Below are 57,671 nucleotides of genomic sequence, written 5' to 3'. Positions count from 1 at the left end.
CTTCGCCCGCAGGGCTCGCAGCGCCTCGTGCTGCACGACCAGAACACGGCCCACCGGGAGACCGAGGACGCCCGCGGTGTCGTGCGCGGACAGTCCGTCGATGACCCGCAGCAGCACGATCTCCCGTGCGGTGGGATCGAGTCCGTGCAGCAATCGAGCCACCTCCGCCGGGAGGTCAGGGCTTCCGGATCCGCCCTGCGCGTCCGCAACGGTCCGGCTCACGACGCGGTACACCTCACGGACCGGATGGTCACTGCGGGCGAGGGACGGAAGCTGCCGCGCCACCGCGAGCAACGCCTGCTGCGCCACCTCGTCTGCGGGCCGCGTGACCGTCGTGGAATTCCCCACGCGGGTACGGCAATACCGCACCACCTGCGGCCACAGCGTGGCCGTCACCCGCTGCACGGCCCCGCGATCCCCCGCCGCGGCGGCCGTCGCCGCCGAATGTAATTCCTCGTCAAGCACACTCATGCCGCCCTCGATCCCCCGACCTCGCCGTCTCCGGTCATCCGTGACGGCGCTTCCGTACTCATCTTCCGACACACGAGGGGGCAACACATCCGGGAAGTTCCCCATTTCCCGGTGCGTGAAACCACCTACATGTCCGGCTTCCTCCGCAAGTTCTTGGTCTGGCCGCGTTGCTTCTTGGCGTCGAGTCTTCGCCGGTGTGAGCCCTTGGTCGCCTTGGTCGGGCGCCGGGTCCGCGTTTCGGCCAGCACGGCCGCACGCAGCAGCGCCGCCATCCGGGCCCGTGCCGCACGCCGATTGCGCAGTTGCGAACGGGTTTCGGACGCCGTCACGCTGACCACACCGTCAACTATCCTGTGTCCCAGCCGAACCTGCATGCGGTCGAGCTGGGCGGGAGACAGGGTCGACAACGTCCAGAGGTTCACCCGGAGTTCCACCCGCGAGTCGGTGGTGTTCACTCCCTGGCCGCCGGGACCACCGGCACGGGAGAACCGCCACTGCAACTCGGCGGCCGGGACGACGAGCGACCGGGTGATCTCCAGGTCGTCGGTGACCTCGCCGCCGGGAAACACCGGAGGAACTTCGCTCACACTCCCAGCGCCCGAGCCAGCACCGGCCAGGAATCGTGAAGGTCGTCCTGCCAGTACCCCCACGAGTGTGTCCCCGAGTTACGGAAACTCGCAGTTGCAGGTATTCCCAGTTCTCCCAAGCGATCCGTGAATCGATGCGTGCAGTAGTTGGTCACCGCCTCGATCGGACCACCCGCGTAGATCTGCCGCGCGAGCACCCCGACGTTCCCGTCGATCCCGGGGCCGTCGAGAGTCTCGTAACGCCCCGGCAGACCGTTGCCGTTGGAGAGGAACAGCTCCGTGCCGCGTAGTTCGGCAGCATGCACGTACGGGTCGTTCGCCGACCACGCCGGATCGTCCGGCTCGCCGTACATGTTGGCCGGGTCGCCGTAACCGTAGTTGTCCATGGTGATCTTGATGAGCAACTGACCGAGCGGATCACTGGTCAGAGCGCAACCGCTGTAGGCGGCGACACCACGGAACAGGCCGGGGGCGGCGATCGCCAACTGCAGTGCCGCGGTGCCGACCCGGGACATGCCGGCGAGCGCGTTGACTCCGTTGGTTCCGAGGGCCGCGTCGACGACCGGCGGAAGTTCCTGAGTCATAAAGGTCTTCCACTTGTTCACCCCCATGACCGGGTCGGGGCTCTTCCAGTCCGTCCAATACGCGTTCTCGCCGCCGGACGGGCTGACGACGTTGACGTTCTGGTCGGCCAGAAACTCTTCGACATCGGTCTTCTCCCGGCGGATCTGGCCGTCGAGGAAGTACAGCGTCGGCCGCGGCGCGCTCGTATCGGCGGGCCGCTGCACGTACACCGGCACGACGCGCTGCATCGACGCCGAGAAGACGTGCAGCGTCAAATGTCTCGGATCGATCACGGTGACGTGGTCGAGTTTCGAACCGTTCGGCGCCGCCACCGCAGCGAGCGCACGACCGGTGTCGACGACCGGATCGGCGGCCGCGACGGTGCCGCCGAGACAGAGGGACATCACGGTCGCGGCCGTCACGGCCGCTGTGCGCAATTTCCCCCGTAAGACATGTCGTGTCACGACCGATTACCGCCCTCCACCCGCACGAATTCCGGTCCCGGGGCATGCTAACAGTTCTCACCATGTGCCGAGTAACGGAAGAGACCTTCCGTGCGATGAACATCCGACCCCCCACGTTCATTGAAGGACCGGCATGACGTCTCCCCTGCCCACATCATCTGCCGCTCGCAAGAAGTGGCCCTGGATTACCGGCGGGATCGTCGTAGCCGTCGCCGCGGTCGCGTGCAGCAGCCCCGGACAGGACGGCCAATCGGCCCAGGCCTCATCCGTGTCGGCGACGCCCGCGGCTTCGACGGTAGCGGCTGCCACGTCGAGTTCCTCGACACCGGTGCCGGTTTCGTCTGCGCTGGCGCTCTCACCGGTCGCACCCGCGGTGGTCGGCGGCGCCGACGCGACCGCCGCACTGCAGCAACTCGCCGGTCTCGAGATCAAGGGCCGCGCACCGAAGACCGGGTACGACCGGGATCTGTTCGGTCAGGCGTGGACCGACGACGTCACGGTCGAGGGCGGCCACAACGGGTGCGACACCCGCAACGACATCCTCGGGCGCGACCTCGTCCAGATCGTGTTCAAGCCGGGCACCCGCGACTGCGCGGTGCAGACCGGAACCCTGCACGACCCCTACACCGGCACCGCCATCTCCTTCGTCCGCGGAGAGGGCACGTCGAGCGCCGTGCAGATCGATCACGTCGTCGCGCTGTCCGACGCCTGGCAGAAGGGCGCTCAGCAACTCGACACCGCGACCCGAGTGAACTTCGCGAACGATCCGCGGAACCTCAAGGCCGTGGACGGCCCTGCCAACCAGCAGAAGTCGGACGGCGACGCCGCAACCTGGCTGCCCCCGAACAAGAGCTACCGGTGCACGTACGTGGCGGATCAGGTGGCGGTGAAGGCCGCGTACGGGCTGTGGGTGACGCAGGCCGAGCACGATGCGATCGCCCGGGTCCTCGAGGACTGCGGGGCAGCGACGCCGGCTGCGGCGCCCGCCCCGACCACCGACCCGGTCCCGGCCGTGGTGCCTGCACCGGCCCCCGTTCCCGTTCCCGCCCCGGCGCCCGCGCCCGTCCCGTTCGTGGACACGGCGGGGCCGAGCGACGTCTATTACAAGAACTGTTCGGCGGCCAAAGCGGCTGGTGCCGCACCGGTCCACCTCGGCGAACCAGGCTACGGCACACACCTGGACCGCGACGGCGACGGTGTCGGCTGTGAGAGCTGATCCGGGCCTGCCGAGACACGCACCGCCACCACCAGTTAACCTGAACTGCCTGCAGGGACGTCGGGTACCTGTAGTCATTTCTGTACATGTCAGAAAGATGAGACCGGCATGACCACTGCACCCGACGCACTCGGGCACCCCCCACATACGGACGAACCGCCAGTCGCCCGCGTCTTGGAGAAGCCGGCGTTGTCGGCGCGCGAGATCGAGGTTCTCCGCCACTGGCTGCGCGGCGACTCCAAGCTCGCCGTCGCCGCCGACCTCCACATCGCCCTCGGCACGGTCAACACCCACCTGACCCGCATCCGCGAGAAGTACGCACTCGTGGGGCGTGACGCGTCCACCAAGACGGCACTGCTGGTCCGGGCCCTCCAGGACGGCATCATCACCATCGCCGAGCTCTGAGGCCTATGCCCTGCGCAGGGCGTCCCGGTCGATCTCGGCCACCGACGTCAGACCACTGAGACCCATCGTGAGGTCGAACTCGGCGATCACGTTGGCGGTGGCGTCCCGCGCACCGGCCTGACCCGCCAGGGCCAGGCCGTACAGGTGGGGCCTGCCGAGTGTCACGGCGTCGGCACCGAGCGCCAGCGCCTTGAAGACGTCCGCTCCGGTGCGGATTCCGCTGTCGAGGAGCAGCGTCAGCCTGCCGTCGACGACGGGCGCGATGTCCACGAGAGCGTCCAGCGACGACACGCTGCCGTCGACCTGCCGCCCACCGTGATTCGACACGACGATCCCGTCCACCCCGGCATCGAGTGCACGCCGGGCGTCGTCCGGGTGGAGCACACCCTTGAGCAGGATCGGCAGCGACGTCCTGCTGCGGAGGGTATCGATGTCGGCCCAGCTCAGCGACGGCCGGGAGTAGATGTCGAGGAACGTCTCCACCGCGGCCCGCGGCTCCGGCGACCGCAGATTGTCGAGGAAACGGCCCGGGAAGCGCCGCGTCATCGACACCAGCGACCGGATGGCGCCGAGCGTCACCTCGACGTCCGGCTTTGTCGCCGCCGCCTTGATCCGGTCGTGCACGATCCGGCGGAATACCGGATCGGACGTGTACTGCGCGATCCCCTGCCCCTGCGCGAACGGCAGCGAACCGAGGTTGAGATCTTCCGGCCGCCAGCCGAGCATCGTCGTGTCGAGGGTGACGACGACGGCGTCGGCCCGGATGTTCGCCGCCCGCTGCAACAGGCTGTCGACGAGGTCGTCGTCGGTACTCCAGTACAGCTGGAACCATCGGGGCGCGTCGCCCATCGCCGCCGCGCTCTCCTCCATCGGGGCGCAGCCCTGGTTGGAGAAGATGTACGGCACACCCAGTTCGGCGGCGGCAGCGGCGATGGCCACGTCGGCCTCCGGCCTGGCCAGTTCGGCGGCACCGACCGGTGCGAGCAGCACCGGCGCCGGAATGCGGCGCCCGAACAGCTCGATCCCGATGTCGCGCTTCGAGACGTCGCGCAGCACCCGGGGAACGATCTGCCACTTGTCGAACGCGGCGCGGTTGGCCTGCATCGTGCGGCCCAGACCGGCGCCGCCGTGAACGTACGCCCACCCCTTCGCGCTCATCTTCCGCCGCGCGCGCCGCTCGAGGGTGTCGAAGTCGGTGGGAACGGAGGGCGTGCGGCCGAGGACGCCGTCGCGGTAGATCAGATTCTGGCGGGCCCGGCCCGGGCTGTCCTGGTTCTCGCTCGCAGACATGCGGCCGAGTCTTCCACAGCACGTCACTACCCGGCGCCGTGTCGCCTGGACGCGTAGGTTTGTGACCGGCACCACACCGCGCGCTGCCCCGACCCCCTGACGTCCTAGGAGACCGCGATGCCCGACCGTCCGTCCCTCACCGGCGCTCCCTGCTGGATCGATCTCACCAGTTCCGACCCGCAACAAGTCATTCCGTTCTACACCGGACTGTTCGGGTGGAGGTCCGACACCAACGAGGATCCGCAGTACGGCGGCTACTCGATCTTCAGCATGAACGGCAAACCCATTGCGGGCCTAGGCCCGCAACAGCAGGGCAACCCGTACGGCAACGTGTGGACCACGTACCTCGCGTCCGAGGACGCCGCGGCCACCGCGGCGAAGGCCGCCGACGCGGGCGGTCAGGTGATGATGCCCGCCATGGCCGTCGGCGACCAGGGCATGATCGCCATCCTCGGCGATCCCGCCGGCGCCGTCATCGGCGTGTGGCAGGCCGATCAGCACACCGGCTTCGGCCTCGTCGACGAACCCGGCGCACCCGTCTGGCACGAAACACTGTCGCGCAACTACGCGGCCGCGCTCCCCTTCTACGCGGACGTCTTCGGCTGGACGTATCAGACCCTCGGCGACACAGACGAATTCCGGTACTCCCAGGCCAACGTCGGCGACCGCACCGTGGCCGGCATCATGGACGCCGACTCGTTCCTGCCCGACGGCGTCCCCTCGTTCTGGCAGTTCTACATCGGCGTCGGCGACACCGACGCGGCGGTCGCGAAGGTGACCGAACTCGGCGGCGCGATCCGGCGCGAACCGGAGGACACCCCGTTCGGGCGGCTCGCCTCCGTCGCCGACCCCCTCGGCGCCACGTTCCAGATCACCACCCTGCAGTCCTGACCTCGCGACGGTGGCGCGCAGGCCGCGCCACCGTCACACCGGGCCGAACGGCGCCTGCGCCTCCTTGGCGTCCCAGATGTCGAGGAGCGAGCGGAGAATTTCCTCCGACATGCCCAGGCCGCCGAGATGGCTTTCCCCGTGCATCGTGTGGAACTCGGCGTCGGGCAGCAGCGACACCATGTGCTGCCCGTGCCGGAGCGGGATGATGTGGTCGCAGTCGCCGTGCCACCACCGGACCGGGGTCTTCACCGCGTTCACCCGGAATCCCCAGTCCCGCGCGAACAGGACGAGGTCGGCGAACGGGGCACTGAGTTGCTTGCGGCCGCCGTTGAGCAGATCGTCGAGGAACATCGCCTTGAACTCCGGCCTCGCGAGGAGACGGCGATCGCCCTCCGGCGACATCCGCCCGTACAGGTCGATGATCGGCGACGCGAACGGCCTCGCCAGCCTGATGACCGAACTCGCCGCCAGCCCGACCGGGACGCCGCCCGCCGACAGCACCGGGGCGGCCAGCACCGCGAGATCCATCAACCCGCTGCGGATCGCGTCGGGGCCCTTCGTCGGCGCGACACCCCCGAGGATGCCGGTCGCGACCACGCGGTCGGGCATCGCGTACGCCGCGGCGAGCGTGTAGGGGCCGCCGCCGGACAGGCCGATCACGGCCATCTGGTCGATGCCGAGCGTGTCGGCGACCGTGCGCAGGTCCTCGGCGAAGTCGATCACCGCGCCGTAGCGGTGCGGGGTCGACGACCCGACCCCCGGCCGGTCGATCCCGATCAGCCGCACGTGCTCGCGTTCGGCGAACGCCCGGGCCTCCATCGGCACCTGACGCCGCGCCCCGGGTGTGCCGTGCAGCCAGAACACCGCCCTGCCCTGCGCCGAACCGAACTCCGCGAAGCCGAGCCGACGCCCTTCTCCTACCGCGACCGTGCCCTCCAACTGTGGGCGTGCGATATCCACCATGCCCACAGCTTCGCACGTGACGGTCGTCACGTTTCCGGCCGGGACCCGCTCAGCGGTGTGCGGTGGACGTGAACTGGTAGGTGGCGGCGTCGATGATCTGCTCGGGAGACACCTCGATCTCACCGTTCAGCCACGCCGTCATGAGTTCGGCGAGCCCACCCACGAACAGCAGTGCGGTGATCTCGTCCTGCGGCGACGACCACGCCCGGTCGCCGTACAGTTCTCTCGCTTCCTCCGCCACCAGCAGCGCGAACGCCCGCAGCAGTTCACGTCTTCGGGTCCGCAGCGGTTCGGCGCCCGCCGATTCGATGATCGACACCCGCCCCTTCCTCGGGTCGGCCGTCAGGATCCCGACGAACGCCGCGATCGCCGCCCGCACCCTCACCTCCGGGTCGCCCGTCACGGTCCGGAGCGTGACCCGCGCAGCCTCGCCGATCTCCGCGGCGATCCCCTCGATCACCTGCACCAGCAGGTCGTCCCGGCCGCGGAAACTCTCGTAGAAATAGCGTTCCGTCAGTTTCGCCTCGGCGCAGATCGCGGTCATGGTCGCCCTGTCGCCGCCGACGGTCCCGAAGACCTGTAGCCCCGCTTCGAGAAGTCGCGCACGGCGTTCGGCGGCGCGCTCCTCCGAACTTCTCCCGCGGTACTGCCGCGCCGGCTGACTCATGACTCGATGTTGACAGACCACCCGGTGTGACGCACACTACAGACATCTGACATGGCGTCCTGTCACATACCCGACGAGGGAGTGCCCGTGCCCAAGGTTCTCGCTGCTCCGCCGCAGGAAAGCACGCTCAGCCCCATCTCGGGGGATGCCGGATTCCCCGTCATCGGACACTCGCTGGAGTACTTCCGCGACCCGATGGGACTGCTCCAGAGCCGCTGGGACCGCTACGGCCCCGTGTCCTGGCTGAGCATGGCAGGCAAGAGGTGGGTCACCGTGCTCGGACCCGACGGCTGCCAGGCCGTGCTGCAGAACAAGGACCGCGCCTTCGTCAACAGCGACGGGTGGAGCGTGCTGATCGGGCCGTTCTTCCACCGGGGGCTCATGCTCCTCGACGGCGACGAACACCTCGTCCACCGGCGAATCATGCAGCAGGCCTTCACCCGAGACCGGCTGTCGCGCTACACCGAAGCACTGCACCCGGCCGTCGAGAAGGGGCTCGACGCCTGGCGCCCCACCCCGGGCTTCGCCGTGTACCCGGCACTGAAGGAACTGACGCTCGATCTCGCCACGAGCATCTTCATGGGCGGCGCCGAGGGGTCGACGCCACGGGAGATGGCCGAGGTGAACAGGGCCTTCATCGACTGCGTGCAGGCAGCCACGTCGGTGGTGCGGTACCCGCTGCCCGGGACCCGGTGGAAGCGTGGCATCGACGGACGCCGCCGACTCGAGGACTTCTTCCGCCGGTACCTGCCGGCCCGGCGCGGAGGTGCGGGCGAAGACCTGTTCTCCGCCCTGTGCCACATCGAATCCGAAGACGGACAACGGTTCAGCGACGACGACGTCGTCAACCACATGATCTTCCTGCTGATGGCGGCGCACGACACGTCCACCATCACGCTGTCGACTATGATGCAGTACCTCGGCCAGCACCCGCAGTGGCAGGAGCGCTGCCGGCTCCAGTCCGCGGCGCTCGGCACGTCCACCCCGGGCTACGCCGAACTCGACGAGCTCACCGACCTCGACCTCGTCATGAAGGAATGCCAGCGTCTCGTTCCGCCGGTCCCGGTGGTCGCGCGGCGAGCGGTCCGGGACACCGAGGTGCTCGGCCACTACATCCCGAAGGGCACATATATGTCGGTGGTCGTGCACTTCACCCACCACATGCCCGAGTACTGGCCCGACCCGGAGCGGTTCGACCCCGAGCGGTTCGCACCCGAACGCCGCGAGGACAAGGTCCACCGGTTCGCATGGGAGCCGTTCGGCGGCGGCGTGCACAAATGCCTGGGCATGCACTTCGCGGGCGCCGAGATCAAGACGGTCATGCACCACCTGCTGCAGCGATTCGACTGGCGGGTGAGCCCCGGCTACGTCGCCCCGCTCGACTACACCTCGCTGCCGTTCCCCTCCGACGGCCAGCCGGTGGACCTGTACTGAGCCGACTCCGTAGTGCAGCCCCGGCCGATCCACCATAGTGGGAGTCATGACCGTTACGGCACCCCCGCTCGACGTGTACTCGCAGCCCACGCTGTCCAACCTCATGCCGTCCGTGCTCGCTTCGCTCGGTGTCGCCGGCGAGCCCAACCGGCTGCACCTGCCCGACAGCAGACACGCCGTGGTGATCCTGCTCGACGGCCTCGGCTGGAGCCTGCTGCGTCGCCACCGCGAGCGCGCACCGTTTCTCGACAGCCTGACCGGACGGCCGATCCGGGCGGGATTCCCCACCACGACCGCCACCAGCATCGCGTCGTTCGGCACGGGACTGCCGTCCGGCGGTCACGGCATCACGGGCTACCAGTCATACGTTCGTGAGGTGCGCGGCACGATCAACTGGCTGTCGTGGCGCGCAGGCCACAAGGGCGACGAACTCACCCGGCTGGTTCCCGAGGTCCTGCAGCCCGCACCGACCGTCTTCGAGCGTGCCGCGGCAGCCGGTATCGCGTGCACCACCGTGGTTCCCGCGAAGTTCGACGGGTCCGGGCTCACCCGAGCCGTCCTCCGCGGCGGGAAATTCGCGGGAATACACGCGTACGGTGACCTGATCGCGCACGTCGTCACCGCGTCCCGATCCGGCGAACGGACGCTCACCTACTGCTATCTCAGCGAAATCGACACCCTCGGGCACATCTACGGTCCGGGATCCGAACCGTGGCTGCACCAACTCGACCTCGTCGACCGGCTCGTCGAGAGACTCGCCGCGGAACTCGCGATCGCGCAACCGGGCGCCGCCCTCCACGTCACCGCCGACCACGGCATGGTCACCGTCGACGACGCCGACAAGATCGACTTCGACGACACACCCGCGCTCTCCGAGGGCGTGGTGGCGCTCGCGGGCGAACCACGGTGCAGGCACGTCCACACACGAGCCGGAGCCGCGCACGACGTCGCCGCCCGATGGAGGAGCGAACTGGGACATCGGATGTGGATCGGCACCAGAGACGAGGCCGTCACCGCGGGACTGTTCGGTCCCGCCGTGCGATCCGAGGTGCAGGGGCGCATCGGTGACGTCGTCGCCGTCGCGCAGGGCGGCGTCGCGGTGGTCCGGCGCAAGGCGGAGTCGCGGCTGTCCGCCCTCCCCGGGCAGCACGGCGCGCTCACCGACGACGAGTTGCTGATTCCGCTGCTGCTGGGCGCCGCGACGTAAACCCGGGTCGTTCGCCGGTTCACCGGGCCACTCCTGATAGAAATGACGAACAGCGTTGATTTCAGGAGAGATTCATGCCCCGCTCTGCGGTACCGAACACCGGCTCCATCATCACGACCATCAGAACCAAGTGGCCCTGGATCCTCGCCGGCCTGCTCGTCGTCGTGCTCGTCACGATGCTCTCACCGGACCCCGACGGCACCCTCGCCTCCGGAACCGGACCGGCCGCACCGTCGGAAGCCACTGACGCACAACAGATCCAGACGGCGTTCACCCAGCTGTCCACCCTCGAGGTGAAGGGCAGGGCACCGAAGACGGGCTACGACCGGGAGCTGTTCGGCCCCAGCTGGACCGACAACGTGTCCGTCGCGCTCGGACGCAACGGCTGCGACACCCGCAACGACATCCTGCGCCGCGACCTCGTCGACATCACCTCGCGCGACCGCACCCGCGACTGCGTGGTGCAGACGGGCACGTTGCGGGATCTCTACACGGGCAACATCATTGCGTTCACCCGCGGCACGAAGACGTCGGATGCCGTGCAGATCGACCACGTGGTGGCGCTGTCGGACGCGTGGCAGAAGGGCGCTCAGCTCCTCGACGCGCAGACGCGGGCCGACCTCGCGAACGATCCCCGCAACCTGCAGGCGGTGGACGGGCCCACCAATCAGCGCAAGAGCGATGCCGACGCGTCGACGTGGCTGCCCCCGATGGCGGCGTACCGCTGCACCTACGTGGCACGGCAGGTGGAAGTGAAAGTGGCGTACCGACTCTGGGTGACGGCACCCGAACGCGATGCGATGGCCGCGGTGCTCACCGGCTGCGGCGCGCGGTGATCACGCTCCGGGCGGGGTGAGCCGGTTCTCGGAGCCGGTGTCGACCGCCGGGGCCGTCGCACCGGAATCCCAGTCGACGGAGTTGTTGGACCCGGTCAGCTCGAGGGAGTCGAGGGATACCGCGCGCACGAAGTTGTCGTTGCCGCTCACCGTCATCGCACCGGAGTCGTCCACGTTCAGGGAGTTCCCGCTTCCGCTGACCGAGATCCGCTCCGCCTGCTTGCCGACCACGGTCACGGCGTTGCCTTGCAGGTCGATCGATTCGACGACGTCGATGGTGGAACTGTTGCTGCGCCCAGAGATGGTCAGTGTTCCGGTCTGCCCGCCGACGACGTTGGTGTCCTGACCGCGTACGACGACCGCGTTCGACGTGGCGACGGTGGCCGAGACGCCGTTGGCCTCGATGGTGACGGTGCCGCACTCGCCCTCGAGGACGACCCCGGCACCGTCGCGGTTGACGATCACGTCGCGGCCCGCGCAGTCACCGCCCGAGTTCAGTTCCACCGCAGAGCCGGACACCGTGGAGGTGCCGGCCCCACCGGTGCTCCCTCCGCCGCAGCCCGCGAGGGCCACGGCGGAGGACATCAGTACCGCGACGGCGACCGACTGCCGGGTGACACCCATCGATCCCTGCTTTCCTGCCCCCGACGGGACCGGGTCAGTTCTTCGCGAGTACCGGCATCGTCACGACCTGGGCCGCGTAGGACAGCCCGGCGCCGAAGGCGAGCAGCAGGGCGGTGTCGCCGGGCTTGGTGGCTCCGGACTGCAGCAGTTCCTCCATGGCGAGCGGCACCGATGCCGCCGACGTGTTGCCGCTCTCGGCGATGTCGTCGGACACGGGCACGCCCTCGGGAAGCTTCATGCTGCGCGCGATCACCTCGGTGATCCGCGAGTTGGCCTGGTGCGGGACGAACGCGTCGAGGTCGTCGACCGACATGCCCGCCTTCTCGACCGCCCGCAGCGCGACCTTGCCCATCTCGAAGGCGGCCCAGCGGAACACGGCGGTACCGGCCATCTTGATGTACGGACGCGTGGCACCCGGCGTCGTGATGTATTCGTACCAGTCCAGGTCCTGCACGATGGCGTCGGCCTGGGAGCCGTCCGAACCCCACTCCACCGGTCCGATGCCCGCGACGTCGCTCTTGCCGACGACCACGGCCCCGGCGCCGTCACCGAAGATGAAGCGCGTCGAGCGGTCGGTCGGGTCGGTGGTGATGCTCATCTTCTCGACACCCACCACGAGGGCGTAGTCGACGGATCCGCCGCGAACCAGGTCGGACGCCACCGTCAGCGCCGTGCAGAAGCCCGCACATCCACCGCCCAGGTCGAACGCTCCCGGCCCGTTGGTTCCCAGGGCGTCGGCCACCAGCGCGGCAGCAGGCGGTGTCAGCAGCAGGTACGTCGACGTGGCGACGATGACGCACCCGATCTGCTCGGGGTCGATCCCGCTCGCCTCGATCGCCTTGCGCCCCGCCTCGATGGACATCGTGACGACGTTCTCGTCCTCCGCCGCGAACCTCCGGTTGCGGATGCCCGAGCGCGACTGGATCCACTCGTCGTTCGAGTCGATCAGTTCACAGATCTCGTCGTTGGTGACGACCCGTTCGGGCCGGTACACGCCGAGCCCGAGAAGGGCGGACTGCCGACCTCCAGTCACGGTGGCAATCTGCTTTCCCATCGATCGATCTCCTCATCAGGTCCCGCGTGGTTACGCGCAGTGTGGACTTGTCGCCAGCACACGTTACGTCGGCGGCCGCCCCGCGGGTAGCACCGGTTCCTGTTACTCGCGGGTAATATCGGATCTGCAGGGGCACGGATGAAACGAACAGGGCGGTCGAATCGACACTTTCGGAAGAACAGACTTGTTAGACTTCTCGCGATTTCCAGCAGTTGATCACCGGTAGGGGGAGTGGTCTCTTCAGGCCACGCAGTGCCGCCTGCTGCTAGAGATGGAGTGACCTTCGTGAAGCGAACCAGAGCTCTTGCAGCAGCCTCGCTCGTCGGCGCGGCCGTGACGTTGATCGCATTCGCGGGCCCGGCCGCCGCGAACCCCAACGCCATCAATCCGATCCCCGGACTCAACGGCACCAACGGGATTCCGCACCTCACCGGACGCACCCAGGCGGTCGCTCAACAGACCGGCATGCTCAGTCCCAACCGCACCCAGGACGCCAACGTCCTCGGCACCGACCTCGGCATCATGTGGGACAACGGCCAGGGCCAGGTCCTCACGGCGTTCGGCGACTCCGCCGGGCTCGGACTGCCCAACCTGCTGTCGGGCAGCCTGTGGGCCTGGCGCAGCAGCACACTCTTCCGCAGCTCGGACGGCATCCTGTCCGACGGGATGAACTTCGACAGCTCACCCCGCGACATCTTCGGCCAGTCCAAGGAGCTCGTCCCCAGCCCGAAGATCCCGTTCGTCGAGATCAGCCGCATCCCCACCGCAGGCGTCGCCGTCGGCAACACCCAGGTGCTGAGCATGATGTCCGTGAAGAACTGGGGTCCGGCGGGCACGTGGGACACCAACTACTCCGGCCTCGTCTACTCGCAGGACAACGGCGAGAACTGGACCGTCGCCCCCGAGACGCAGCGCCCGAACGTCGGGGGCAATGCCAACTTCCAGATGAGCGCGTTCGTCAAAGCCGACGGCTTCGTCTACCAGTACGGCACACCCGCCGGGCGCGGCGGACTCGTCCACATCGCCCGCGTCCCGGAACCCCAGATCATGGACCTCGGCGCGTACGAGTACTTCGACGGCGCCAAGTGGATCAAGGGCAACCCCGACGTCGCCAAGCCGATCATGCCGGGCGGCGTCGGCGAATTGTCCGTCGCGTACAACGAGTACCTCGGCCAGTACCTCATGCTGACCACCGACCAGTACAACTCGGTGGTCATGCGGCGCTCCCCGTCGGTCACCGGACCGTGGGGACCACCCGAGGTGCTCGTCGACACCCGGGAACTCCCCACCGCGTACGGCGCCTACATCCACCCGTGGTCGTCGGGCCGCGACCTCTACTTCCTCACGACGGTGCACAACAACTACAACGTTCTCCTGATGCGCACCACGCTCACTCCGTAGCGGTCGTACTAGCGTCGGGGCATGGATGCAGCTGCCTGGGACGAACGGTATTCACAGAGCGAACTGGTGTGGGGCGCGCCACCCAACGCCGTCGTGGTCGAGCAGGTCACCGCACTCCCGCGCGGTCGCGCGCTCGATCTCGCGTGCGGGGAGGGCCGCAACGCGCACTGGCTCGCCACCCGCGGCTGGGAGGTGACGGGGCTCGACTACTCGGCCGTCGCCCTCGACAAGGCCCGCCGGGTGGCCGCCGAAGCGCCCCGCTCGGTCCGGGAACGGCTCGACTACCGCGTCGCCGACGTCACCGAGTCGGACCTCGGAGGCGAGTACGACCTCGTGCTCATGATTTACCTCCATCTCGCCCCGGAGGAGCGTCTGCAGGTTGTGAACCGCGCCATATCCGCGCTGAAACCTGACGGAATCCTCATGATTTTGGGGCATGACGCCGTTAACTTGTCGCAGGGAGTCGGGGGGCCTCAGGACATCGAAATCCTGTACACACCAGATGATTTGGTGACCATGCTCGGCGGTCGCCTGAACGTGGACGTCGCCGAACGGCGATTCCGCGACACGGACGCCGGAACGGCGATCGACGCACTCCTCGTCGCACACCGCCCGAGTCTTGGCAGTCCGGTAAATGGCGCGTAATATCGCTGATGTTACCGACGAGTAATAACTTGGGCGGTACTCACGGATAGACCGCACCATCTCACTGGGAGAGACAGAAGACATGGGCCATTACAAGAGCAACGTCCGCGACCTGGAGTTCAACCTCTTCGAGGTACTCGGTCTCGAGCAGCCGCTGAGTGACGGCGTGTGGGGCGATCTCGACGCCGACACCGTCCGCAACATGCTCAGTGAAGTTGCCCGCCTCGCCGAGGGACCGCTGGGCGAGTCCTTCGCCGACGCCGACCGCAACCCTCCGGTCTTCGACCCCGAGAACCACACCGTCACCCTGCCGGAATCCTTCAAGAAGTCGTTCCGCGCACTGTGGGACGCCGAGTGGTACCGCATGGGACTCTCCGAGGAGATCGGCGGCGTCCCCGTGCCGCGATCCGTCGTGTGGGCCATCGGTGAGCTCATCCTCGGCGCCCAGCCGGCCGCGCACATGTACCAGGCCGGACCCGCGTTCGCGGACGTGCTGTTCCACAACGGCACCGAAGAGCAGAAGAAGTGGGCCGCCACCTGCGTCGAGCGCGGCTGGGGCGCCACCATGGTCCTCACCGAACCCGATGCCGGTTCCGACGTCGGCGCAGGCCGCACCAAGGCCATCAAGCAGGACGACGGCTCCTGGCACATCGAGGGCGTCAAGCGGTTCATCACGTCCGCCGACTCCGACGATCTGTTCGAGAACATCTTCCACCTCGTCCTGGCCCGCCCCGAGGGCGCAGGCCCCGGCACCAAGGGACTGTCGCTGTTCTTCGTCCCGAAGACGCACTTCAACTTCGAGACCAACGAATTGGGCGAGCGCAACGGCGTCTTCGTCACCAACGTCGAGCACAAGATGGGCCTGAAGGTCTCTGCCACGTGTGAGGTGACCTTCGGCGGCCACGGCATTCCCGCCCAGGGCTGGCTCGTCGGCGAGGTCCACAACGGCATCGCGCAGATGTTCGACGTCATCGAGCACGCCCGGATGATGGTCGGCACCAAGGCCATCGCCACCCTCTCCACCGGCTACCTCAACGCCCTCGACTACGCGAAGGAACGCGTCCAGGGCGCAGACCTCACGCAGATGACGGACAAGGCCGCCCCGCGCGTCACCATTACGCACCACCCCGACGTCCGTCGCGCCCTCGCCATGCAGAAGGCGTACGCCGAAGGCCTGCGCGCCGTGTACCTGTACACCGCGGCGCACCAGGACGAGGCCACCGCCAAGCTGGTGTCCGGCGCCGACAAGGACCTCGCGTTCCGCGTCAACGACCTGCTGCTCCCGATCGTCAAGGGCGTCGGCTCCGAGCGGGCCTACCAGTACCTGACGGACAGCCTGCAGACGTTCGGCGGATCCGGCTTCCTGCAGGACTACCCGATCGAGCAGTACATCCGCGACGCCAAGATCGACTCGCTGTACGAGGGCACCACCGCCATCCAGGCGCAGGACTTCTTCTTCCGCAAGATCGCCCGCGATCGCGGCGTGGCACTCGCCCACGTCGCAGGCGAGGTCAGGAAGTTCATCGACACCGAGGCAGGCAACGGCCGCCTCAAGGCCGAGCGCGCCCTGCTCGCCACCGCCCTCGAGGACGTCCAGACCATGGCCGCCACCCTCACCGGGTACCTCATGGGCGCGCAGGAGCAGCCGTCCGAGCTGTACAAGGTCGGCCTCGGCTCCGTCCGGTTCCTGATGTCCGTCGGCGACCTCCTCATCGGCTGGCAGCTTCTGCGCCAGTCCGAGATCGCGATCAAGGCCCTCGACGAAGGCGCCTCCGACAAGGACAAGGCGTTCTACGAAGGCAAGGTCGCCATCGCGTCCTTCTTCGCGAAGAACGTGCTGCCCGAGCTGACCGCCACCCGCGGCATCGTCGCCAACCTCGACAACGACATCATGGAGCTCGACGAAGCAGCGTTCTGATCGGCCTCACACGGCCCGGTGGCTGGGGATTCGTCCCCGGCCACCGGGCCTTTTCGTGCCCTGACCGGTTCGCCGCACCACTTCTCGGTCCACGAACCCCTTCTCGGGCCCGACAGGTAGTGCGCGGGCCGAGAAGGAGTGCGGGAGTTGTCCACAACCTTCGGTTCATCCACAGGCAGGTCCGCCGGGCCGGATTCCCGGCGCCCGTCCGGGCGAGAATCGTTCCCATGGAACACGACCCGGAAGCGATGCTGCGACGCCAGGACGCACTGGGTCGCGGCTACAGCGACGACGAGATCCGACGCCTGTATACGCGCGGCGAGTGGCACCGCATCGGCCGCGGCGAGTACCTCTCCGCAGCGGTGTACTCGGCACTCGGCGACGAGGAACGTCATCGCTCCCTGATCGACTCGACACTTCACGCCCTCTCCGACGACGCGGTGCTCAGCCACCAGTCCGCGGCCGTCGTGTACGGACTGCCCCTGTGGCGAACGACCCTCGACCGTGTTCACGTCACCAGAAACCGGCGGGGAGGCGGCCGGGTCAAGCGACGGATCACGGTGCACTGCGCCCCGATCGGAGAGCACGTGGCGGTGGTGGACGGACACTCGCTGACCCTCCCGGCGCGGACCGTCGTCGACCTCGCGAGGACGGTGCCGTTCGAGCAGGCCGTCGTGGCCGGTGACGCGGCGGTCCGCAAGTTCGGCATCAGCCGCGACGAACTGGACGCAGAACTCGCCCTCGCCGGGCGGCGGCACGGAATCGACGCGGCACGGAGGGTCGTCCACTTCGTGAGCGGGCACAGCGAAAGTGTCGGGGAATCGCGGAGCCGGGTGATGTTGGCGCGGGCCGGGCTCGCCGTTCCCTCCCAGCAAGGTGAGGTGTTCGACACCGGCGGGCGCCGTGTCGGGCGCGTCGACTTCCACTTCGACGGCATCGTGCTCGGGGAGTTCGACGGACGCGTCAAGTACGGACAGCTGCTGAAACCCGGTCAATCGCCCGGCGACGCAGTGTTCGCCGAGAAGCAGCGCGAGGACGCACTGCGCGACCTCGGGTTCCAGGTGGTGCGGTGGACCTGGGACGATCTCGAGTCACCCGCGCAGGTGGTGGACCGGGTCCGCCGCGCAATCGCCCGTGCCGAGTCGCCGCGAGGCTGGGTCGTCCAGGCGCCGCTGCCGTCCGCGCATCCGCTCACGGTGCGAGCGCTGTAGACGCACCACTTCTCTGTTCACGCAGAAATTTTCGGGCCCACGAGGGTGTGCGCGAACAGAGAACGAGTGCGGCTACTCGCCTTCGTTCGGCTTCGGCTTCGGGGTGGTGCTCGGGTTCTCGGCCGGAGCGGACGGGGCCGGCGAGGCGGCGGGGGTGCGCTCGTCGGGCTTCGGCGGTGCGCCGGGTTCCTCGCACTTCACGATCGGGACGGGGTCGTAGCGGACGGTCCTGGTGTCCCGGGAGATCTCCTGGCCGGTGGCGTGATCGGAGATCACCCGGGTGTCGCTGGCGGTGAACCCCGGTGCGCCGCTGGAGGCGATGCAGTGGTCACCGGCGGGCAGGGTGACCGTGTCGGGTTGCGTCGGCTTGGTGCGGTTGCCGGTGATCGACTCGACGTCGACCGACTTGGTGCCCCAGAACCGGATGGTCAGATCCGAGGCGCCGCCGATGGCCTGGATCATCACACCCGTCTTTCCGGTGTTCCGGAACTGCAGGTCGATGGCGCCCTCGAAGACGGTGGCCTCCCGTGCCTCGGGGTACCGCGAGATGTAGTACGAGTGCTCGGTGTGCGCGACGTCCTCCATGCCGGCGAAATACGCGGCGTTGTAGAGCGTCGTCGCCACCTGGCTCACACCGCCGCCGACGGCGGTGTCCGGTCGGCCGTTGTTGATGATGCCCGACTCCACGTAGCCCTGCGCCGTTCCGCGCGGACCGGTGTACCCGTTCAGCGAGAACGTGTCGCCCGGCTTGATGAGCGCCCCGTTGATCTCGCTGGCAGCGAGCCGGATGTTCGTCCCGGACGCCGCCGAGAAACCGCCGGTCGTGAACTCGCCGACCACTTCCTTCACACCCAGCGCCTGCGCGGCCTCCGTCGTCAGGGCAGGCGGGACCGGCCCGTACACCGCGGGGGTGGTGTGAGAACCGTTGCCGCGCAACACCTCGGGCATGGTCTCCAACGTCTTGGGCCACTGCACCAGATCGCCCACGACCGCGGGCACGACGGCGGGCGATCCCCCGTCGAGCGTGATCTTCGCATCCTTCGGAACGATCTCCGTCGACACGAGCTGCGGGGCGAGGATGCCGGTCGCGGCCTCGAAGTTGTACGTCGGTTTCAACCCGCCGCTGCCGTCCGGTTCGAAGCCGACGACGGCACCGATCTGCTGACGCGGCACGGTCGCGACCTTGCCGTCGCGACCGGTGACCACCAGATCGGCGGACGCCGCCGGCACCGCCACGTCGTCGAGCGCCCGCTGGACACCCTCCTGCGTCACCGTCACGGGCACGACGTCGACCGGCAGATCCACCGTCCGGCCGAACGCCCAATTCTCGATCAGCGCCGCCTCGGCACCCTCACCGTTCAAGTTCTGCCCGGTCGACGGATCCACCGGGACGGGGGTCGCGCCCTCGAACACGACGGTCCCCTCGCGCGACGCGCGGTCGGTCTCACTGCGCAGGCCGTCGACGGCGGACGCCAGCGCGGTCTCGTCACGGGTCGACACCACCCCGATCTCGTCGGCGGTGAAGAACGACGCCACCCTGGTGAACGGGTTGAGCGGCTGCGAATGGGCCCGGTCGAGGGTGGCTTCCCAATCGACCCCGAGCCCGGCGGCGGACGGCACGAGTTCCGTCGACACGTCACCGGCCCGCACCGTCAGCGGCTGACCGACGCGGGGGCCGACCTGCGCCTGCAACGTGGCCTCCGCCTCCTCGCGGGTCGAACCACCCACGTCGACGCCCGCCACCGTCACCCCGCGCGGGACCTTTCCGGAGGACACCGCGAGGTCCGCGGCGTACGCGATGCCGATCACGGCGATCACACCACCGGTGATCGCGGCAACCTTCACCCACGAGGCACGGGCCGGAGCCTTCTCGGCCGGCTCCTCCGCGGGCTGCGGTTCCGGTTGCGGCGGGACCGGCGGCGCGGCTGGCGGGGCCACCACCGTCGGGTCCTCGGCCGGCGTCGTGTACGCCTGCGTCGGACCGGGAACGGGACCCGGCGGAATCGCGGGAATCACCTGCGTGACGTCCTCGTTCGCCTGCGGCTCCACCCACAACGGGGCCTGCCCCTCGGACCTTTCTCCCAGGTCACCGAGGTCCAACTGCGTTGTCGGGGCCTCGTCGGCACTCGGCTGCGACGTCGGAGCGTCGTCGGGAGGCGTCACCTCGTCCGCTTCCGGAGCGGGCTCGGTGGCCGCGTTCTCGGGTTCGACGCTGTCGGGCGTCGCGTCAGGGTCCGGCGTCGACCGTTCGGGTGCAGTGCTCCCCTTGTCGCCGTCTTCGTGGTTCACCGTGGCCCTCTCACCGAGTTGTCCTTCGTGCGGGCCTCAGCTTGCCGTCGGTGCTCGTTGCATTTCAAGCGCGATCCGATCCGAGCGAGGCCCGGTCGAGACCCCCACGTCAGCCTACCGGCCGCCGGAAATGCAAGAGCCCCGCGCTGCTGCCAGGTCGGGGGTCAGGCAGCAACACGGGGCTGACAGGGATATCGCCAGCTAATCTCCAGCGTTACACCTGTCGGAAAAGTTTTCGGGGATCCGGCCACCCCTCGTTGCCGGACCCCCGCTCGCACCGCGCACACGCTGGCCTTTCCGGTCTCCCAGCTACCGGAAAGGCCGGTCGGTTCACGCCTCTATGATTGCCGTCACACCCTGGCCGCCGGCGGCGCAGATGGAGATCAGGCCGCGGCCCGAACCCTTGTCCGCGAGCATCTTGGCGAGCGAGGCGACGATGCGGCCGCCGGTGGCGGCGAACGGGTGGCCGGCCGCCAGCGACGAGCCGTTGACGTTGAGCTTGCTGCGGTCGATGGAGCCGAGTGCGCCGTCGAGCCCGAGGCGTTCCTTGCAGTACTCGTCGGATTCGAATGCCTGCAGCGTCGCGAGCACGACGGACGCGAAGGCCTCGTGGATCTCGTAGAAGTCGAAGTCCTGCAGGGTGAGGCCGTTGCGGGCCAGCAGACGCGGGATGGCGTACGTGGGCGCCATGAGCAGCCCGTCCGTGCCGTGGATGTAGTCGACGGCCGCGGTCTCGGAGTCGACGAGGTGCGCGAGGACCGGAAGCTTGCGCTCGGCGGCCCATTCGTCCGTGGAGAGCAGGACCGCGGACGCACCGTCGGTGAGCGGGGTGGAGTTGCCCGCCGTCATGGTGGCGTCGCCCGCCTTCACCCCGAAGACCGGCTTCAGCTTGGCGAGCTTCTCGGCGGTGGAATCGGGTCGCAGGTTGTCGTCGCGGGTGAGGCCGAGGAACGGGGTGACCAGGTCGTCGAAGAATCCGCGGTCGTAGGCGGCGGCCATGTTCTGGTGGCTGGCGGCGGCCAGTGCGTCCTGGTCCTCGCGGCGGACGCCGAACTCCTTGGCGGTGATGGCGGCGTGCTCGCCCATGGACAGGCCGGTGCGGGGTTCGCCGTTGCGCGGGATCTCGATGCCGAGCATGGACGGGCGGACGTTGCCGAGCAGCTTGATGCGATCGCCGGTGCTCTTCGCGCGGTTCAGGGACAGCAGGAATTCGCGGAGTTCGTCGTTGACGCCGATCGGCGCGTCGGACGTGGTGTCGACGCCGCCGCCGACGCCGGCGTCGATGCGGCCTGCCGCGATGGCGTCACCGACCGCGACGATCGACTGCAGCCCGGTGCCGCAGGCCTGCTGCAGGTCGAAGGCCGGGGTGTAGGGGCTGAGGGCGCTGCCGAGGACGCATTCGCGCATCAGGTTGAAGTCGCGGCTGTGCTTGAGGACGGCGCCGCCCGCGACGAGGCCCAGCTTCTCGCCCTGGAGGTGGAAACGGCTCACCAGTCCGTCGAGGGTGGCGGTGAACATGTCCTGGTTGGACGCCCGCGCGTACTTGCGGTCGGAGCGGGCGAACGGGATGCGGTTTCCGCCGACGATCGCGACGGGACGCTGCTGCTTTCCGCCCGGCTTCGGGGCCGCAGCGGAGTTCGAGTTGGTGCGCGCTTTGCTGGTCACTGACGTCTCCAAGGATCTGGTGCGATTACCTGTTGGCTACTATTCTTACTCAGGAGTAAGTTACTTGTCGACACCGCACTCCACTCGGTGCTCGGTGACTGACCGCCGAACGACGACAGAAGGTAGGACCGTGGCAGCCAGCAAGGGAGCTCCCGACCTCTATTCCCAGTTCCTCTCATCCGCACCCGGCGCGTTCATCGCCGCGAAGGCGGGACTGCCGCGGCCCGAGAACCTGCGGCGATACAAGCACGGTGAACCGGCACTCGCCGGCCCGGTCCTGATCGGCGGCAAGGGCCGCCTCGTCGAGCCGCTGCGCGAACTCCTGTCCGACTACCCCGCCGCGGGCGCGGGCGACGACCGGTACGGCGCCCTGGTGTTCGACGCCACAGGCATCGGTTCGATCATCGAACTCGAGCAGCTGTTCGAGTTCTTCCAGCCGGTCATCCGCAACCTCGCACCGTCCGCGCGCGTCGTCGTCATCGGAACCACCCCCGAGGAGACGTCCGACGTCGACGAGCACATCGCCCAGCGCGCGCTCGAGGGCTTCACCCGCAGCGTCGGCAAGGAAGTCAAGCGCGGCGCCACCGCTCAGCTCGTCTACGTCTCGCCGAACGCCGCCCCCGGACTGTCCGGTCTCGAATCGACGCTGCGCTTCCTGCTGTCGGCCAAGTCCGCGTTCGTCAGCGGCCAGGTCATCCGCGTCGGGTCCGAGGATTCCGTCGCACCCGCCGACTGGGACAAGCCGCTCGACGGGAAGGTGGCCATCGTCACCGGCGCGGCCCGCGGCATCGGTGCGACCATCGCCGAGGTCCTCTCCCGTGACGGCGCGCACGTCATCTGCGCAGACATCCCGGCAGCGGGTGAGGCGCTGTCCGAGACCGCCAACAAGGTCGGCGGCACCTCCCTCGCCCTGGACGTGACCGCGGACGACGCCGCCGACAAGCTCGCCGAGTTCGTCCTCGAACGGCACGGCGGCGCAGACATCATCGTCCACAACGCCGGCATCACCCGCGACAAGACGCTCGCCAACATGGACGAGGGCCGCTGGAACATGGTGATCGGTGTGAACCTCCTTGCACCGCAGCGCATCACCGACGTCCTCGTCGCCAAGGGCGCACTGAAGGAAGGCGGCCGCGTGGTCGATGTCTCCTCCATCGCCGGGATCGCGGGCAACCGGGGCCAGACCAACTACGGCACCTCCAAGGCCGGTGTCATCGGACTGGTACAGGCGTCCGCGCCGGTGCTCGCGAAGAAGAAGATCACCATCAACGCCGTCGCGCCGGGCTTCATCGAGACCGCGATGACGGCGGCGATCCCCTTCGCGACGCGCGAGGCCGGACGCCGCATGAGTTCGCTGCTGCAGGGCGGCGAGACCGTCGACGTCGCCGAGACGGTCGCGTACTTCGCGAGCCCCGCGTCGAACGCCGTCACCGGTCAGATCGTCCGCGTCTGCGGCCAGAGCCTGCTGGGCGCCTGATGTCGGGCAAGGTCGTGCAACTCACGGAGAAGCCGGGCACGCTCGACATCTACACTCGCGCCGTGCGCAGCGCGCTGCCGGTCATCGGTGCGAGCGGGCACAGCGCCCCGGACACGACGCTCGTCCTGAACGGCGTGCGCGTGGATCCCGACAACCTGGCGGCGTACGACCGGGTGACGGGGCTGCGCTTCGGCGACACCCTGCCGCTCACGTACCCGTTCACGCTGGTGTTCCCGGTGGTGATGAAGCTGATGGTGTCGGAGGGTTTCCCCTTCCCCGCCATCGGTTCCGTGCACGCGGAGAACGTCATCGAGCAGTTCCGCCCGATCTCGGTTGTCGAACCCCTCGACGTGTCGGTGCACGCGGAGAATCTGCGTGAGCACCGCAAGGGGCTTCTCATCGACGTGATCAGTGAGATCCGGGTCGGACGCGAGCTGGTGTGGAAGCAGACGTCGACGTTCCTGCGTCAGCAGAAGACGTCGCTGTCCGGTCAGCCCGGCCCCGAGCCGAAGGCCGAGGAGGAGCCGCCGCGCCCGCTGCGGACGCTGCGGGTCGATCAGAAGACGATCGGCAAATACGCGGCGGTGTCCGGCGACCGGAATCCGATTCACGTGTCGACGTTGGGCGCCAAGGCTTTCGGGTTCCCGAAGACCATCGCGCACGGCATGTGGAGTGCGGCTGCGGTCCTGGGGTCGGTGGAGGGCCGGATCCCGGACGCCGTCACCTACAGCGTGCGTTTCGGCAAGCCGATCCTGCTGCCGTCCGCGCTGAACGTGTACGCCGATCGGACCGGCGACGGCTGGGATCTGTCGATCAAGCACCCGAAGAAGGGGTACCCGCACCTCACCGCGACGCTGCGCTGACGGGGGACGAACGGGACGCTCGTTCGATCTGATCGAACGAGCGTCCCGTTCACTCCGGCTTCTTCTTGCCCGCGAGGCCGCGCCACGCCAGCGACTCCAGCAGGTCTGCGGCGGCGTCGACCTCGATCTCGCCGCCGGCGACGCGGTCGGCCACGGCCTCACCCGCCCCGACCAGGGCGATGGCGATCAGTTCGAAATCCTGGCCCGGCTCCGGATCCTTCGTGCTGGACTCGAGAAGATGTGCGGTGAGTTCGATCAGCCGGTCGCGACTCGACTGCACCGAGCCGACGAACGCCTGCTGCCCCATCGCCTGGCGGTACAGCACCATCCACGACTTGCGGTGTTTGCCCACGAACCCGAGGAACCCCTCGAGCGCGCGGCGCAGTTGCTCGCGCGGGCTCAGCCCGGGATCGCCGGCCGGTGCGAGCGCCTCGACGAAGCGCAGCCCCTCCCGCTGGATGCAAGCCGCGAACAGTTCGTCCTTGGAGCCGTAGTAGAGGTACAGCATGGGCTTCGAGATTTCCGCCCTGGCCGCGATCGCGTCCATCGACGTCTCGTGAAAACCCCTGTCGGAGAAGACGTCGACGGCAGCGTCGAGCATCTGCTGCTCGCGCACTGCGCGCGGCAGTCGCTTGGTGCCGCCGGCCATACGTCCTCCATCATCGTCCAACCCGCTATCTTACTCTACGGTAAGAAACCGGGCTCGACCGGCGGACGAGAAGAATACCAGCACACTCCCTCAGCAGGTCAGTGCGCCCTTGGCTCGCGCGACCGTCAGCACCGCCTCGTCGACCCGCTGCTGCGGCAGCTTGCCCGAGGCCACAACGCCTTCGAGGTGGTCGAGGACCCGCGGGACGTCGTCGGTGGTGAGCCACAACGCGACGTCGACACCGGACTCCAGTGCCGTCTCGACGGCCTCGGTGATGTCGTAGCGGTCGGTGATCGCCTGCATGCCGCTGAGGTCGTCGGTGAAGATCGGGCCGGTGAACGGCGGCGCGCCGTATCCGGTGCCGCCGCGCAGCAGCGCCACGGCGTCGGGGCTGATGCTGGCGGGGATCCCGGGCGCCGTCAAACCGGGCACCTCGAGGTGGCCGAGCATGACGCCGACCCCCGTGGACACCAGGTTCCGGAACGGGACGAGGTCCTTGGTCTGCAACTGCTCGAGCGGTGGGGTGGTGACGGCCCCGGTGTGGGAGTCGCCGGACGCGGATCCGTGACCGGGGAAATGCTTGATCACCGGCAGGATTCCCGCGTCCCGCATGCCGCGCGCGTAGGCGTCGGCGTAGCGCGTGACGACGGCGGGATCGTCGGAGTAGGAGCGGTCGCCGATGACGCTGTCGTCGGGCTGGCTGCTGACGTCGACGTCGGGCGCGAAATTGACGGTGACCCCGAGGTCCTTCAGTCCGCGCCCGCGCTCGAGCGCCATCTGATACGTCTGCTCCTCCGTCATCGTGGCCGCGGTCTGCCGGGCGGAGGGATCGGCCCCGAGCAGGTTCTCGACGCGCGACACCCGCCCGCCCTCCTCGTCGATCGTCACCATCAGCGGCAGCGACGACGCCGAGGCAACCTGCGGAACCTCGCGGTTCGCGAGCATGGCCTCGTCGGTCCAGCTTCCGATGAAGATGCCACCGACCTGCTCGTTCCGGACCACCTGGGCGGCATCCGCGGTGCCGGTCACGCCCACGTTCAACAGCTGAGCGAGCTTGCGCCGCAACGGCAACGACTGCAGGAACTGCGTCTCGCACGACACCGGCGCGGCGGCGGGCGATGCGGTGCCGGTGTGCGACGCGGGCTCGACGGAGGACGGGGACGGCGTCGCCGAAGACGACTCCGCGACCGTCTCGCCACCGCCCGACGAACACCCGGCGACGAGGCCGGTACAGGCTGCGAGCGCGAGGGCATACTTGATCCGCATGGGTTCGACGGTAGCCCAGTTCACCGCCGACGCTGCCGCGGCAGGCCCCGAATCGACGACCGCTGCCGCCCGTCTTGGTAATCTGGACACAGAGGAAACCCGTACTCAGGAGGTCGTGGTGCCCGGTGGTTTGATGTTGATCGCCTACGACGGATCCGACAACGCAAAGCGTGCCGTGGAGTGCGCAGGACGATTCCTCGCCTCCAATCGTGCTGTGCTGGTGACGGTGTGGGAGCCGATGGTCCGTCAGGCGGCGCGCATGTCGGGACTGTCCGGGGTGATGCAACCCGAGTGGGTGCCGGACGAGGAGACCGAGGACGTCGCGTTCTCGGATGCCAAGGTCACCAACGAGGAGGGTGTCCTGCTCGCCGAGGCCGCCGGCCTCGCCACCGAGGGTCGGTGCATCGAGTGCACGAGCACGATCTGGACGGCGATCGTCGAGACGTCGGACGAACTGGCGGTCGACATCATCGTCACCGGCACGCGGGGCACCACCGGCCTGCGGTCGCTGCTGCAGAGCAGCGTCGCCGACCACGTGCTCCGGCACAGTCACCGCCCGGTGCTGATCGTGCCTCCGGGGAAGTAATCCGGACGCCCGACTACTGTCGGGTGACCATGGACGGCTTCCTTCTCTCCCGCGCCGATCGGACGCTGCGCACGTCCGGGGCGCGGCACGGGTACGACACCGCGTCCGCCGCCGTTGCCGCCCTCGCGAACGGCGACACCGGGCTGATCGTCGGGGCGCTGCCGTTCGACCCCGCACGTCCCGCCGCGCTGACCGCCCCGGAGTCGTGGGAGTTCACGGACGGCCCGTGGCGGCCCGGCACGGTCGCCGCACTCCCCTCCGTGCGCGTCGTTCGGCAGATCCCCGAACCCGCCGACCACGTGGCCCGCGTCCGGTCCCTCGTCGACCGGCTGCGTGAGGGCGCCCTCGGCAAGGTGGTGGCCGCGCGCAGCGTCACCCTCCGCGCGGAGACCCCGATCTCCGCAGAAGCGTTGGCCGCGAAAATGATTCACCAGAACCCGACCGCCAACGGGTTCGCCGTCGACCTGTCCGCCGCCGGCGACGGCTTCCGCGGCCACGGTCTCGTCGGGGCCAGCCCCGAGGTGCTGCTCAGCCGGCGCGGGCGACGCGTCACCTGCCGTCCGCTCGCCGGAACCGCGCCGCGTCGCGCCGACTCGGAGGCCGACGAGGCGGAGGGCCGGGCGCTGCTGGAATCCACGAAGAACCTGGCCGAGCACGCGTTCGTCACGGCCTGGATCAGGGACGTCCTGGCGCCGCTGTGCACCGAGTTGACCGTCCCGGATTCGCCGGTGCTGACGAGCACACACGAGGTGTGGCATCTCGCGACTCCCATCGAAGGCGTGCTGCGCGAGCAGTCGACGAGCGCCCTCGGCCTGGCGGTCCTGCTGCACCCGACGCCCGCGGTGTGCGGGACCCCGACCGACGCGGCCCTGGCGACCATCCGGGACGTCGAGGAGGATCGGCGGTTCTACGGCGGCGCAGTCGGATGGTGCGACGGCGACGGCGACGGCGACTGGGTGGTGGCCATCCGCTGCGCCGAGATCGCCGCCGACGGGCTCGAGGCCCTGGCGACCGCAGGCGGGGGCATCGTCGCCGAATCCGACCCCGAGTCCGAACTCGACGAAACGACCACCAAACTGCGCACGCTGCTCCGGGCCCTGGGCGTGCAGCAGAGCCCGTGAACTGCGGAAACAGCGGCCCACGAGCACCAATCAGCAGTTCGGCGGCCCACGAGTGATACCTTGACCCGAGCAATTCGTACGCGGGAGTAGCCGTGTGCGTCGATGGCACGACGGTGGGAGATGTCTGATGGGGAAGTTCCTTGTGCCCGGTGTGGTCAGCGCCGTGGTCGGTGTCGCTCTCGGCACCGTGGCGACGCTCGGCATCACCGCAGCCGCACAGGACAACACGCGTCCCGAGATCGACCGGAGCGGCAACGCGGATTCCTCACTCCTGAACCAGGTTGAGTACGGAAGCCGCTGAGAGCGCCGGCTCGACACGTTCCCGCACCTCCCCCGAGTCGGCGGCCATGGAGCCCTCGGCGGAGCCTCTGTCGCGGCGGTGGCTGTTCGGCGCCTCCGTCGTAGCGTTTCTTCTCGCGTTTCTCCAAACCCCCGGCCGGCTCGCCGCCGACACCAAGTACGACCTGTCCCAGAATCCGATCGGATTCCTGGAACGGGCGTCCCATCAGTGGAGCAGCCAGGCCCCCATGGGCCAGGTGCAGAACCAGGCCTACGGGTACTTCTTCCCGCACGGCGCATTCTTCGCGCTCGGCGACGTCCTGAGCGTCCCGGCGTGGATCACCCAGCGGGTGTGGTGGGCACTGCTGCTCGTCGCCGGATTCTGGGGCATCGTCCGCCTCGCCGAGGCACTCGGCGCCGGTAGCCGGTCGTCCCGCGTCATCGCGGGTGTCGCGTTCGCGTTCTCCCCGCGCGTCCTCACCACCCTGGGCTCGATCTCTTCGGAAACCCTCCCGATGATGCTGGCGCCGTGGGTTCTTCTGCCCGTCGTCGTCGCCCTCTCCCACGTGAGTGGCAAAGCGTCCCGGGACGCGCATTGGCGCTCACCTGCACGGCTGGCGGCCCAGTCGGCGCTGGCCGTTGCGCTGATGGGTGCGGTCAACGCCGTCGCGACCGCGGCCGCGTGCCTCGTCGCAGGGTTGTGGTGGATCGCGCACCGCCCCAACCGGCGGTGGTGGGTGTTCACCGCGTGGTGGTTCCCGTTCCTGGCGCTGGCCACGCTGTGGTGGATCGTGCCCCTGCTGCTGCTCGGCAAGGTGAGCCCACCGTTCCTCGACTACATCGAATCGTCCGGGGTGACCACACAGTGGACGTCGCTCGCCGAGATCCTCCGCGGCACCGACAGCTGGACGCCGTTCGTCTCCCCCGAGCGCATCGCCGGCGCGGTGCTCGTCACCCAGCCCGCCGCGGTCGCCGCGACCGGGCTCATCGCCGCCGCCGGTCTCGCGGGACTGTGCATGCGGTCGATGCCGGCCCGCGGTCGCCTCACCCTGATCCTGTTCGTCGGGGTCGCCGGCCTCGCCGCCGGCTACATCGGCGAACTCGGTTCCCCGTTCGCCGATCAGGTGCGACTGTTCCTCGACTCCACCGGGGCGCCCCTGCGGAACGTGCACAAACTCGAGCCCCTCGTCCGGCTCCCGCTCGTGCTCGGGCTGGCGCATCTGCTGGCGAAGGTGCCGCTGCCCGGGTCCGTGCCGTTCGCGCGGTGGCGCAGCGCGTTGGCGCATCCCGAGCGCGAACCGATGGTCGCGGTGACCAGCCTGGTGCTGGTCGCCCTCACCCTCGCGACGTCGCTGGCATGGACGGGCAAGCTCGCACCGCGGGGCACGTACACCGACGTCCCCGACTACTGGCAGCAGGCCGCGTCGTGGCTGGAGGACAACGCCGGGGGCAGCAGTCCCGACGGTTCCGACGCGGAACGCGCGCTCGTGGTGCCCGGCGCACCGTTCGGCAGTCAGCTGTGGGGTCTCACCCGCGACGAGCCGATGCAGGCGCTGGCGTCGACGCCGTGGGCGTCCCGCGACGCCGTGCCGCTCACCCCGCCCGGCACCATCCGGGCGATGGACTCGATCCAGCGGTTGATCGCCGACGGCCGGCCCTCCGACGGCATGGCGCAGACCCTGCTCGGCCAGGGCATCCATTACCTCGTCCTCCGCAACGACCTCGACCCCGAGACGTCGCGGTCGACGCGCCCACTGCTCGCGCACCAGGCCGTCACCGGATCTCCCGGATTCACCCGGGTCGCGGAGTTCGGCGAGGACATCGGACCCGGCGACGTCGAGGGCCTCGTCATCGACAGCGACCTGCGGCCGCGATATCCGGCCATCGAGATCTTCGAGGTGTCGACGCCGGACGGATCGCCCGCGACGAGCGGCCCCTACACGGCGAACGTCGACGGCATCCCCCATGTGCAGGGCGGTCCGGAATCGCTGCAGCGCCTGCGGGAAAACGGCGCCCTGCCCGGAACCGGACCCGTCCTGCTGGCCGCGGACGCGAAACGCGCCGGACTGCCCGTCGACGACGTCACGGTCACGGACACGCCCCGGGACCGCGAAACCGATTACGGCCAGGTCGACAATCACAGTTCGGCGCTGCGGACCCCGGACGATGCGCGACGCACGTTCAATCTCGTCCCCGACTATCCGGTGGCGGACACCCCGCTGGTCGAGGGCCGGTGGGAGGGCGCGACGCTGAGCGTGTCGAGTGCGGCGTCCGACGCCACCCAACTCGGCGGCTCCTCGCCCGCCAGCAGTGCCGCCGCGACCGTCGACGGCGACCCGGCGACGGGCTGGTTCAGCAACGGCATCGAGCGGGCGCTGGGCCAGTGGCTCCAGATCGACTTCGACACCCCTCTCACCAGTTCGCTGCTGCACATCACGACGAGCCCGGCCGCGATCGGCGCGCCCGTCCGCTGGATGGAGGTGTCGACGCCCAACGGCAGCACGGCCGTGAAGGTGGACGCCCCCGGCAAACCGATCGCCGTGTCCGTTCCCGGTGGCGTCACCCCGTGGGTGCGGATCACCGCGACCCGCACCGAGAACGGTTCCCCGGGAACGCAATTCGGCATCAGCGAGGTATCGGTCGAGGACTTCTCCCAGCGTGACGCCCCGGTCACCGTGCCGATCCGGTACCGGACGGTGCTGCCTCCCACCCCCGAGGGCGCGTCCGTGTCGGGTTGGGACCTCAGCCAGGAGCTCCCCGGCCGCAACGCGTGCGCGCAGGCCCCGGATCGGGTGCGGTGCAGCAACGCCTTCGTCCTGCCGCCCGAGGAGGTCGGCACGTTCGAGCGAACGTTGTCGGTGCCCGAACCGACCGCGGTGACGCCGCAGCTCACACTGCGGGCCCGGCAGGGCGCACCGCTGGAGGATGTTCTCACGCAACGGGATCGGCCGTCCGCCCACGGAACCAGCAACATCGTCGACCTGCGCGGCTCGGCGTTCGCCGCCACCGACAACGATCCGCGCACCAGCTGGTCGGCGAAACAGGACACCACCAGCGGCAAGGGCGCGAAACCGACCCTCACGATCGATCTTCCCGAACCCACGCTCGTCACCGGCCTGCAGTTGACGCCCAGCCTGGGTGCCGTGCCCGCCGCCCCCGACCGGGTCGCCGTCGACCTCGGCAACGGACCGCAGGTGCGCGACGTGGACGAGGACGACGGGACGGTCACTGTCGAACCCCGGGTGACCGACCGGATCGTGCTCAGCCTCGTGTCCTGGAAGAGCACCCTCGACCAGAACGCTCTCGGGTTCGCCCAGCTGCAGCCCGCCGGACTCGCCGAGGTCGGGGTGCTGGGCGAGGACGGCGTCCTGCTGCCCGGCTCGGGTCCGGTCGACGACGCCGGGGAACGCCCGGTCACGGTGCCCTGCGAGGAGGGGCCGGTCGTGTCGATCGGCGGGCAGCCGGTGCGCACGAGCGTCACCGCAACCGCCGGGCAATTGCTCTCGGGCGACCCGGTTCCCGCGACGGTCTGCGACGATCCCGGCCCCGTCCCGCTGGCGGCGGGATCGCAGGACGTGACCGTCGACCCGGGGTCGGCGTTCTTCGTCGACAGTCTGCGCCTCGACGCCGGACCGCAGGCAGAGGCCGTGCCGACCGAGCAGGTGTCGACGACCGCGTGGACGGAGAACCACCGAGAACTCACGGTCGCCCCCTCGGACGCCGAGCGTCTCGTCGTCGTCCCCGAGAGCACCAACGTCGGCTGGGTGGCCACCGCCCCGGACGGCAGCGAACTGACGCCCGTCGTCGTCGACGGCTGGCAGCAGGGATGGATCCTGCCCGCGGGAACCAGGGGGACGGTGACCCTCGACTTCCCTACCGACCACTGGTACCGGCTGGGGATCTTCGGCGGCCTGCTACTGCTGATCCCGCTGCTCGCCGCCGCGTTGTGGCCGCGTCGCGCCCGTGAGCGCGATCCCGGCCCGGCACCCCGGACGTGGGGCAGCGCAACGGTCGGGTGGCTCGGAATCCTCGCTGCCGCCACCGTGATCGGCGGTCCCGTCGGCGCGGTGACGACGGTCGTGGCGACGCTGCTGGCCGTGGTCCTGATCCGGCTACGCGGGCCCGCCACCACCGCGCGCGTGCTGGTCGGGGTCGCCGGAGCGACGACGATGCTCGGCATGGCGATGCTGTCGACCGGGCCGTGGCGCGCGCCCGGCGGATACGTCGGGCACTCGTTCCTCGTTCAGTTCCCGCTGCTGCTCGCGCTCGTCGCGACCGGGCTGGCCGTGCTGCCGCTCGGACGTTCGGCGTTGCTCGCGCGCGCCTCCCAGCGCTTGACGGCGCGGCGCGCCGGTTCCTCCACCAACGCATAACTCGCCGACGCAACCGCGACGCTCAGCACGGTCGTCAGGAACAGGATGTAGACGAAGTGCCCGGTGAACGGAACGAGCCCGAACACGGGGAAGACGATGGACAGCACCGCGAGGTGCCAGATGAAGATGCCGTACGACCAGCGGCCCACCGCGAGCGCGAGCGGGCTCGCGAGGTAACGGTGGGTGGACCTGTCGGACAGCACCAGCGGAGCCATCAACGCGAAGCTGAGGACGGCGCCGAGCGCCATCTTGACGGCGTACTGCCACGGTTCCGGACGCACCAGCCCCTCCGGCCCGGCGAGGTCGGTCGCCGTGAGCGCGAATGCCACTGCGGCGACGAGGAACATCCCGACACGGTGATGCGCCCAGCGATGCATCCGCCCGGGCGGGCTCACCGCCAGTTCGGCCAGCAACATCCCAGCTCCGAACCAGGGCAGGTACCCGGGCAGCCAGTTGTCGTGGTGGATACCGCCCGGCGTCGACACCGGCACGAATGCCCACGTCAGGCTCACGGCGATCAACGCGAGGATCGCCGGAACACGCAGCCGCGCAGCCGGACCCCGTAGCCGGACCAGTGCGAGGGCCAGCAGCGGAAGCACCAGATAGAAGGCCACCTCCACCGACAGACTCCACATCTGCGTCAGGCCGTCGGTGAGAGTGAGGGGCACGAACACCTGCACCAGACCGAGATTCGCCCACCACGTGCGGTAACTCGCGTTGGCGGTGGGCAGGAACGTCAACACCACGGCCACGGCGACCCAGTACGCGGGCAGGATGCGCGTCGCCCGCGAAATCCAGTACCGCACCACGCCGGGGGCCGAACCCATCCCCCGCGCCGCCCCGGCATGGCTGCGCCACAGCAGGAATCCCGACAGCGCGAAGAAGACCGCCACCGCCAGATCGAATCGCCCCCAGATCCGGCCGAGGACCGGCACGTGCGTCGCGCCCGTCTGAAACGCGACGTGCGTCACGAGCACTCCCAGCGCCGCGAGACCGCGCATCCCCTCCAGTGCGGGAATGAAACTGCGCGGAGTAGCGGTCGCCGCGGGCGCGGGCGAGATCGTGGCCGGAGTGCTCATCACCAACAGTGTGCCTGGTCCGGGCCCTGTGACGGAAAACTCCGTCCCGGTCACTTCGCTGCGGAACGGCCGGTGCGTTTACTATCCGATGGGGCAAATGCGCATTCGAGACTGTTAGTGTTTTGCCTCACGTGGTGTCGATGTGGGCTCCATGCGATCCGTGCAGCCGTGCTGCCGGTGGGGGAATCTCAATCGACAGAATTGGGTTAGGAGAGAAAGCATGGCGGAGCGCTCAGGGCCGAGCCGGATACTTGCTTGCATTCTGGTGGGCCTCGGTGCCTTCCTCTTGGCCGTCGCCATTCTCATTCCCACCTACACGGTGGGCAAATTGGCGAAGACGCCGTTGGACCTCGAAGTGACCACGATCGCCGAAGGTTCCGGCAGCGTGCTCAACTCGCAGTCTCTTCTCGCAGGCAAGGCCGAAGTCAACACGAACGTTCCACTGGTGTCACAGCGTTACGTCACCACCGAGGACCCCGCGAACGCGGACGTCGTCACTCTCCAGGCAGGGCAGACGCTGCGGCGCACCGACAAGCAGGGCGACACCGGACTGCTGTCCGCGATCGTCGACCGCAACACCGTCGACCGCAAGACGTCGATGCCGACCAACGACCCGGTGGGCACCATCCAGACGCAGCCCAACCAGCCTGCCGAGGAAGTTCCGCGCGACGGACTGCAGTACAAGTTCCCGTTCGATTCGAAGAAGCAGAGCTACCCCTACTTCGACCTGAACGCGCGCGCCACCCAGGACATCGACTTCGTCGAGGAGACGGAGATCAACGGCCTGAAGGTGTACCACTACAGCCAGACGATCGATCCCGTCGACCTGTCGAAGGTCGTCAACTCGCCCACCAACAAGCTGACGCTGCCCGCCGAAGCCTGGGGCGTCCCCGGTGGCACTCTCCCCGTCACGATGACCCGTTGGTACACCAACGTGCGTGACCTGTGGGTCGAGCCCGAGACCGGTGTCGTCGTCAAGGGCCAGGAGCAGCTGCACCAGTACTACGCCCGCAACAAGGACAAGCCGGAGATCGACGTCCTGAAGGTGGAACTGCCGTTCAACGAGCAGACCATCGAGTACCAGGTCCAGCAGGCCAAGGACGGTATGGACAAGCTCAGCACGTTCGGTCGCACCGTGCCGATCATCGCCGGCATCCTCGGTCTCATCGCCCTGATCGCAGGACTGTTCCTGGCGCTGCGCGGCGGCAAGGGCAAGCAGCCCGCACCGGCCGACGGTGGTGACGTCCCGCAGAGCGGTGGCGGACGCCACGTCGACCTGGGCAAGTCGGAGGCTCCCACGGAGCAGCACGACTGGACCACGGACAAGACGGAGGAGATTCCCGTCGCAGATCCGCGCCGGTACGACGAGCGGTAGAGCACGACAACCGGACGGCACGTAGTCCGGCACGACGAAGGGGACCCCGGTACTTCACCGAGGTCCCCTTCGTCGTGCCGGGGCTGTCGTGCCGGGGGTCTGTCGAACCGGACCGGTGTCAGATCGCGGGTGCGTCACGTCGCGCGCTGCGCACGGCGAAGAGACTCGCGATCAGGGCGGTGCTCGACGCGACCGTCACGGCGACGGCGATGAACTGCCCGATCGTGGACGCGAGGGCCAGCATGGCGGTCATCTCGACGGCGAGACCGATCCAGGCGATGACGGCGAGGTGCGTCCGCTCCCCCGCGATGGCGGACAGCAGGGCGCCCTGCAGGACGGCCAGGCAGGCGCCGTGGAGCGCGAACAGCCACAGCAGCGACTGCACGGGGCGGTACGCGTCCCCGACGAGGAGCGGGACGAGGGGGGCGGCCACCGCGACACCCGCGACGAGCACCGCGCCGAGTCCGACCAGGACGGCGAGCGCCGAGCGGATCGCCTGCGCGGAGTGCACGGGATTCGCCATCCGCGGGTACAGCACCACCCCGACGGCCTGCGGCAGCCAGAACGCGGCCTTGGTGGCGACGGCACCCAGCGCGTACAGGCCTGCGTCGTCGTTGCTGAGCACGATGCGGGCGATCACGAGGTCCATCGACGACAGCGCGATCAGCGCCAACTGCACCTGCGACGCCTTCAGCACGGCCGCGACGCCGATCCGGGTGCTCGATTCCCCGGTGATCCCGGAATCGGCGAACAGTCGCGCGCACAGGGCCGCCAGGCCGGTGCCGACCGCGCTGGCGGCGAGGGCGAATCCCGGCCCGGCGCCGACGGCGAGCACGACGACCGCGGGAACGACCTTCGCGATTCCGGCTCCGGCGAGGACGACGCTGAGCGGGCCGAACCGCGCCGAACCCTGCAGCAGTCCCTGTTCGGTGGCGAGCAGGACCAGGACGGGCGCCGTGATGAGCGCCGAGAACGTGGCGAGCATCCCGGTGTCGAGGGCGAACGACACGAGGGGCGCGAGCAGCGTCGCCGCGACCGCGACGATCAGCGCGCAGCGGTACCCCAGCAGTCGCACCGCGTGGGCGCCCTTGCCCCGGACCACCTCGCGGGCGACGACGGTCTGCAGTGCGAGCGCGGGGACGGCGAGGACGAGTTGGGCGGCCAGCAGGCTCGCGAACTCGCCGTAGCCGGCCGGGCCGAGCCAGCGGCTCGCCGCCCAGGCAAGCAGGTAGGACGCAATATTCGCGGTCATCGAGCCCGCCGTCACCATCGTCACCCCGGCGACCGCCGAGCTGGTGAGGGTCTGGCGTGGCATTCGCCCATGATGCACTACGTGCCGTGCGGGCCGGGTCGATGCACCACGTATCGTGACGGCCCATGACCGTCCGGCGCCGAGCACCGTTCGTGGCGGCGGTCTACAGCCTCGTCCTGGCGTTACTCGTCCTCGGTCCGCTGCTCGGTCCCGGGTACCTGCTGCTGCGTGACGCGGTGAGCACTCCGCGCTCGTATCTCATGGACTCGGCGCTCGGTCTCACGGATGCCGCCGCGCGGGCGGTGCCGCAGGACGCCCTCCTGGCAGCACTGAGTGCGTTCGTCGACGGCGGACTGGTGGTGAAGGCGATTCTCCTGCTCGCGCTGTGGGCGGCGGGCTGGGGCGCGGCCCGCATGGTCCGGACCGTCCTGCCGACCGCCGGGCTCGGACCGCAACTCGTGGCCGTGACGGTGACGGTGTGGAATCCGTATGTCGCCGAGCGACTGCTGCAGGGCCATTGGAGTCTGCTGACGGGGTACGCGGCGCTGCCGTGGACGGTGTGCGCGGCCGTCGCGATCCGGCGGGGCCGGGGCCAGGGGTGGTTCGCCCTCGCGGCCTGCCTCGCCGCGGCCGGTCTGACACCGACCGGGGTGTTGCTCGCGGCGGTGACGGCGCTGGCCGTCCTCGCCTGCCCGGGTGGACGCTCCGCCCGAGGCCTCCGTCTGACAGGTGCGCTGGGCCTGTTCCTCGCCGCGAGCGCACCGTGGCTGGTGGCCACGGCGCTGTCCGGCGGCGGCGGGGACGGTTCCGATCCGGCCGGGGTCGCGGCGTTCGCGGCCCGGGCCGAACCGGGTCTGGCGACGCTAGGCAGTCTCGCCGGGCTCGGCGGCGTGTGGAACGAGACCGCCGTCCCGCAGACCCGGACCACGCTGTTCGCCCTCGCCGGAACGGTCCTGCTGCTCGGTGTCGTGCTGTGCGGCCTGCCTGCGCTGTGGCGGCGTCGACGGCACCCCGCGGTGGCGGCGCTGACCGTGCTCGCACTGCTCGCGGTGCTGCTGCCGACGCTCGGCGCGACGGCGTGGGGACTGGGTGCCGGCCGATGGATGGTGCAGCACGTCCCCGGGGCGGGGTTGCTCCGGGACGCGCAGAAGTGGGTGGCACTCGCGGCCCCGCTGTACGCGCTCGCCGCCGCGGCCGCCGTGCTGCGACGCCCGGTCACCTGGTCGGTGTCGGCCGTCCTGATCGTGCTGCTCGCCCTTCCCGACCTCGCGTGGGGTGTCGGCGGTGCCCTGCGCCCGGTCCGCTATCCGCCGTCGTGGCAGCAGGTGGCCACCGAACTGGAGGTGGGCCCGGACAGCGGGGACGTCGCCGTCCTGCCCACCGGCATGTTCCGCAAGTTCCCCTACGGCAGTTCCGCTCCCGTCCTGGACCCCGCCCCGCGAATGCTGCCGGAGGACGTCCTGCAGACCGGCGAACTGGTGGTGGCAGGCGGCAGCGTCGAGGGCGAGGGGTCCCGGGCGCAGCAGGTCGAACGGGTGCTGCTCACCGGCGGTTCCCCGGCCGATCTCGCGTCACTCGGCGTCCGATGGGTCCTCGTCGAGCGCGACACGCCCGGACCGCGCGGCGAATCCGCGACCACCCTGTCCGGGTTGGAGCGACGGTTCTCGGACGAGCATCTGGAGCTGTACCGCGTCGACGGCGACGTCGCGCCGCACGAGGCGACCCCACGGGCTCGCGCGACCGTCATCGCGGCCCACGTGCTGTGGGCGATGCTGCTGGCCGGTGGTCTACTCGGCGCGGGCGTGCTCGAGCCCCGGACGCGCCGGCGCCGGCGACACCAGCCCTGACGTGCGCAGGCCCGCGGCCGTGCCCGCCAGCACCTCGTGGACGCCGTTCCCGGTGTGCTTCCAGGAGAACTCACCCGCCCGGACGCGTGCCTTCTCGCCGAGCACCGTGCGGGTCTCGGGCTCGAGCAGGAGCGTCTTGACCGCCGAGGTCAGGTCGGCGACATCGGCCGTCGACGCTTCCGCGCTGCCGACCAGAACACCGGTCACGCCGTCGACGATCGAATCCGTCAGCCCCTTGGAGCTGCGGTAGCCGACGGTCGGGACGCCGTGCTGCGCGGCCTCGATGACGGCCAGCCCCCAGCCCTCCTTGCGGGACGGCATCACGTGCACCCAGGACTGCGACAGCAGCTGGTGTTTGCGGGTCTCGTCGACGTGCCCGTGGAACGTGACGGCGTCGCCGATGCCCAGCTCGTGCGCGCGGTCGCGGAGGTTCTGCTCCCACCAGCCGCCGCCGATGACGTCGAGGTGCACGTCGGCGATGGTGGGGCGCAGGGCGGCGACGGCCTCGAGGGCGTCCTCGATCTGCTTGTGCGGCACCAGGCGTGACAGCACGCACACGCTGGGGTGTGCGGTCCTCGTGTCGGCGCCGCCGATGTCGACGCCGAGGGGGATGTCGTCGGCGCCGTTGCGCACCACCGCGATCCGCTCGCGCTCCACTCCCAGTTCGACGAGTTCGTCGGCGGACGGCAGTGACACGGTGAGGTACTGGTCGTCCCGGTGCGTGCGCGGCGACAGCCGGGATTCCACCCACCAGCCGATCTTGCCCATCAACCGGCCCGCCACCGGCCACTGCTCGCGGTGGCAGTGATGGACGAGCAGCGTCACGGGCGCGCCGGCGACGACGCGGGAGAAGAACGGGATGCCGTTCTGGGTGTCGATGACGGCGTCGGGCCGGATGCCGCGGAGCGGCCCGAACCCGAGCCGGCCTGCGGCGATCGCGGCGAGGGCGCGGGGGTAGACGCTGTACCGTCCGCCTGCCCGGCTGATCTCGATGCCGTCGACGGTCTCCTTCTTGGCGGCGCCGCGGTAACCGGCGGTGCGGAGAGTGACCTTGATTCCCCGCGCCGCGAGCTGGGCGCCGACCTCCTCGAGGTACCGCTCACTGCCGCCACCCTGCGGGTGACCGGTGTCGCGCCAGCAGAGCAGCAGAACCTCTCGCACGTTCATGTACTCCTGTGGTCGGTGCGGTACTCGTGGTCTCGGGGCGGGACGTTCCGCGCGGTAGTCCCCGAACACCCTATCGGTCGTATTCCGCCCGATGTTGCAGCCACCGCGAACGGATTGCCGTCCCCGCGGCGGCACTCGCTAAGGTTCAGTCTCGTGACGACGCCTCCCGTGACCCGGCGATTCGGTCGACGGGCAACCCTGAAGAGGTCGTTCGGCCTGCTCAGCGACTTCCGGCACGAACAGACCGCGCCCGACCTGTTCTACGGCGCCCTCGCCCGCGACTCCGTCGAACTGATCGGCGACCTGTGGGGTGGTCTGACCGACGCGGATCTCACCGGCACGACGGTCCTCGACGTCGGCGGCGGCCCCGGCTACTTCGCGGACGTGTTCCAGCAGGCCGGCGCCCGGTACGTTCCCGTGGAACCGGATCCGTCCGAGATGCACGCCGCGGGGCTCGCGGTGGGCGGCGCCGTGCGCGGGTCGGGGCTGGCGCTGCCGTTCCGGACGTCGTCGGTGGACATCTGCTTCTCGTCCAACGTCGCCGAGCACGTCAGCGAACCGTGGGCAATGGCGGAGGAGATGATCCGCGTGACGAAACCCGGCGGCCTGATGGTGCTGTCGTACACGTTGTGGTGGGGCCCGTTCGGTGGTCACGAGACCGGGCCGTGGCACGCACTGGGCGGCGAGTACGCCGCCCGCCGTTACCTGCGCAGGAACGGCCGGGAACCCAAGAACCGCTACGGTGTGTCGCTGTTCAAAGTGGGTGCGGCCGAAGGGCTTCGGTGGGCTCGGCACACCCCGGACGCGGAGTTGCTGGCCGCCTTCCCCCGCTACCATCCGCGCTGGGCGTGGTGGATGGTGCGCGTCCCCGGACTGCGCGAGTTCCTGGTGAGCAACCTCGTTCTCGTGATGCGGAAGCGCTGACCGTGGTCGCGCTGGCACTCGACATCGGCGGCACCAAGATGGCCGCCGGGATCGTCGACGCGGACGGCACGGTGCCGCACCCCGTGACCACCCCCACGCCGGCGACCGGAGTCGCGGACTGTTGCGCCGCCCTGCTGGGCGAGGTCGCGGGAGGCGCGGAGATCACGTCGGTCGGCATCGCCTGCGCCGGCCCGGTCGACACGGTCGCCGGCACCGTGTCGCCGATCAACATCGACGAGTGGGCCGGCGGATTCGGCCTGGTCGGCGCCGTGCAGGACCTCTTCCCCGGCGTTCCCGCGCGACTGGCCATGGACGGCGCCGCGGCCGCGCTCGGCGAGCATCGCCACGGCGCCGGTCGCGGCGCCCCCGACCTGCTGAGCCTCGTCGTGTCCACCGGCATCGGCGGCGGGGTGATCCTCGGCGGCCGGATCGCCTCCGGCCGGACCGGCAACGCGGGACACATCGGTCACCTGGTGGTTCCCGGCGGGACCGACCCGTGCACGTGCGGTGGGGTCGGGTGCCTGGAAACGGTCGCGAGCGGACCGTCGTCCGTGCGCTGGGCCCGCTCCCGCGGATGGCGCGGGAGCACGGGCGTCGAATTGGCGCGGGCCGCCGCGGACGGCGACGAGGTCGCGGTGGCCGCCCTCGACCGCGCGGGTACCGCACTGGGTCAGGCGATCGCGTCGGCCGCGGCCCTGCTCGACGTCGATCTCGCGGTGGTCGGCGGAGGATTCGCGCAGGCCGGGCCGCCGTTGTGGGACCCGATGCGCCGGGCAGCGGCCCGTCACGCCCGATTGTCCTTCATCGCCGATCTGACGGTGGTGCCCGCGGAACTCGGCGCCTCGGGCACGCTCGTCGGGGCGGCGGTCCTGGCCGGCGGCGAGGGCTGACAGCGCGGAATCTCCTCACCTGTTCCGAAATTCTGTAACGTGTTCTAGTGTTCAGGGTCACACCACGTTCAGGAGAGGAGGTGACCGTGAGCACGAGCGCAACCCGATCTGCCGACGACTCCGATCACCAATCCGAAGTTGCCAGGCCCAGTGACTCCCGTCGCGATCCGGAGGTGCTGCGGGAGGCGCTGCAACGCTGGCTCGCCGCGCAAGTGCCCTCCGACGCCGCACCCGAGGTCACCCACGTCCACCTTCCCGACGCCAACGGGATGTCGAGCGAGACCATCCTGTTCGACGCCACCTGGTCGGGCGAGGTGCACCCACTGGTCGCGCGGGTCGCGCCCGCCGACACGACAATGCCCGTCTTCCCCGACTACGACCTCGACGGACAGTTCCGGGCGATGGCGCAGGTCCGGGAACACTCCGCCGTCCCGGTCCCGGTCGTCTACTGGTCCGAGCCCGATCCCGGGCCGCTGGGCGCCCCGTTCTTCGTCATGGCCCGTGTGTCCGGGCTGGTCCCGCCGGACGTGATGCCCTACAACTTCGGGTCGTGGGTGACGGAGGCGACTGCGGAGCAACGCGCGCTGCTGCAGCACAGCGCCGTGAAAGTGCTTGCGCAACTGCACGACATCGACCGGCCGTGGGAGCGGTTCGCGTTCCTGCGACTGCCCGGCGCCGGCCCCACCGTCTCCGAGGCGCTCGCCGCGCACATCCGGCAGCAACGCGACTACTACGAATGGACGACGCGGTCCGGCCCCCGGTCCCCGCTGATCGAACGCGGCTTCGCGTGGATGGAGGAGAACCTCCCCGACGACTCCTCCCCCGCCGTCTTCTGCTGGGGCGACGCCCGGATCGGCAACATGATGTTCGAAGACTTCCGGCCCGTGGCCGTCCTCGACTGGGAGATGGCGACGCTCGGGCCCCGTGAACTCGACCTGGGCTGGATGACGTACCTGCACCGGTTCTTCGAGGACATCGCCGCGGCCGCCGGACTCGACGGGATGCCCGACTTCCTGCGCCTCGACGACCTCGCCGCCCTGTACGAGGAATTGACGGGCCACGCGCCCCGCGATCTCGAGTACTACACCGCCTACGCGGCCCTGCGGCAGGCGACGATCATGCTGCGAATTCAGGAGCGCGCCATCCACTTCGGTCAGGCCGTCGCCCCCGAGGACCCGGACGACATGATCATGCACCGCGCCTCGCTCGAGGCGATGCTCGACGGCACGTACTGGGAGCAGATCCGATGACCGCCGACTACGCCGGAAACCCGCTGTCCCCGATGGACGACTACCCCATCCATCAGGTGGCCGAACCCATCCGACGGGTCGCCACGTCCGACCGCAACTTCTACGATCGCTACTACTTCAACTGCTATCCCTCCGACGAGTCCGACCTGTTCCTCATCATCGGTCTCGGCCAGTACCCCAACCTCGGGGTCACGGACGCATTCGCGGTGCTCCGCCGCGGCGACGACCACATCGTCGTCCGCGGGTCGGCCGCACTGGGCCACGACCGCTCCGACAGCACCGTCGGACCGTTCCGCGTCGAGGTCCTCGAGGGGCTGCAGCGCCTGCGCGTGGTGCTCGCACCGGGCGACTACGACCTCTCCTTCGACCTCACCTTCGACGGCGCGATCCCCGCGACGCTCGAGCCCCGCCACTTCCGCAGGCAACTCGAGCGGGTCACGTTCGATACGAGCCGCTTCGTCCAGACCGGCACCTGGGCAGGCGAACTCACGATCGACGGGCAGAGCCGCCCCGTCACCCCCGACACCTGGCGCGGCAACCGCGACCGGTCGTGGGGAGTGCGCCCCGTCGGCGAGTCCGAGCCGCCCGGACGGCGGGCGGTCGACGGGATCCAGAACTTCTTCTGGATCTACTCGGTGATGCAGTTCGAGGACTACGCCGTCTCCGTCGTCCTGCAGGAGGACGAACTCGGCAGGCGCATCGTCGAGGAAGCGGTCCGCATCTGGCCGGACGCCGACCGCGAACCCGAATGGCTGGGCCGACCCGAACACGAGCTGAAATTCGAGCCCGGGACGCGCGACGTCACGTCGGCGTCGCTGAGTTTCCACCGGCCCACCGGCGAGGTCGTCACCGTCACCTGCGACCTGCTGGTTCCCAACTACATCGGCATCGGCACCGGCTACGGGCTCGAGGCCGACTGGCGTCACGGCATGTGGCAGGGCGAACTCGTGGTGCAGGGACTGCGCAAACGGGCGTCCGAGATCGAGCCGGGACTCCGGATGTTCTGCCCCGTCGACAATCTCACCCGATTCCGGCTCGAGGACGGCGGCGAGACCGTCGTCGGAACCGGGCTGTTCGAGGTGGCGGCGATCGGCCCACACGCACGATACGGATTCGACAGTTTCACCGACACCGCCTCCTGACCGGGGGAACGACACGAGGAATGGACTCATGACCGACTACGACAAGCTCTACATCGGCGGCAAATGGGTGGCCCCGGCCACCGACCAGGTGCTGGAAGTGTTCTCCCCGGCCACCGAGGAACTGATCGGCAGCTGTCCCGTCGCGTCGCCCGCCGACATCGACGACGCCGTCGCCGTGGCCAGGCGGGCATTCGACGAAGGTCCGTGGCCGCAGACCACTCCCGCGGAGCGCGGGGAGATCCTCGCGAAGGCGGCGAAGCTCATCGAGGAGCGCGGCGAGACACTCAACGCGCTGATCTCGTCGGAGATGGGTCAGCCGCCCGCGATGGTCGGGATGATGCAGCAGACGCCGTCGCTCGCGACGCTGAACTTCTATGCCGGTCTCGCGAACGAATTCGAGTGGGAGCAGACCCGCACCGGCGTGTTCGGCCAGACGAAGGTACTGCGGGAGCCGGTCGGTGTGGTGGCCGCGGTCCTCGCCTGGAACGTCCCGCTGTTCCTGGCCGTCAACAAACTGTCCCCGGCGTTGCTCGCCGGCTGCACCGTGCTGCTCAAGCCCGCACCCGAATCCCCGCTCTCCACACACGTTCTCGCCGAGATCTTCGCCGAGGCCGGGGTCCCCGAGGGCGTCATCTCCGTGCTGCCCGGCGGCGCCGAGACCGGTGAATACCTGGTGTCGCATCCCGGCATCGACAAGATCACGTTCACCGGCAGCAGTCCCGTCGGCCGCAAGATCGGGGCCATCGCCGCGCAGAACCTCAAGCGCTGCTCCCTCGAACTGGGCGGCAAGTCGGCGGCCATCATCCTCGAGGACGCCGACCTGGCGTCCACCATGCCGATGCTGGTGATGTCCGGGCTGATGAACACCGGGCAGGCGTGCGTCGCGCAGACCCGGATCCTGGCCCCGCGGTCCCGCTACGACGAGGTCCTGGACGCCCTCGTGGCGGGTGCCGGATTCATGGCCGTCGGCGATCCGTCCGACCCGGCCGCGCAACTCGGGCCGCTGATCTCCGAGAAGCAGCGCGACCGCGTCGAGGGCTACATCGCCAAGGGCAAGGAACAGGGCGCCCGCGTGGTGCTCGGCGGCGGCCGTCCCGATGGTCTCGACAAGGGGTGGTACGTGGAGCCGACCATCTTCGCGGACGTCGACAACTCCATGACGATCGCCCGCGAGGAGATCTTCGGACCCGTGCTGTCCGTGATCCCCTACGACTCCGAGGACGAGGCGATCAAGATCGCCAACGACTCCGACTACGGACTCGCCGGCTCGGTGTACACCACCGACATCGACCACGGTCTCGCCGTCGCGAAGCAGATCCGCACCGGCACCTACGCCATCAATTGGTACGCATTCGATCCGGGATCACCGTTCGGCGGCTACAAGGCTTCCGGCATCGGCCGCGAAAACGGACCGGAGGGGCTCGAGGCGTTCTGCGAGACCAAGTCCGTCCTCATGCCGCCCGGCTACACGGGGTAGGCGGCTCCGCCGCCCGTGAGTGGTTGACGAGTCCAGAGACTCCTCAACCACTCACGAGCGCGAAGCGCCTAACTGCCGAACTGGACCCCACCGAGCGGGCCGCCGACGAGAACGATCTGCGGCATCGTGGTCTGGGGGTTGGCGACGGTGGTCAGCGACAGGCATTCGCCGAGAACCGCGTAGGCGCCGTCCGGAAGTTCCGGTGTGGTGAACGTCTTGACCGCGTCGCCCGTGGCGTTCGCGAGGACGCGGTCGATCGGGTTGGTGGCCCACGCGACGAATCCCGGTTCGAGAACGACGGTGGGATCCGCGAGTACGGCGGGCAGCTTGGTGGCGTCGAATGCCACGGCGCCGCAGGACTGCGCGTCCAGCAGATTCAGGACGTTGGGGTTGGTGACGGTGATGTCGAGGGTGCTTCCGTCGACCGCGGTCACCACGGTGGGAGGCTGCACTTCCGTCGCTGCGGAAGCGGTCGCCGGCATGGTGATGGCTACGGTGGCGGCGGCTGCGGCAGCGAGTGCGGCCCCTCCGGCGAGTCGTTTCATGCCCCTGCTGGTCCCTGTCTGCATCTGCAATCCTTTCGTCGCGTGCGAGCTTCGAGAATCGAGGCTTTTACAAACCGAATGGTATGCGTTTACTGCAGGAACCTCCCCCGAAACGACGAATGTCACAGCGGTTCAGGCGAACTGAACCACTGTGACATTCGGTCACCGGGGAGGGACTAGCTCAGGCGCTGCTTCAGAGCCTCGAACTCGTCACGGATGCCGGAGGGCACCTTCTCGCCGAGGAACTCGAACCATTCCTCGATGAGCGGCAGCTCCTGCTTCCACTCGTCGACGTCGACCTTGAGTGCCTCGTCGACGTCGTCGGCGTTGACGTCCAGCCCGCCGAGCTCCAGATCGGCTGCGGTCGGAACGAATCCGATCGGAGTGGACTCGGCGCCGGCCTTGTGCTCGATGCGGTCGACGATCCACTTCAGCACGCGGGAGTTCTCGCCGAAACCGGGCCACAGGAAGCGGCCGTCGTCGCCGCGACGGAACCAGTTGACGTAGAAGATCTTCGGCAGCTTCTCGGAATCCGCGTGCTTGCCGAGGTTGATCCAGTGGTTCAGGTAGTCGCCGGCGTTGTAGCCGATGAACGGGATCATGGCCATCGGGTCGCGGCGGACGGTACCCACGGCGCCTTCGGCGGCAGCGGTCTGCTCGGACGACAGCGTCGCACCGAGGAACGTGCCGTGCTGCCAGTCGAAGGACTCGCTGACCAGCGGAACCGTGGTCTTACGGCGTCCGCCGAACAGGATCGCGGAGATCGGCACACCCTGCGGGTCGTCCCACTCGGGGGCGAGGATCGGGCACTGCGACATCGGGGTGCAGTAACGCGAGTTCGGGTGCGCGGCCTTCTCGTCCGACTCGGGCGTCCATTCGTTGCCCTTCCAGTCGACGAGGTGCTGCGGGTCTCCCTCGAGTCCCTCCCACCAGACGTCGCCGTCGTCGGTCTGCGCGACGTTCGTGTACAGCGAGTTGCCGGCCTCGAGCGTCTTCATCGCGTTCGGGTTCGACCCGTAGTTGGTGCCCGGCGCGACGCCGAAGAAGCCGTACTCCGGGTTGACGGCGTACAGGCGGCCGTCCTCACCGAAGCGCATCCACGCGATGTCGTCACCGAGGGTCTCGGCGCGCCATCCGGGGATGGTGGGCTGGATCATCGCGAGGTTCGTCTTGCCGCACGCGCTCGGGAACGCGGCCGCGATGTAGTACGGCTTGTCCTCCGGGGAGATCAGCTTGAGGATCAGCATGTGCTCGGCGAGCCAGCCCTCGTCGTGGGCCATCGCCGACGCGATGCGCAGCGAGTAGCACTTCTTGCCGAGGAGGGCGTTTCCGCCGTAGCCGGAACCGTAGCTCCAGATCTCGCGGTCCTCGGGGAAGTGGGTGATGTACTTGGTGTCGTTGCACGGCCACGGGACGTCGGCCTGACCCTCCGCGAGAGGTGCGCCGACCGAGTGCAGCGCCTTCACGAACGGCTTGTCCTTGCCGAGCTTCTCCATCGCGGCCGTGCCCATGCGCGTCATGATGCGCATGGAGACGACGACGTACTCGGAGTCGGTGATCTCGACACCCAGCTTCGGGTCGTCGGCTCCGAGCGGGCCCATGCAGAACGGCACCACGTACATGGTGCGTCCGCGCATGCTGCCGCGGTAGAGGTCGGTCATGAGCGACCGCATCTCCGTCGGATCCATCCAGTTGTTGGTGGGCCCGGCGTCGATCTCCTCACGCGAGCAGATGTAGGTGCGAGACTCGACGCGCGCGACGTCCGACGGGTCCGAGTTGCCGACGAACGAATTCGGCTTCTTCTCGTCGTTGAGGCGCGTGAACGTGCCCGCCGCGACGAGCTGCTCGGTCAGTCGATCCCATTCTGCGTCCGAGCCGTCGGCGAAGACGACGCGGTCGGGCTGAGTGAGTTCGGCAACCTCTCGAACCCAGGCGAGCAGCTCACTGTGCTCCGTGGGGGGCGTGCCGTCAGTTCCGTTCAGACCGGGAATGGTCGCTGAGGTCATCAAACTCTCCTGGGGTGAGCCGGAACCGGACCATCTGCCGTCCGCTGAGAGAACCTCGCAGCGTGTGCCAGACGGTCCGATTTCCCCTCTCGGCGGGGTCCAGCCAGGCCGTCCATGCCACATGGAAGACGCGGGCGCCGGGTGTCCTATCCCTAGAGGTTAACGCCGCGAGTCCCATCTCGGGGAATCGGGTGCGGTTGGAATGGTCACAGAAACGATTCAGTAGCCCTGCCAGGAGCCTTTCCTGCGTCTGGAGTGCGGTTTTCGGGGGTGGTCAGCCGTTGCCGAGAGTCCCACCATCGGTCTGCTCCCAGTGCACGAGGCCGTCGCCGTCGCGGCGAAACTCCCACGACGCGTAGGCGCCGTCCTCGTGGATCAACGTCAGATGGTCTGCGTCGCCGTCCGAGTCGAGGTCGGAGGCGATGACGACGGCGTCGCCCGCGTCGAAGGTCTGGGTGTCGAGGACGCCGTCGCCGTCGATGTCGTGGGCGGGATCGGTGAGCGCGACCGCCCCGGAATCGGGGCCGAACGTGTTCGGATCGAGGTCCGGCACGTCCGGGACCAGAAAACTTTCAGTCGTCGCCACCGCGGTCTCCCTTCGTATTTCGGGCCAGTTTCCCGCCCAAAGCAAGACATATCAAGATATTTCAACACGATCCCACATGAAAGTGGGCGAACAGCGGTCGGACACCTATGTATTCAGACGTTCACCGCGGCGATTCGGTTCCCCGGCCGGCCTGCGGACCTCCTGCAGTCCCCGGTCGACCGCCGCGAGGTCGCGTTCGCAGGACGACAACTGCCCGCTCCGTCGCGCGGTCAGCCGGCGGAGTTCACCGTCTATCTGCGCGACCCGCTCGTCCACCTCCCGGGCGGCGACCCTGCTCTCGGCGATGATCGCCTCGCTCACCCCGGTCTCCGCCGCCAGCAACCGGGCCAGGACGAACTGCTCCCACTGGGACCGCACGTGCACCAGCGCCTCGGTCGCCCACTGCCGCACGTGAGCACGCTCGGCGACGTGCGCGCGCGACCGCGTCAGCCACCACGCCGCGACGGCTCCGAGCGCGAGGGTGAGCGGGATGCTCGCGATGTCGAGCGCGGGAACCATCGACAGCGGCGACACCACCAGCCTGCCCAGACCGAGCCCGGCGGACGCACCGATCAGAATCGTCATCCGGTCCTCCAGTCCGCGGTGCCGCGGTTCGGGCCCCTCGGGCGCCGCCGGCTGCGGCAGTGGAGCGGCGGCCTCGGGATCGGACGCGACGACGCCGGCACGTGCCCGCAGGTCGTCGAGGCGCGCGGTCACCGCGGCGTCGACCGCTCCACTTCTCTCGCGCACGATCTCGGCAAGACGGTCGGGATAACCCGCGAGGGTCCCGCGGCCTGCGCGGCCGATCTCCGAACGCGCCGACGCTCCCGCCGCGCGGACCTGGGAGGCCACCTCGTGCAGCAACTCGACCTTCGCCAGCTGGACCTGACCACGGAGCTGCGCGATCAGTTCCGTGCGCCCGCCGTCCCGCAGCGTCAGCGCGCGTACGCGCTCGGCGCGCAGTTCCGCGCCGGGCTCGGTCTCCCGCACGGACCGGGCGGTGGCCGCGATCATGCGCCGCGTCTGCTCGAGCACCGCCTCGATGGCGGGACGCGTGTCGCGGTCCCCGTCCCCGGCGGCCCGCAGGAGTGCCCCGAGCAGCGCCTCCACCCCGGATCCGCCGACAGCGACCGGGTGGATCTCCGCGTCGGCGAAACGCGCCGCGTGCCGGGCGAGCAGGGTTCGGTTGCGGTCGCGCACGCCCGCCCAGTCCCGGTGGACATCGATCTTGGTGAGCGCGAAGACCACGGGGCACGCCGGTCGCGCGACGACGTCGAGAACGGACAGCTCCTCCCGTCCGAGTGCCGCCGCCGCGTCGAGCACCATCAGCACCACCCCGGCGTCGAGCGGATCCTCCACGAACGCGAGCGCGGACGCGTCGAGCGAACGGAGCAGGCGCACGAGCGTGGTCTTGCCGGCCCGCCGCGGCCCCGCCACGAAGACACCTCGCTGCGCGGGTCCCCCGGACTTCAGGCGTGCGACGGCGTCCGGGTTCCATCGTTTCACCACGTCGACGGTCTCGGCGGGCAGATCGGACAACTGCGGTCTCGTCACGTTCCGGGGCTGCCGCTCAGCTGCCGTCCGAGGCGAACGTAGTGGCGCCGGATGTCGACGACCGCCCGGCGCCTGCGGGCCGTCGGTTGCCTGGCGAGTTGCGCCCGCCACCAGTCCGCGCACCGGCCCGCGTCCGCGGCGGTGCGCGGCGGTTCCGGCTCCTCCGCGATGCAGTCGGCGAGGTGGAGCCTGGCCGCGGCGGCGCCGAGAGCGACCGCGTGGTCGCCGGAGAGATACCGCTCCAGCACGTCGCGGGACGCGAGGCTGCGCGCGGCCTCCGACCGCAGCATGTTCAGCAGGATCTCGCCGCGGCGCGCCCGCGCCCGCGCCACCCGGTCGGCGACCGCGGCCGACACCGCGCCGATCCCGGACTCCGACGACGTCCCTGCAGTCGCGAGCGTGCCGATCAACGGCAGAGCAGGGAGGCCGCCCTCCTCCGCGCATTCGGCGGCCCGCGCGGTCGCCGTCGCCCAGGCGTCGGCGGGCACGCGCGACGCGCCCACCGTGTCTGCCTTGTTGAGGACGAACAGGGCCTGCGCCGGGTCCAGGTTCCGCGCGACGTCCCGGTCGGCGTCGCGCACCGCTTCGACGAGGACATAGACGACGACGTCGCCGTCCAGCACCGGGTCGGGCGCGCCCGGCACGTCGACGGCGTCCGCTTCCTCCACGACCGCGCCGGCGAGGCCACCGGCGGCCAGCGCGGCGGCCACGGTCGACCTGCCCACACCCGCCCGACCGGCCGTCTGCACCCGGATCGGCGCCCCGAACGCCACAACGGCGGCGCGCACGCGGTCGCCGGCGACCTCGTCCAGTGCCGCTACTTCTGCGGCGAGATCCGCCAGTTCTCCGCCCCCGGCCTCTGTAGTGCCCATGACGCAGTCACCCCCCTTCGTCCCGCGCCGATTCTGTCAGACCCGCACCGGATCGGCGTGGGCAACCGTGCAGGCTGGGCACCGGATTACCGAAAAAGTCTCAAGGTGAACTTCAGACCCGTATGCCAGAAACGCCCCTCATGCGTGACAATGGTCCGGTGAACCACGCTGATCAGGATGCACCCGCCGTCCCCGAGGAGGGGCAGACGAAGGACTCGAAGGGGTCCCGTCTCCACCCGAGGGTGACAAGTTTCCGCTCGCGCAGGGGCGCTCTGACCGCCGCCCAGCAGGAGTCGTGGGACCGGCAATGGCCTGTGATCGGCGCGGACGTCTCGGACAATCGCCTGGACGCGCCGTCGTGGTTCGGCCGGGACGCGCCCCTGATCCTCGAGATCGGCTCGGGCACGGGTACCGCCACCGCCGCGATGGCGAAGGCCGAACCCCACGTGAACCTCATGGCCGTCGAGGTCTACCGGCCCGGTCTCGCACAGTTGCTCCAACAGATCGAACGGGACGAGATCCCGAACATCCGGGTCCTGCGCGGCGACGCTATGGATGTCCTGGAGAACATGATCGAACCGGAATCGCTCACCGGAGTCCGTGTCTTCTTCCCGGACCCGTGGCCGAAGGCCCGCCATCACAAGCGGCGCCTGTTGCAGGCCCCCACTTTCGCCCTGATCGCGAGTCGGCTGAAGGCCGGCGGTGTGTTGCATGTCGCAACAGATCACGCCGAGTACGCCGAGGCCATCGCCGAGGCAGGCAACGCGGAACCCCTCCTGACCTCCCTCGACTGGGAGTCACCCATGACGCACGAGCGTCCGGTGACGAAGTTCGAGGACAAGGCCCACCAGGTCGGCAGTGCGATCACCGAGTTGATTTGGGGGAAGATCAGGTCATGAGCGTCAGCGAGCAGTACACCGACACAGCCGGCACCGCCCCGGCAGGCACCGCGGTGTCGTCAGGATCTCCCGTGGTGGGTGCACGTGACGGGCGCCACCAGAAGCGGGTCCTTCTCGTCTGGGACGCACCCAACCTCGACATGGGTCTCGGCGCCATCCTCGGCGGCAGGCCCACGGCCGCCTACCGGCCACGATTCGACGCACTCGGCCGCTGGCTGCTCTCCCGAACGGCGGAACTGTCCGCGTCCGGCACCGACACACTCGAACCCGAGGCGACGGTCTTCACCAACATCGCGGCTGGCAGCGCCGATGTCGTGAGACCGTGGGTCGAAGCCTTGCGTAATGTGGGATTCGCGGTGTTCGCCAAGCCGAAGATCGATGAGGACAGCGACGTCGACTCCGACATGCTGGACCACATCGCGCTTCGTCACGGCGAGGGGCTGGCCGGTGTCATGGTCGCCTCCGCCGACGGTCAAGCATTTCGCGAACCGTTGGAGGACATCGCCGCGACCGGCATTCCGGTCCAGATACTCGGGTTCCGCGAGCACGCCAGCTGGGCGGTCGCGTCCGACCTTCTGGACTTCGTCGATCTCGAGGACATCCCCGGCGTGTTCCGGGAGCCACTGCCTCGGGTCAGCCTCGACACACTGCCCGACGAGGGTGCCTGGTTGCAGCCGTTCCGACCGCTTTCCGCCCTGCTCGTCGGGCGGAAGAGTGCTGCCGAGTAGGAGTTGATCTGTGTTCGCGAGCTGGGGAAGCGTCGTCTACCGGGCCCGATTCACCGTCATCGGCATCATGGTTGCCCTGTTGCTCGGTTCGGCCGCGTACGGCCTGGGCCTCGAGAAGCATCTCAGCCAGAGCGGCTGGGACGATCCGGGCTCGGAGTCGGTCGCCGCCGCCAAGCTGGCTGACGGCACCTTCGGGCGCGACACCAACAGCGACGTCGTCGCGCTCTACACGGCCCCCGAGGGCAAGACGATCGAGGACCCCGAGTTCCAGGCGAAGGTCGTCGCGAACCTCGAGCGGCTGGCCGCGGAACACCCGGACAAGATCCTCAAGATCAACGGCGGCTATTTCAAGGTCGGGACCGCACCGCAGCTGGCGTCCGCCGCGGACGCCGACAAGCAGCACGCGATCGAGAGCATCGCGATCGTCGGCGACAACGACACCGAGGTCACGGCCAATTTCCGCGACGTCAAGGACGAGTTCTACATCGACGGCGTCGACGTGCAACTCGCCGGTCTCCAGCCCGTCTCGGGTGCGCTCAACGACACGATGGCCACGGACATCCGGCGGATGGAGCTCCTCGCGATCCCGGCCGTCGGCATCCTGCTGTTCTTCGTGTTCGGTGGTGTCATCGCCGCGGCGCTGCCGCTGATCATCGGCGGCCTGACCGTTGTCGGCGCCAACGGCATCGTCCGTCTGATCACCAACTTCACCGAGGTCAACTCGTTCGTCGCGCCGGTGGTCTCCCTCGTCGGGCTGGGCCTGGCCATCGACTACGGGTTGTTCATCGTCAGCCGGTTCCGAGAAGAGATGGCGGAGGGGTACGACACCCGCTCCGCCGTCCGCAGAACGGTGATGACCTCGGGCCGCACCGTGGTCTTCTCGGCGACGATGATCGTCGCCAGCCTCGGCGGTCTGCTGCTGTTCCCGCAGGGCTTCCTGAAATCCGTCGCCTACGGCGCCATCGCGACCGTCGGCCTCGCCGCTCTGACGTCTATCACGATCCTGCCCGCGATCCTCGGCATCCTCGGCAAGCGCGTCGACGCCCTCAGCCTCGAACGTTTCCGTCAGACCAAGAACACCGAGGAGATCGAGGCGAGCATCTGGGGCCGGCTCACCCGCTGGGTGATGCGCAACCCGCTCAAGGTCACCATTCCCATCGTCGTCGGTCTGCTCCTGCTGATCGTGCCGCTGACGGGCATCAAGTTCGGTGGCATCAACGAGACCTACCTGCCCCCGGACAGCACGACCCGCGCCGCGCAGGAACAGTTCGACGAAATCTTCCCGAACCTGCGCACCGAACCGGTCAAGCTCGTCGTGTCCGACGCCGACAACAAGGCGCTCGGCCAGATCATCAAGGAAGCCAGCGGCGCACCGGGCCTGATCGAACGGTTCACCCCGGAAGGCGCGGCCAAGGACGGCGTGGTCGTCCTCAAGGCGGGCCTCGTCGACCGCAACGAGTCCAAACCGACGATCGACTATCTGCGCGCCATGGACAGTCCGGACGGCGTGCAGGTACTGGTGGGCGGCACACCGGCGATCGAACAGGACAGTATCGCCGCACTGCTCGACCACCTGCCCACGATGGTGATCTCCGTCCTCTTCCTGACGACGCTGCTGATGTTCCTGACGTTCGGCTCCCTGGTGCTGCCGATCAAGGCGGCATTGATGAGCGCGCTGGGCCTCGGATCCACGCTCGGCATCCTGACGTGGATCTTCATCGACGGTCACGGTTCGGAGTGGTTGAACTTCACCCCCGGACCGATCATGTCGCCGGTGCTGGTGCTGATCATCGCGATCGTCTACGGCCTGTCCACCGACTACGAGGTGTTCCTGCTCTCCCGCATGGTGGAGGCGCGGGCGCAGGGGGCCAGCACCACGGAGTCGATCCGCATCGGCACCGCGCACACGGGCCGCATCATCACCGCGGCCGCGCTCATCCTCATCGTCGTCACCGGCGCATTCGGGTTCTCCGAACTCGTGATGATGAAATACATCTCCTACGGCATGATCGCCGCGCTCATCATCGACGCGACCCTCATCCGCATGTTCCTCGTCCCCGCCACCATGAAGCTGCTCGGCGACGACTGCTGGTGGGCGCCGGCGTGGATGAAGCGGATCCAGGAGAAGACGGGCCTCGGTGAGCCCATCCTCGACAACGAGTTGATGCCCACCGACGTCCCGGAGCTCACCCCGATCGGGGCCGTCCCGCCGCCGCGCAAGCTCGCGGCACCGCCCGCACCCCGGAAGCCGGAGCCGCTCACCGAACCGATCCCGCTGGTGACCGCGCGGGCGCTGGCCGCGAAGATGTCCGAGGACGACGCGAAGGCACGCAAGGCGCAGGACGAGGCCCGGCGGTCGGCGACCGGCCGGCCCGCCCGGCCGCCGGTGGAGATCGAGGAGCCGGCCGCGGAACCGCAGACCACCGCGCTGCCGCAGCCTGCTCCCCCGCGTCCGGCCCCGACGCAGTCCCGTCCCGCGCCGCGGCCCGCACCGCAGTCGCGTCCCGCTCCCCGGCCCCGCCCGGCGGCGGCCCCCGCCCCGGGTCCGGCCACCGAGTCGCGTCCCATCGAGAGCTGGCTCGCCGACCTCCGGTCGACGTCGGCCGCCGAACCGCGGCCGATCTCCTCGCCCGCCGAACCGCGACCGAGTGCGTCGGCGCCGTCACTGCCCACGCGCTCGCCGCGCTCGGTGCCGGCACCGTACGAGCAGGAGACCCCCCAGTCGTCTCCTGCCCGCCCGGTGCCGCCGATCCCGTCGCGGCGTCGCGCCGCCGAGCCTGCGGAGCCGGTGAACGGCGGCAGGCGGACCAATGGCGCGCCTGCGAACGGGAGCCCGGCCAACGGTGCCCCGGCCAACGGCTCGCGCCGCCGCGCCGAGGAGCCGCCCGTCGATCCGGACGACGCCTCGAGCGGCAGACACCGCGCCGACGACGGCAACGCCGTCAGCGTCAGCGAACTCATCGCTCGGCAGAACCGGCGCTGACGGAACCGTTCGGCGTTCCCCGCCCGGCCTCCCGCTCCGCGAATTCACGCGCGTAGCGGGTGCCGGCGAGGAGCAACAGCAGGCCCACCACCAGGAACGCGAGGACGCGGAACAGTCCGTCGAGGGTGGCCAGGTCGAACAGGAACAGTTTGGCCAGGGCCGCGGCGGTCAGTCCCAGTCCGACGCCGAGCGCAGTGTGGGCGTAGTCGCGGCGGGCCAGTCCGAACACCAGGGCCGCCGTCGCCGCCGCCATCCACGCGATGGTCGCGGCGCAGTGCCCGGCGATGAAGCCTGCGGACGTCCCGGTGAGCGCCGTCCCCGCCGACACCGTCGCGGTGGTGACGGCGTACAGGATCACCAGCCCGGCGAGCACCCACCACGGCTGCGCGTCGGCGGTGCTCAGCAGCTTCAGTGCGTGCGCGTACCAGACGAACAGGAAGACCGTTCCCGCGAGCACCAGCGACGACAGCACCGTGGTCACCCCGAGCGCGTCGAGCGCCCGGTACTCGTCGACGAGGACGGACGGCGGCGCGGTGATCGCGAAGGCGAGCCCGCCGACGACGGTGAAGACGGCACCGACGGCGTATGCGATTCGTGACTCCGCCTGCCCGCCGACGGTGAGGAACAGTGCCGCCACCCCGAGCAGCACGAGCGGTGCGAGGTCTTCGCTCGACCCGAGAAGGCAGGCTTCGAGCAGCGCGAGGGCACCCACGCCGGCGAGCGCGATCCGGGCGTGGTTCGGCAGCGACCGGGCCCCGGCGAATGCGGCGAACATCGCGGCGGCCAGCGCCAGGGCGATCAGCGTGGGCCCGGGCCGGTCGAAGAGATGGCCGATCACCAGCGTCGGGACGGCCGTCGTGACGATCATCGCGGTCGCGGTGACGTCGCGGGAGTTGCTGCGCAGCAGGATGATCGACGACACGAGTCCGAACAGGGCAACCAGTGCGGCGGAGGCGAGCAACCAGAACCGCTCCGGCCGGTCGTAGAGCCCGGCGTTCGCGATCGCGATCACCAGTGCGATCACCACCGGGCACGTCCTCGCGATTGCCAGGTACAGCCAGTCGCGGCCGAGTTGCGCCGGGAAGCTGGCGACCTGGATGACGAACAGGAAACCGATGAGGGTGAGCGTGATGCCGTCGGTGAGCACGGGCGCGAGCACCGCGGCGCCGGCCACCACGAGCAGGGCGAGGGGTTGCGAACCCCACCTGACCGCCAGTGCGACACCGGCTCCCGCGATCCCGAGCGCCACGACCATCGCGAGCACCGGCAGCAGCCAGTGATAGACGACCGCCACGGCCACGACGTCCAGGTAGGCGCCGGCGATACCCGTCGCCGCGAGCGCGATCCCGCCGACCCGGCCACCCGGCCGTCCGAAGACGCGGGCACCGGCGACGACGAGACCGGCCGAGAACAGCCCGCCCGCCACGACGCGCAGCTCGGGGCCGAAGAATCCGGCCTGCGCGGCCAGCACGAGCAGCATCACCACACCGATCAGGGTGACGGCGACACCCGCGACGGCGAGCACACGGCTGATCATCCCGTCGCGCTGCCACCAGGGTTCGCGAACCACCCGGGGCCGCGGCGCGGGAGCCGGCGGATACGGGACGGCCGGTGGGGGCGGCACCGGGGCAGTCTGCGCCACCGGTGGCCGGTACATCGGCGCCGGCACCGGCTGGGGCTGTGGTTGGGGCTGGGGCTGGGGCTGGGGCCGCGGGACGCTCGCGAGTTGCGCCTGCAGGACGGCGAGGTTCTCACCCACGTGACGCATCTGCTGACCGAGCGCCGAGAAGTCGCCGGAGAGCTGCGCGACGAGCCGGGGGTCGACCGAAGGAATACCAGGTGTGGACATGGATCAATCGTCCTGCGGCGACGGCGCCCACACATGAGTAGGCCTACTCGAGGGACCTGCGTCGTGCTACCCGAACATGCGGCGGATCGACGTGCCGAAGGGGTGCTTGGCGGTCACGCTCCCGAACCGGACCTTGCCGCGGACGACGAGGTGCAGCGGGCCGATGGGAGGGCCGGTCCGCACCTTGTTGGTCGCGGAACCGCCGACCGTCTCGACGCCGTTGAGGTCGACGGTCGCCTCCTCCGGAACGACCAGCGAGATCGTGCTCGCGTAATCGTCGATCGTCACGTGCACCACCTGCGTGGACATCACGGCGCGCGTGAAGTCGAGCGTCACCGTCGACAGCCGGGTGTTCACCTCGAGGGCGGGGGGAACGTTCCACGAGCCGGTGCGGCTGACCGACGACATCCGGCCCCGGACGACGTCACCCGGGGGCGGTGCCGGTGACCGGTGGACGGTCGGCGGCACCGGCGGCGCCGGCGGCGCCGGGCGGGACACGTACGGCCGGTCGGGGTACGGCGGCGGCGTGAACTCGGAGATCAACTGGATCCCGGGCAGATCCACCAGGACGACGTTCAGCTCCGCGCGCGTCTTCGCGGCGAGTGCCGTGTCCATCCGTTCGGTGAACTCCCCGAGCGAGAGCATCCCCTGGCCCACCGCCCGCTGCAGCAGTTCGCCGACGTGTTCCCGTTCCGCATCCGATACGCGTAGGTCCCGTGCCTCCATACCGACCAGGCTAGCTGTAATTCCTGGGGACGTTGTGAACGCCGACGCGGTCGATGGGTGAGTTGCCGCCGATCCCGGTATGGGGTCGGTGGTGATTGTAGTCA

47 protein-coding genes and 1 pseudogene (1 of these 48 running past the window's edge) are annotated in these 57,671 nt (G+C 69.4%); 26 read left to right on the top strand and 22 right to left on the bottom strand.

Annotated features, from left to right (window positions below; translation table 11 throughout):
- From ACFU5V_RS30915 to ACFU5V_RS30905, 3 genes are all read right to left on the bottom strand, one after another.
- Positions 1 to 471 carry the 5' portion of a sigma factor-like helix-turn-helix DNA-binding protein gene (locus ACFU5V_RS30915; RefSeq protein WP_378429870.1) on the bottom strand. It extends 9 nt beyond the left edge of the window, so the window shows 471 of its 480 coding nt (coding positions 1-471); the start codon lies at positions 469 to 471; its stop codon lies off the left edge, out of view.
- 125 nt (positions 472 to 596) lie between these two features.
- The gene (gene arfB / locus ACFU5V_RS30910) at positions 597 to 1,058 is read right to left on the bottom strand and encodes an alternative ribosome rescue aminoacyl-tRNA hydrolase ArfB (protein ID WP_378703657.1); all 462 of its coding nucleotides are present in this window, start codon (positions 1,056 to 1,058) and stop codon (positions 597 to 599) included.
- Positions 1,055 to 2,044, bottom strand: coding sequence for an alpha/beta hydrolase (locus ACFU5V_RS30905; RefSeq protein ID WP_378703794.1), 990 nt, complete (start codon positions 2,042 to 2,044; stop codon positions 1,055 to 1,057). The genes arfB and ACFU5V_RS30905 overlap by 4 nt, the downstream gene beginning before the upstream one ends.
- A 175-nt stretch (positions 2,045 to 2,219) precedes the next feature.
- Between ACFU5V_RS30905 and ACFU5V_RS30900 the strand changes: the two genes are divergently transcribed.
- Both ACFU5V_RS30900 and ACFU5V_RS30895 read left to right on the top strand, forming a co-directional pair.
- Entirely contained in the window at positions 2,220 to 3,302 is a 1,083-nt protein-coding gene (locus ACFU5V_RS30900) for a DUF1524 domain-containing protein (protein ID WP_378429873.1), read from the top strand.
- A gap of 108 nt (positions 3,303 to 3,410) precedes the next feature.
- Positions 3,411 to 3,707, top strand: coding sequence for a response regulator transcription factor (locus tag ACFU5V_RS30895; RefSeq protein ID WP_378429874.1), 297 nt, complete (start codon positions 3,411 to 3,413; stop codon positions 3,705 to 3,707).
- A gap of 3 nt (positions 3,708 to 3,710) precedes the next feature.
- Here ACFU5V_RS30895 and ACFU5V_RS30890 read toward each other — a convergent pair whose 3' ends face one another.
- Positions 3,711 to 4,997, bottom strand: a complete 1,287-nt coding sequence (locus ACFU5V_RS30890) for an alpha-hydroxy-acid oxidizing protein (RefSeq protein ID WP_378703655.1) — start codon at positions 4,995 to 4,997, stop codon at positions 3,711 to 3,713.
- A gap of 117 nt (positions 4,998 to 5,114) precedes the next feature.
- Between ACFU5V_RS30890 and ACFU5V_RS30885 the strand changes: the two genes are divergently transcribed.
- Positions 5,115 to 5,888 (top strand): VOC family protein, encoded by a 774-nt coding sequence (locus tag ACFU5V_RS30885; protein WP_378703653.1) that lies wholly within the window; start codon positions 5,115 to 5,117, stop codon positions 5,886 to 5,888.
- Positions 5,889 to 5,921: 33 nt separating this feature from the next.
- Here the strand turns inward: ACFU5V_RS30885 and ACFU5V_RS30880 are convergent, their stop codons facing one another.
- Positions 5,922 to 6,851, bottom strand: coding sequence for an alpha/beta fold hydrolase (locus ACFU5V_RS30880; RefSeq protein WP_378703651.1), 930 nt, complete (start codon positions 6,849 to 6,851; stop codon positions 5,922 to 5,924).
- Between the two features lie 49 nt (positions 6,852 to 6,900).
- A complete protein-coding gene (locus tag ACFU5V_RS30875) occupies positions 6,901 to 7,518 on the bottom strand; it encodes a TetR/AcrR family transcriptional regulator (RefSeq protein ID WP_378703649.1) in 618 nt (205 codons plus the stop codon).
- Between the two features lie 87 nt (positions 7,519 to 7,605).
- Here ACFU5V_RS30875 and ACFU5V_RS30870 point away from each other — a divergent pair, with 87 nt between their 5' ends.
- From ACFU5V_RS30870 to ACFU5V_RS30860, 3 genes are all read left to right on the top strand, one after another.
- Positions 7,606 to 8,952 (top strand): cytochrome P450, encoded by a 1,347-nt coding sequence (locus ACFU5V_RS30870; RefSeq protein ID WP_378703647.1) that lies wholly within the window; start codon positions 7,606 to 7,608, stop codon positions 8,950 to 8,952.
- A gap of 46 nt (positions 8,953 to 8,998) precedes the next feature.
- On the top strand, positions 8,999 to 10,159 hold the full coding sequence (locus ACFU5V_RS30865; RefSeq protein ID WP_378703645.1) for an alkaline phosphatase family protein: 1,161 nt from the start codon (positions 8,999 to 9,001) through the stop codon (positions 10,157 to 10,159).
- Between the two features lie 74 nt (positions 10,160 to 10,233).
- Positions 10,234 to 10,995, top strand: coding sequence for an HNH endonuclease family protein (locus ACFU5V_RS30860; protein WP_378429881.1), 762 nt, complete (start codon positions 10,234 to 10,236; stop codon positions 10,993 to 10,995).
- Here the strand turns inward: ACFU5V_RS30860 and ACFU5V_RS30855 are convergent, their stop codons facing one another.
- Both ACFU5V_RS30855 and ACFU5V_RS30850 read right to left on the bottom strand, forming a co-directional pair.
- Positions 10,996 to 11,619 (bottom strand): DUF3060 domain-containing protein, encoded by a 624-nt coding sequence (locus tag ACFU5V_RS30855; protein WP_378429882.1) that lies wholly within the window; start codon positions 11,617 to 11,619, stop codon positions 10,996 to 10,998.
- A 34-nt stretch (positions 11,620 to 11,653) separates the two neighbouring features.
- Positions 11,654 to 12,673 (bottom strand): beta-ketoacyl-ACP synthase III, encoded by a 1,020-nt coding sequence (locus ACFU5V_RS30850; RefSeq protein WP_378703643.1) that lies wholly within the window; start codon positions 12,671 to 12,673, stop codon positions 11,654 to 11,656.
- Between the two features lie 285 nt (positions 12,674 to 12,958).
- Here ACFU5V_RS30850 and ACFU5V_RS30845 point away from each other — a divergent pair, with 285 nt between their 5' ends.
- The 4 genes from ACFU5V_RS30845 (at position 12,959) to ACFU5V_RS30830 (ending at position 17,848) form a co-directional block, all read left to right on the top strand.
- Entirely contained in the window at positions 12,959 to 14,074 is a 1,116-nt protein-coding gene (locus tag ACFU5V_RS30845) for a DUF4185 domain-containing protein (protein WP_025431974.1), read from the top strand.
- 21 nt (positions 14,075 to 14,095) lie between these two features.
- Complete coding sequence (locus tag ACFU5V_RS30840) at positions 14,096 to 14,719, top strand: class I SAM-dependent methyltransferase (RefSeq protein WP_378429883.1); 624 nt, start codon at positions 14,096 to 14,098, stop codon at positions 14,717 to 14,719.
- Positions 14,720 to 14,801: 82 nt separating this feature from the next.
- Positions 14,802 to 16,637 (top strand): acyl-CoA dehydrogenase, encoded by a 1,836-nt coding sequence (locus tag ACFU5V_RS30835; RefSeq protein ID WP_378703642.1) that lies wholly within the window; start codon positions 14,802 to 14,804, stop codon positions 16,635 to 16,637.
- A 227-nt stretch (positions 16,638 to 16,864) separates the two neighbouring features.
- A complete protein-coding gene (locus tag ACFU5V_RS30830; RefSeq protein ID WP_378703641.1) occupies positions 16,865 to 17,848 on the top strand; it encodes a hypothetical protein in 984 nt (327 codons plus the stop codon).
- 72 nt (positions 17,849 to 17,920) lie between these two features.
- Here ACFU5V_RS30830 and ACFU5V_RS30825 read toward each other — a convergent pair whose 3' ends face one another.
- Positions 17,921 to 20,137 (bottom strand): VanW family protein, encoded by a 2,217-nt coding sequence (locus ACFU5V_RS30825; protein WP_378703639.1) that lies wholly within the window; start codon positions 20,135 to 20,137, stop codon positions 17,921 to 17,923.
- A 330-nt stretch (positions 20,138 to 20,467) separates the two neighbouring features.
- Entirely contained in the window at positions 20,468 to 21,802 is a 1,335-nt protein-coding gene (locus tag ACFU5V_RS30820; protein ID WP_378703637.1) for an acetyl-CoA C-acetyltransferase, read from the bottom strand.
- Between the two features lie 130 nt (positions 21,803 to 21,932).
- On the opposite strand from ACFU5V_RS30820, the gene ACFU5V_RS30815 reads away from it, so the two are divergent.
- Positions 21,933 to 23,279, top strand: a complete 1,347-nt coding sequence (locus tag ACFU5V_RS30815) for a 3-oxoacyl-ACP reductase (protein WP_378442066.1) — start codon at positions 21,933 to 21,935, stop codon at positions 23,277 to 23,279.
- Complete coding sequence (locus tag ACFU5V_RS30810; protein WP_378703636.1) at positions 23,279 to 24,142, top strand: MaoC/PaaZ C-terminal domain-containing protein; 864 nt, start codon at positions 23,279 to 23,281, stop codon at positions 24,140 to 24,142. The genes ACFU5V_RS30815 and ACFU5V_RS30810 overlap by 1 nt, the downstream gene beginning before the upstream one ends.
- A gap of 49 nt (positions 24,143 to 24,191) precedes the next feature.
- Here ACFU5V_RS30810 and ACFU5V_RS30805 read toward each other — a convergent pair whose 3' ends face one another.
- Together ACFU5V_RS30805 and ACFU5V_RS30800 are read right to left on the bottom strand one after the other, a co-directional pair.
- On the bottom strand, positions 24,192 to 24,791 hold the full coding sequence (locus ACFU5V_RS30805; RefSeq protein ID WP_072947513.1) for a TetR/AcrR family transcriptional regulator: 600 nt from the start codon (positions 24,789 to 24,791) through the stop codon (positions 24,192 to 24,194).
- Positions 24,792 to 24,881: 90 nt separating this feature from the next.
- A complete protein-coding gene (locus ACFU5V_RS30800) occupies positions 24,882 to 26,057 on the bottom strand; it encodes a glycoside hydrolase family 3 N-terminal domain-containing protein (RefSeq protein WP_378703635.1) in 1,176 nt (391 codons plus the stop codon).
- 118 nt (positions 26,058 to 26,175) lie between these two features.
- Here ACFU5V_RS30800 and ACFU5V_RS30795 point away from each other — a divergent pair, with 118 nt between their 5' ends.
- The 4 genes from ACFU5V_RS30795 to ACFU5V_RS30780 all read left to right on the top strand — a co-directional run bounded on the left by ACFU5V_RS30795 (position 26,176) and on the right by ACFU5V_RS30780 (position 32,416).
- A complete protein-coding gene (locus tag ACFU5V_RS30795) occupies positions 26,176 to 26,643 on the top strand; it encodes a universal stress protein (RefSeq protein WP_378435435.1) in 468 nt (155 codons plus the stop codon).
- 29 nt (positions 26,644 to 26,672) lie between these two features.
- Entirely contained in the window at positions 26,673 to 27,764 is a 1,092-nt protein-coding gene (locus ACFU5V_RS30790) for an isochorismate synthase MenF (RefSeq protein WP_378703633.1), read from the top strand.
- 127 nt (positions 27,765 to 27,891) lie between these two features.
- On the top strand, positions 27,892 to 28,065 hold the full coding sequence (locus tag ACFU5V_RS30785) for a DUF2613 domain-containing protein (RefSeq protein ID WP_005258546.1): 174 nt from the start codon (positions 27,892 to 27,894) through the stop codon (positions 28,063 to 28,065).
- Between the two features lie 46 nt (positions 28,066 to 28,111).
- Positions 28,112 to 32,416, top strand: coding sequence for an alpha-(1->3)-arabinofuranosyltransferase family protein (locus ACFU5V_RS30780; RefSeq protein ID WP_378703631.1), 4,305 nt, complete (start codon positions 28,112 to 28,114; stop codon positions 32,414 to 32,416).
- Positions 32,417 to 32,439: 23 nt separating this feature from the next.
- On the opposite strand, the pseudogene ACFU5V_RS30775 reads toward ACFU5V_RS30780, so the two are convergent.
- Positions 32,440 to 33,495 (bottom strand): annotated as a pseudogene (locus ACFU5V_RS30775) (acyltransferase family protein); the annotation flags it as partial.
- A 220-nt stretch (positions 33,496 to 33,715) separates the two neighbouring features.
- Here ACFU5V_RS30775 and ACFU5V_RS30770 point away from each other — a divergent pair.
- A complete protein-coding gene (locus ACFU5V_RS30770) occupies positions 33,716 to 34,870 on the top strand; it encodes a DUF3068 domain-containing protein (RefSeq protein WP_378703629.1) in 1,155 nt (384 codons plus the stop codon).
- A 118-nt stretch (positions 34,871 to 34,988) separates the two neighbouring features.
- On the opposite strand, the gene ACFU5V_RS30765 is transcribed toward ACFU5V_RS30770, so the two are convergent.
- Positions 34,989 to 36,185, bottom strand: a complete 1,197-nt coding sequence (locus tag ACFU5V_RS30765; RefSeq protein ID WP_378703627.1) for a polysaccharide biosynthesis protein — start codon at positions 36,183 to 36,185, stop codon at positions 34,989 to 34,991.
- A 62-nt stretch (positions 36,186 to 36,247) separates the two neighbouring features.
- Here ACFU5V_RS30765 and ACFU5V_RS30760 point away from each other — a divergent pair, with 62 nt between their 5' ends.
- A complete protein-coding gene (locus ACFU5V_RS30760; protein WP_378703625.1) occupies positions 36,248 to 37,969 on the top strand; it encodes a hypothetical protein in 1,722 nt (573 codons plus the stop codon).
- Here the strand turns inward: ACFU5V_RS30760 and ACFU5V_RS30755 are convergent.
- Complete coding sequence (locus ACFU5V_RS30755; RefSeq protein ID WP_378703792.1) at positions 37,910 to 39,130, bottom strand: glycosyltransferase family 4 protein; 1,221 nt, start codon at positions 39,128 to 39,130, stop codon at positions 37,910 to 37,912. The genes ACFU5V_RS30760 and ACFU5V_RS30755 overlap by 60 nt on opposite strands.
- Positions 39,131 to 39,304: 174 nt before the next feature.
- Between ACFU5V_RS30755 and ACFU5V_RS30750 the strand changes: the two genes are divergently transcribed.
- From ACFU5V_RS30750 to ACFU5V_RS30730, 5 genes are all read left to right on the top strand, one after another.
- Positions 39,305 to 40,060 (top strand): class I SAM-dependent methyltransferase, encoded by a 756-nt coding sequence (locus ACFU5V_RS30750; protein WP_378703791.1) that lies wholly within the window; start codon positions 39,305 to 39,307, stop codon positions 40,058 to 40,060.
- Positions 40,061 to 40,062: 2 nt separating this feature from the next.
- Positions 40,063 to 40,950, top strand: coding sequence for an ROK family protein (locus ACFU5V_RS30745; protein WP_378703623.1), 888 nt, complete (start codon positions 40,063 to 40,065; stop codon positions 40,948 to 40,950).
- 80 nt (positions 40,951 to 41,030) lie between these two features.
- Positions 41,031 to 42,200: a phosphotransferase family protein gene (locus ACFU5V_RS30740; protein ID WP_378703621.1), complete on the top strand. Its 1,170-nt coding sequence runs from the start codon at positions 41,031 to 41,033 to the stop codon at positions 42,198 to 42,200.
- Positions 42,197 to 43,342: a hypothetical protein gene (locus tag ACFU5V_RS30735; protein ID WP_378703620.1), complete on the top strand. Its 1,146-nt coding sequence runs from the start codon at positions 42,197 to 42,199 to the stop codon at positions 43,340 to 43,342. Before ACFU5V_RS30740 ends, ACFU5V_RS30735 begins: the two co-directional genes overlap by 4 nt.
- A gap of 28 nt (positions 43,343 to 43,370) precedes the next feature.
- A complete protein-coding gene (locus tag ACFU5V_RS30730) occupies positions 43,371 to 44,819 on the top strand; it encodes an aldehyde dehydrogenase (protein ID WP_378703619.1) in 1,449 nt (482 codons plus the stop codon).
- Positions 44,820 to 44,887: 68 nt separating this feature from the next.
- Here the strand turns inward: ACFU5V_RS30730 and ACFU5V_RS30725 are convergent, their stop codons facing one another.
- From ACFU5V_RS30725 to ACFU5V_RS30705, 5 genes are all read right to left on the bottom strand, one after another.
- Positions 44,888 to 45,388, bottom strand: a complete 501-nt coding sequence (locus ACFU5V_RS30725) for a hypothetical protein (protein ID WP_378441732.1) — start codon at positions 45,386 to 45,388, stop codon at positions 44,888 to 44,890.
- A gap of 152 nt (positions 45,389 to 45,540) precedes the next feature.
- Positions 45,541 to 47,370, bottom strand: a complete 1,830-nt coding sequence (locus tag ACFU5V_RS30720; protein ID WP_378441735.1) for a phosphoenolpyruvate carboxykinase (GTP) — start codon at positions 47,368 to 47,370, stop codon at positions 45,541 to 45,543.
- Positions 47,371 to 47,644: 274 nt separating this feature from the next.
- Positions 47,645 to 47,956, bottom strand: coding sequence for a DUF6802 family protein (locus ACFU5V_RS30715; protein WP_378703618.1), 312 nt, complete (start codon positions 47,954 to 47,956; stop codon positions 47,645 to 47,647).
- 105 nt (positions 47,957 to 48,061) lie between these two features.
- Positions 48,062 to 49,510, bottom strand: a complete 1,449-nt coding sequence (locus ACFU5V_RS30710) for a hypothetical protein (RefSeq protein ID WP_378703617.1) — start codon at positions 49,508 to 49,510, stop codon at positions 48,062 to 48,064.
- On the bottom strand, positions 49,507 to 50,382 hold the full coding sequence (locus tag ACFU5V_RS30705; protein ID WP_378703615.1) for a hypothetical protein: 876 nt from the start codon (positions 50,380 to 50,382) through the stop codon (positions 49,507 to 49,509). Before ACFU5V_RS30705 ends, ACFU5V_RS30710 begins: the two co-directional genes overlap by 4 nt.
- A 122-nt stretch (positions 50,383 to 50,504) precedes the next feature.
- On the opposite strand from ACFU5V_RS30705, the gene trmB reads away from it, so the two are divergent.
- The 3 genes from trmB to ACFU5V_RS30690 are packed head-to-tail and all read left to right on the top strand — an operon-like array spanning position 50,505 to position 54,992.
- Positions 50,505 to 51,281 (top strand): tRNA (guanosine(46)-N7)-methyltransferase TrmB, encoded by a 777-nt coding sequence (gene trmB, locus ACFU5V_RS30700; RefSeq protein WP_193384867.1) that lies wholly within the window; start codon positions 50,505 to 50,507, stop codon positions 51,279 to 51,281.
- Positions 51,278 to 52,009 (top strand): NYN domain-containing protein, encoded by a 732-nt coding sequence (locus ACFU5V_RS30695; RefSeq protein ID WP_015888977.1) that lies wholly within the window; start codon positions 51,278 to 51,280, stop codon positions 52,007 to 52,009. The genes trmB and ACFU5V_RS30695 overlap by 4 nt, the downstream gene beginning before the upstream one ends.
- Before the next feature lie 10 nt (positions 52,010 to 52,019).
- Positions 52,020 to 54,992 (top strand): MMPL family transporter, encoded by a 2,973-nt coding sequence (locus ACFU5V_RS30690; protein WP_378703613.1) that lies wholly within the window; start codon positions 52,020 to 52,022, stop codon positions 54,990 to 54,992.
- On the opposite strand, the gene ACFU5V_RS30685 is transcribed toward ACFU5V_RS30690, so the two are convergent.
- Positions 54,967 to 56,841, bottom strand: coding sequence for a DUF2339 domain-containing protein (locus tag ACFU5V_RS30685; protein WP_378703611.1), 1,875 nt, complete (start codon positions 56,839 to 56,841; stop codon positions 54,967 to 54,969). The two genes, ACFU5V_RS30690 and ACFU5V_RS30685, sit on opposite strands and share 26 nt — an antisense overlap.
- Before the next feature lie 66 nt (positions 56,842 to 56,907).
- The gene (locus tag ACFU5V_RS30680) at positions 56,908 to 57,567 is read right to left on the bottom strand and encodes a DUF1707 domain-containing protein (RefSeq protein WP_378703610.1); all 660 of its coding nucleotides are present in this window, start codon (positions 57,565 to 57,567) and stop codon (positions 56,908 to 56,910) included.
- Between the last annotated feature and the right edge of the window lie 104 nt (positions 57,568 to 57,671).

It is taken from the genome of Rhodococcus sp. NPDC057529 (assembly GCF_042802055.1).
In the GTDB taxonomy this organism is placed as follows: domain Bacteria; phylum Actinomycetota; class Actinomycetes; order Mycobacteriales; family Mycobacteriaceae; genus Rhodococcus_F.
The sequence above is the reverse complement of the archived record's forward strand: the minus strand, read 5'-3'. Positions and strand labels throughout refer to the sequence as shown.

What these genes read in the sequence shown, in the direction of transcription:
- ACFU5V_RS30900 (WP_378429873.1), top strand. Translation starts at nt 2,220, where the DNA reads ATGACGTCTCCCCTGCCCACATCATCTGCCGCTCGCAAGAAGTGGCCC.
- ACFU5V_RS30895 (WP_378429874.1), top strand. Translation starts at nt 3,411, where the DNA reads ATGACCACTGCACCCGACGCACTCGGGCACCCCCCACATACGGACGAA.
- ACFU5V_RS30890 (WP_378703655.1), bottom strand. Translation starts at nt 4,997, where the DNA reads ATGTCTGCGAGCGAGAACCAGGACAGCCCGGGCCGGGCCCGCCAGAAT.
- ACFU5V_RS30885 (WP_378703653.1), top strand. Translation starts at nt 5,115, where the DNA reads ATGCCCGACCGTCCGTCCCTCACCGGCGCTCCCTGCTGGATCGATCTC.
- ACFU5V_RS30880 (WP_378703651.1), bottom strand. Translation starts at nt 6,851, where the DNA reads ATGGTGGATATCGCACGCCCACAGTTGGAGGGCACGGTCGCGGTAGGA.
- ACFU5V_RS30875 (WP_378703649.1), bottom strand. Translation starts at nt 7,518, where the DNA reads ATGAGTCAGCCGGCGCGGCAGTACCGCGGGAGAAGTTCGGAGGAGCGC.
- ACFU5V_RS30865 (WP_378703645.1), top strand. Translation starts at nt 8,999, where the DNA reads ATGACCGTTACGGCACCCCCGCTCGACGTGTACTCGCAGCCCACGCTG.
- ACFU5V_RS30860 (WP_378429881.1), top strand. Translation starts at nt 10,234, where the DNA reads ATGCCCCGCTCTGCGGTACCGAACACCGGCTCCATCATCACGACCATC.
- ACFU5V_RS30855 (WP_378429882.1), bottom strand. Translation starts at nt 11,619, where the DNA reads ATGGGTGTCACCCGGCAGTCGGTCGCCGTCGCGGTACTGATGTCCTCC.
- ACFU5V_RS30850 (WP_378703643.1), bottom strand. Translation starts at nt 12,673, where the DNA reads ATGGGAAAGCAGATTGCCACCGTGACTGGAGGTCGGCAGTCCGCCCTT.
- ACFU5V_RS30840 (WP_378429883.1), top strand. Translation starts at nt 14,096, where the DNA reads ATGGATGCAGCTGCCTGGGACGAACGGTATTCACAGAGCGAACTGGTG.
- ACFU5V_RS30835 (WP_378703642.1), top strand. Translation starts at nt 14,802, where the DNA reads ATGGGCCATTACAAGAGCAACGTCCGCGACCTGGAGTTCAACCTCTTC.
- ACFU5V_RS30830 (WP_378703641.1), top strand. Translation starts at nt 16,865, where the DNA reads ATGGAACACGACCCGGAAGCGATGCTGCGACGCCAGGACGCACTGGGT.
- ACFU5V_RS30810 (WP_378703636.1), top strand. Translation starts at nt 23,279, where the DNA reads ATGTCGGGCAAGGTCGTGCAACTCACGGAGAAGCCGGGCACGCTCGAC.
- ACFU5V_RS30805 (WP_072947513.1), bottom strand. Translation starts at nt 24,791, where the DNA reads ATGGCCGGCGGCACCAAGCGACTGCCGCGCGCAGTGCGCGAGCAGCAG.
- ACFU5V_RS30800 (WP_378703635.1), bottom strand. Translation starts at nt 26,057, where the DNA reads ATGCGGATCAAGTATGCCCTCGCGCTCGCAGCCTGTACCGGCCTCGTC.
- ACFU5V_RS30790 (WP_378703633.1), top strand. Translation starts at nt 26,673, where the DNA reads ATGGACGGCTTCCTTCTCTCCCGCGCCGATCGGACGCTGCGCACGTCC.
- ACFU5V_RS30785 (WP_005258546.1), top strand. Translation starts at nt 27,892, where the DNA reads ATGGGGAAGTTCCTTGTGCCCGGTGTGGTCAGCGCCGTGGTCGGTGTC.
- ACFU5V_RS30780 (WP_378703631.1), top strand. Translation starts at nt 28,112, where the DNA reads ATGGAGCCCTCGGCGGAGCCTCTGTCGCGGCGGTGGCTGTTCGGCGCC.
- ACFU5V_RS30770 (WP_378703629.1), top strand. Translation starts at nt 33,716, where the DNA reads ATGGCGGAGCGCTCAGGGCCGAGCCGGATACTTGCTTGCATTCTGGTG.
- ACFU5V_RS30765 (WP_378703627.1), bottom strand. Translation starts at nt 36,185, where the DNA reads ATGCCACGCCAGACCCTCACCAGCTCGGCGGTCGCCGGGGTGACGATG.
- ACFU5V_RS30760 (WP_378703625.1), top strand. Translation starts at nt 36,248, where the DNA reads ATGACCGTCCGGCGCCGAGCACCGTTCGTGGCGGCGGTCTACAGCCTC.
- ACFU5V_RS30735 (WP_378703620.1), top strand. Translation starts at nt 42,197, where the DNA reads ATGACCGCCGACTACGCCGGAAACCCGCTGTCCCCGATGGACGACTAC.
- ACFU5V_RS30730 (WP_378703619.1), top strand. Translation starts at nt 43,371, where the DNA reads ATGACCGACTACGACAAGCTCTACATCGGCGGCAAATGGGTGGCCCCG.
- ACFU5V_RS30725 (WP_378441732.1), bottom strand. Translation starts at nt 45,388, where the DNA reads ATGCAGACAGGGACCAGCAGGGGCATGAAACGACTCGCCGGAGGGGCC.
- ACFU5V_RS30720 (WP_378441735.1), bottom strand. Translation starts at nt 47,370, where the DNA reads ATGACCTCAGCGACCATTCCCGGTCTGAACGGAACTGACGGCACGCCC.
- ACFU5V_RS30705 (WP_378703615.1), bottom strand. Translation starts at nt 50,382, where the DNA reads ATGGGCACTACAGAGGCCGGGGGCGGAGAACTGGCGGATCTCGCCGCA.
- trmB (WP_193384867.1), top strand. Translation starts at nt 50,505, where the DNA reads ATGCCAGAAACGCCCCTCATGCGTGACAATGGTCCGGTGAACCACGCT.
- ACFU5V_RS30695 (WP_015888977.1), top strand. Translation starts at nt 51,278, where the DNA reads ATGAGCGTCAGCGAGCAGTACACCGACACAGCCGGCACCGCCCCGGCA.
- ACFU5V_RS30685 (WP_378703611.1), bottom strand. Translation starts at nt 56,841, where the DNA reads ATGTCCACACCTGGTATTCCTTCGGTCGACCCCCGGCTCGTCGCGCAG.
- ACFU5V_RS30680 (WP_378703610.1), bottom strand. Translation starts at nt 57,567, where the DNA reads ATGGAGGCACGGGACCTACGCGTATCGGATGCGGAACGGGAACACGTC.